At 68.6% G+C, this 57,452-nt stretch carries 53 protein-coding genes and 1 pseudogene (1 of these 54 running past the window's edge); 26 read left to right on the top strand and 28 right to left on the bottom strand.

Features of this window, described 5'->3' with window-relative positions; genetic code table 11:
• Positions 1-378 precede the first annotated feature (378 nt).
• The 9 genes from H590_RS0104005 (at position 379) to H590_RS0104050 (ending at position 11,297) form a co-directional block, all read left to right on the top strand.
• Positions 379-2,211, top strand: a complete 1,833-nt coding sequence (locus tag H590_RS0104005) for a lysozyme family protein (RefSeq protein WP_154655308.1) — start codon at positions 379-381, stop codon at positions 2,209-2,211.
• Positions 2,208-4,064: a DNRLRE domain-containing protein gene (locus H590_RS18260; protein WP_126412775.1), complete on the top strand. Its 1,857-nt coding sequence runs from the start codon at positions 2,208-2,210 to the stop codon at positions 4,062-4,064. Before H590_RS0104005 ends, H590_RS18260 begins: the two co-directional genes overlap by 4 nt.
• Positions 4,061-5,227 carry a hypothetical protein gene (locus H590_RS0104020; RefSeq protein ID WP_028702555.1) on the top strand — a complete coding sequence of 389 codons (1,167 nt, stop codon included), beginning with the start codon at positions 4,061-4,063 and terminating at the stop codon, positions 5,225-5,227. The genes H590_RS18260 and H590_RS0104020 overlap by 4 nt, the downstream gene beginning before the upstream one ends.
• On the top strand, positions 5,224-8,175 hold the full coding sequence (locus H590_RS0104025) for a hypothetical protein (RefSeq protein ID WP_028702556.1): 2,952 nt from the start codon (positions 5,224-5,226) through the stop codon (positions 8,173-8,175). The genes H590_RS0104020 and H590_RS0104025 overlap by 4 nt, the downstream gene beginning before the upstream one ends.
• 6 nt (positions 8,176-8,181) lie before the next feature.
• Positions 8,182-8,625, top strand: a complete 444-nt coding sequence (locus H590_RS0104030; RefSeq protein ID WP_028702557.1) for a hypothetical protein — start codon at positions 8,182-8,184, stop codon at positions 8,623-8,625.
• Positions 8,625-9,449 (top strand): peptidoglycan recognition protein family protein, encoded by an 825-nt coding sequence (locus H590_RS17170; RefSeq protein WP_051238159.1) that lies wholly within the window; start codon positions 8,625-8,627, stop codon positions 9,447-9,449. The genes H590_RS0104030 and H590_RS17170 overlap by 1 nt, the downstream gene beginning before the upstream one ends.
• A complete protein-coding gene (locus H590_RS14795) occupies positions 9,449-9,871 on the top strand; it encodes a holin (RefSeq protein WP_051238160.1) in 423 nt (140 codons plus the stop codon). Before H590_RS17170 ends, H590_RS14795 begins: the two co-directional genes overlap by 1 nt.
• A 164-nt stretch (positions 9,872-10,035) precedes the next feature.
• Positions 10,036-11,064: a hypothetical protein gene (locus H590_RS0104045; protein ID WP_126412771.1), complete on the top strand. Its 1,029-nt coding sequence runs from the start codon at positions 10,036-10,038 to the stop codon at positions 11,062-11,064.
• 11 nt (positions 11,065-11,075) lie between these two features.
• Positions 11,076-11,297: a hypothetical protein gene (locus H590_RS0104050; RefSeq protein ID WP_028702559.1), complete on the top strand. Its 222-nt coding sequence runs from the start codon at positions 11,076-11,078 to the stop codon at positions 11,295-11,297.
• A gap of 62 nt (positions 11,298-11,359) precedes the next feature.
• On the opposite strand, the gene H590_RS0104055 is transcribed toward H590_RS0104050, so the two are convergent.
• Complete coding sequence (locus H590_RS0104055) at positions 11,360-11,701, bottom strand: hypothetical protein (RefSeq protein ID WP_126412770.1); 342 nt, start codon at positions 11,699-11,701, stop codon at positions 11,360-11,362.
• 66 nt (positions 11,702-11,767) lie between these two features.
• The gene (locus H590_RS0104060) at positions 11,768-12,187 is read right to left on the bottom strand and encodes a hypothetical protein (protein WP_126412769.1); all 420 of its coding nucleotides are present in this window, start codon (positions 12,185-12,187) and stop codon (positions 11,768-11,770) included.
• A 252-nt stretch (positions 12,188-12,439) separates the two neighbouring features.
• Between H590_RS0104060 and amrS the strand changes: the two genes are divergently transcribed.
• The gene (amrS, locus tag H590_RS14800; RefSeq protein ID WP_084149260.1) at positions 12,440-13,240 is read left to right on the top strand and encodes an AmmeMemoRadiSam system radical SAM enzyme; all 801 of its coding nucleotides are present in this window, start codon (positions 12,440-12,442) and stop codon (positions 13,238-13,240) included.
• A gap of 521 nt (positions 13,241-13,761) precedes the next feature.
• On the opposite strand, the gene H590_RS0104070 is transcribed toward amrS, so the two are convergent.
• The 7 genes from H590_RS0104070 to H590_RS0104100 form a co-directional block, all read right to left on the bottom strand.
• Positions 13,762-15,093: a C1 family peptidase gene (locus H590_RS0104070; RefSeq protein ID WP_028702562.1), complete on the bottom strand. Its 1,332-nt coding sequence runs from the start codon at positions 15,091-15,093 to the stop codon at positions 13,762-13,764.
• 122 nt (positions 15,094-15,215) lie between these two features.
• On the bottom strand, positions 15,216-16,334 hold the full coding sequence (locus H590_RS18745) for a hypothetical protein (RefSeq protein ID WP_051238161.1): 1,119 nt from the start codon (positions 16,332-16,334) through the stop codon (positions 15,216-15,218).
• A 206-nt stretch (positions 16,335-16,540) separates the two neighbouring features.
• The gene (gene tsaD / locus H590_RS0104080) at positions 16,541-17,584 is read right to left on the bottom strand and encodes a tRNA (adenosine(37)-N6)-threonylcarbamoyltransferase complex transferase subunit TsaD (protein ID WP_028702563.1); all 1,044 of its coding nucleotides are present in this window, start codon (positions 17,582-17,584) and stop codon (positions 16,541-16,543) included.
• On the bottom strand, positions 17,577-18,218 hold the full coding sequence (locus H590_RS14810) for a GNAT family N-acetyltransferase (RefSeq protein WP_051238162.1): 642 nt from the start codon (positions 18,216-18,218) through the stop codon (positions 17,577-17,579). Before H590_RS14810 ends, tsaD begins: the two co-directional genes overlap by 8 nt.
• Positions 18,219-18,950: a tRNA (adenosine(37)-N6)-threonylcarbamoyltransferase complex dimerization subunit type 1 TsaB gene (gene tsaB, locus H590_RS0104090; RefSeq protein WP_051238163.1), complete on the bottom strand. Its 732-nt coding sequence runs from the start codon at positions 18,948-18,950 to the stop codon at positions 18,219-18,221.
• Positions 18,950-19,903, bottom strand: coding sequence for a tRNA (adenosine(37)-N6)-threonylcarbamoyltransferase complex ATPase subunit type 1 TsaE (gene tsaE, locus H590_RS14815; protein WP_071161695.1), 954 nt, complete (start codon positions 19,901-19,903; stop codon positions 18,950-18,952). The genes tsaB and tsaE overlap by 1 nt, the downstream gene beginning before the upstream one ends.
• 64 nt (positions 19,904-19,967) lie before the next feature.
• Positions 19,968-21,446, bottom strand: coding sequence for a DEAD/DEAH box helicase (locus H590_RS0104100; RefSeq protein ID WP_028702565.1), 1,479 nt, complete (start codon positions 21,444-21,446; stop codon positions 19,968-19,970).
• A gap of 1,333 nt (positions 21,447-22,779) precedes the next feature.
• Between H590_RS0104100 and H590_RS0104105 the strand changes: the two genes are divergently transcribed.
• Complete coding sequence (locus H590_RS0104105; protein ID WP_028702566.1) at positions 22,780-23,931, top strand: glycosyltransferase family 4 protein; 1,152 nt, start codon at positions 22,780-22,782, stop codon at positions 23,929-23,931.
• Between the two features lie 34 nt (positions 23,932-23,965).
• Here the strand turns inward: H590_RS0104105 and H590_RS14820 are convergent, their stop codons facing one another.
• A complete protein-coding gene (locus H590_RS14820; protein WP_051238164.1) occupies positions 23,966-25,423 on the bottom strand; it encodes a bifunctional ADP-dependent NAD(P)H-hydrate dehydratase/NAD(P)H-hydrate epimerase in 1,458 nt (485 codons plus the stop codon).
• A 302-nt stretch (positions 25,424-25,725) separates the two neighbouring features.
• Between H590_RS14820 and H590_RS0104115 the strand changes: the two genes are divergently transcribed.
• From H590_RS0104115 to H590_RS14825, 4 genes are read left to right on the top strand one after another with little or no spacing between them, the layout of a single operon-like run.
• A complete protein-coding gene (locus H590_RS0104115; RefSeq protein WP_028702567.1) occupies positions 25,726-27,891 on the top strand; it encodes an alpha-galactosidase in 2,166 nt (721 codons plus the stop codon).
• Positions 27,892-27,937: 46 nt separating this feature from the next.
• On the top strand, positions 27,938-28,855 hold the full coding sequence (locus tag H590_RS0104120) for a carbohydrate ABC transporter permease (RefSeq protein ID WP_028702568.1): 918 nt from the start codon (positions 27,938-27,940) through the stop codon (positions 28,853-28,855).
• A gap of 10 nt (positions 28,856-28,865) precedes the next feature.
• Positions 28,866-29,813 (top strand): carbohydrate ABC transporter permease, encoded by a 948-nt coding sequence (locus H590_RS0104125; RefSeq protein WP_036981037.1) that lies wholly within the window; start codon positions 28,866-28,868, stop codon positions 29,811-29,813.
• Positions 29,814-29,820: 7 nt separating this feature from the next.
• Positions 29,821-31,173 carry an ABC transporter substrate-binding protein gene (locus H590_RS14825; protein ID WP_036981040.1) on the top strand — a complete coding sequence of 451 codons (1,353 nt, stop codon included), beginning with the start codon at positions 29,821-29,823 and terminating at the stop codon, positions 31,171-31,173.
• A 156-nt stretch (positions 31,174-31,329) separates the two neighbouring features.
• Here the strand turns inward: H590_RS14825 and H590_RS0104135 are convergent, their stop codons facing one another.
• From H590_RS0104135 to glmS, 3 genes are all read right to left on the bottom strand, one after another.
• Entirely contained in the window at positions 31,330-32,478 is a 1,149-nt protein-coding gene (locus tag H590_RS0104135) for an ROK family transcriptional regulator (protein ID WP_028702570.1), read from the bottom strand.
• Positions 32,479-32,488: 10 nt separating this feature from the next.
• On the bottom strand, positions 32,489-32,842 hold the full coding sequence (locus tag H590_RS0104140) for a holo-ACP synthase (protein ID WP_028702571.1): 354 nt from the start codon (positions 32,840-32,842) through the stop codon (positions 32,489-32,491).
• A gap of 152 nt (positions 32,843-32,994) precedes the next feature.
• Positions 32,995-34,842: a glutamine--fructose-6-phosphate transaminase (isomerizing) gene (gene glmS / locus H590_RS0104145; RefSeq protein ID WP_028702572.1), complete on the bottom strand. Its 1,848-nt coding sequence runs from the start codon at positions 34,840-34,842 to the stop codon at positions 32,995-32,997.
• A gap of 129 nt (positions 34,843-34,971) precedes the next feature.
• On the opposite strand from glmS, the gene H590_RS0104150 reads away from it, so the two are divergent.
• Together H590_RS0104150 and coaA are read left to right on the top strand one after the other, a co-directional pair.
• Positions 34,972-35,796 (top strand): methyltransferase domain-containing protein, encoded by an 825-nt coding sequence (locus H590_RS0104150; protein WP_028702573.1) that lies wholly within the window; start codon positions 34,972-34,974, stop codon positions 35,794-35,796.
• A gap of 198 nt (positions 35,797-35,994) precedes the next feature.
• Positions 35,995-36,978 carry a type I pantothenate kinase gene (gene coaA, locus H590_RS0104155; RefSeq protein WP_028702574.1) on the top strand — a complete coding sequence of 328 codons (984 nt, stop codon included), beginning with the start codon at positions 35,995-35,997 and terminating at the stop codon, positions 36,976-36,978.
• 13 nt (positions 36,979-36,991) lie between these two features.
• On the opposite strand, the gene H590_RS18750 is transcribed toward coaA, so the two are convergent.
• The 4 genes from H590_RS18750 to rplM all read right to left on the bottom strand — a co-directional run bounded on the left by H590_RS18750 (position 36,992) and on the right by rplM (position 40,474).
• A complete protein-coding gene (locus tag H590_RS18750) occupies positions 36,992-37,816 on the bottom strand; it encodes a hypothetical protein (protein WP_051238165.1) in 825 nt (274 codons plus the stop codon).
• Between the two features lie 95 nt (positions 37,817-37,911).
• Positions 37,912-39,264, bottom strand: coding sequence for a phosphoglucosamine mutase (gene glmM / locus H590_RS0104165; RefSeq protein WP_028702575.1), 1,353 nt, complete (start codon positions 39,262-39,264; stop codon positions 37,912-37,914).
• A gap of 210 nt (positions 39,265-39,474) precedes the next feature.
• A complete protein-coding gene (gene rpsI / locus H590_RS0104170; protein WP_036981043.1) occupies positions 39,475-39,999 on the bottom strand; it encodes a 30S ribosomal protein S9 in 525 nt (174 codons plus the stop codon).
• A gap of 22 nt (positions 40,000-40,021) precedes the next feature.
• Complete coding sequence (gene rplM, locus H590_RS0104175; protein ID WP_028702577.1) at positions 40,022-40,474, bottom strand: 50S ribosomal protein L13; 453 nt, start codon at positions 40,472-40,474, stop codon at positions 40,022-40,024.
• 263 nt (positions 40,475-40,737) lie between these two features.
• On the opposite strand from rplM, the gene trmB reads away from it, so the two are divergent.
• From trmB to H590_RS0104220, 9 genes and pseudogenes are all read left to right on the top strand, one after another.
• The gene (gene trmB / locus H590_RS14835; RefSeq protein ID WP_084149262.1) at positions 40,738-41,634 is read left to right on the top strand and encodes a tRNA (guanosine(46)-N7)-methyltransferase TrmB; all 897 of its coding nucleotides are present in this window, start codon (positions 40,738-40,740) and stop codon (positions 41,632-41,634) included.
• Positions 41,631-42,554 carry a tRNA pseudouridine(38-40) synthase TruA gene (gene truA / locus H590_RS14840; protein ID WP_084149263.1) on the top strand — a complete coding sequence of 308 codons (924 nt, stop codon included), beginning with the start codon at positions 41,631-41,633 and terminating at the stop codon, positions 42,552-42,554. The genes trmB and truA overlap by 4 nt, the downstream gene beginning before the upstream one ends.
• Positions 42,554-43,144, top strand: coding sequence for a class I SAM-dependent methyltransferase (locus H590_RS0104190; RefSeq protein ID WP_028702578.1), 591 nt, complete (start codon positions 42,554-42,556; stop codon positions 43,142-43,144). The genes truA and H590_RS0104190 overlap by 1 nt, the downstream gene beginning before the upstream one ends.
• Positions 43,145-43,590: 446 nt before the next feature.
• Positions 43,591-44,304 carry a hypothetical protein gene (locus H590_RS19075; RefSeq protein ID WP_169338793.1) on the top strand — a complete coding sequence of 238 codons (714 nt, stop codon included), beginning with the start codon at positions 43,591-43,593 and terminating at the stop codon, positions 44,302-44,304.
• A gap of 4 nt (positions 44,305-44,308) precedes the next feature.
• Positions 44,309-45,487, top strand: coding sequence for a CbiQ family ECF transporter T component (locus tag H590_RS14845; RefSeq protein WP_071161696.1), 1,179 nt, complete (start codon positions 44,309-44,311; stop codon positions 45,485-45,487).
• Positions 45,484-47,127, top strand: a pseudogene (locus H590_RS14850) (ABC transporter ATP-binding protein); the annotation flags it as partial. The gene H590_RS14845 and the pseudogene H590_RS14850, both read left to right, overlap by 4 nt.
• Positions 47,128-47,282: 155 nt before the next feature.
• Positions 47,283-48,149, top strand: a complete 867-nt coding sequence (locus H590_RS0104210; RefSeq protein WP_028702580.1) for an ECF transporter S component — start codon at positions 47,283-47,285, stop codon at positions 48,147-48,149.
• Between the two features lie 147 nt (positions 48,150-48,296).
• Positions 48,297-48,914 (top strand): superoxide dismutase, encoded by a 618-nt coding sequence (locus H590_RS0104215; protein WP_028702581.1) that lies wholly within the window; start codon positions 48,297-48,299, stop codon positions 48,912-48,914.
• A gap of 285 nt (positions 48,915-49,199) precedes the next feature.
• The gene (locus H590_RS0104220) at positions 49,200-49,886 is read left to right on the top strand and encodes a glutamine amidotransferase (RefSeq protein ID WP_028702582.1); all 687 of its coding nucleotides are present in this window, start codon (positions 49,200-49,202) and stop codon (positions 49,884-49,886) included.
• 69 nt (positions 49,887-49,955) lie between these two features.
• On the opposite strand, the gene H590_RS0104225 is transcribed toward H590_RS0104220, so the two are convergent.
• From H590_RS0104225 to H590_RS0104275, 11 genes are all read right to left on the bottom strand, one after another.
• Complete coding sequence (locus H590_RS0104225) at positions 49,956-50,681, bottom strand: hypothetical protein (protein ID WP_028702583.1); 726 nt, start codon at positions 50,679-50,681, stop codon at positions 49,956-49,958.
• Complete coding sequence (locus H590_RS14855) at positions 50,678-51,862, bottom strand: glycosyltransferase (RefSeq protein ID WP_051238183.1); 1,185 nt, start codon at positions 51,860-51,862, stop codon at positions 50,678-50,680. Before H590_RS14855 ends, H590_RS0104225 begins: the two co-directional genes overlap by 4 nt.
• Positions 51,863-52,072: 210 nt before the next feature.
• On the bottom strand, positions 52,073-52,624 hold the full coding sequence (gene rplQ / locus H590_RS0104235) for a 50S ribosomal protein L17 (RefSeq protein WP_028702584.1): 552 nt from the start codon (positions 52,622-52,624) through the stop codon (positions 52,073-52,075).
• A gap of 279 nt (positions 52,625-52,903) precedes the next feature.
• Positions 52,904-53,926 carry a DNA-directed RNA polymerase subunit alpha gene (locus H590_RS0104240; RefSeq protein ID WP_028702585.1) on the bottom strand — a complete coding sequence of 341 codons (1,023 nt, stop codon included), beginning with the start codon at positions 53,924-53,926 and terminating at the stop codon, positions 52,904-52,906.
• Positions 53,927-54,107: 181 nt separating this feature from the next.
• Entirely contained in the window at positions 54,108-54,713 is a 606-nt protein-coding gene (gene rpsD / locus H590_RS0104245; protein ID WP_028702586.1) for a 30S ribosomal protein S4, read from the bottom strand.
• Positions 54,714-54,748: 35 nt separating this feature from the next.
• On the bottom strand, positions 54,749-55,156 hold the full coding sequence (gene rpsK, locus H590_RS0104250; protein ID WP_028702587.1) for a 30S ribosomal protein S11: 408 nt from the start codon (positions 55,154-55,156) through the stop codon (positions 54,749-54,751).
• Positions 55,157-55,228: 72 nt separating this feature from the next.
• Positions 55,229-55,603 (bottom strand): 30S ribosomal protein S13, encoded by a 375-nt coding sequence (gene rpsM, locus H590_RS0104255; RefSeq protein ID WP_028702588.1) that lies wholly within the window; start codon positions 55,601-55,603, stop codon positions 55,229-55,231.
• Positions 55,604-56,076: 473 nt separating this feature from the next.
• Positions 56,077-56,190, bottom strand: a complete 114-nt coding sequence (rpmJ, locus tag H590_RS0104260) for a 50S ribosomal protein L36 (protein ID WP_028702589.1) — start codon at positions 56,188-56,190, stop codon at positions 56,077-56,079.
• 91 nt (positions 56,191-56,281) lie between these two features.
• Positions 56,282-56,503: a translation initiation factor IF-1 gene (infA, locus tag H590_RS0104265; RefSeq protein WP_002514837.1), complete on the bottom strand. Its 222-nt coding sequence runs from the start codon at positions 56,501-56,503 to the stop codon at positions 56,282-56,284.
• Positions 56,504-56,635: 132 nt separating this feature from the next.
• A complete protein-coding gene (locus tag H590_RS17180) occupies positions 56,636-57,004 on the bottom strand; it encodes a DUF1707 SHOCT-like domain-containing protein (protein WP_051238169.1) in 369 nt (122 codons plus the stop codon).
• A gap of 10 nt (positions 57,005-57,014) precedes the next feature.
• Positions 57,015-57,452: the 3' portion of an endonuclease domain-containing protein gene (locus tag H590_RS0104275; RefSeq protein WP_051238170.1), read on the bottom strand. Its footprint extends 420 nt past the window's final position; only the last 438 of its 858 coding nucleotides appear in the window; its start codon lies beyond the right edge, outside the window; it ends in the stop codon at positions 57,015-57,017.

Consider the following 57,452-nt stretch of genomic DNA (forward strand, 5'->3'; position numbering starts at 1 on the left):
TCGCCATCCCCGCCACCCTCGCCCGGAGCGGCCGGCGCGTCATCCTGCACGTCTCGGATCGCCAACCATGGGTCGACACCGTGGTCGCCGCAGTCGGCGTGCTGCGGGGCCTGCCCGCCCCCGCGGGATAGCCCCCGGTATGCACCTTGACCGCCCACCATCTGAAAGAACCCCACGGCCCGGACAGCCCGACCCCCGCAGCGACATGCGGCGAACCGTCGCACCCGCCTGCCAGAATCAATGCTCAGTTCGACGACACAGCCGCCGAACCCCCACCCAGCAGCCACCCATGAAAAATCGAGGCTAGCGGGATTCGGCACGCGGATGTCCCGGTTCTGGGCGTCGGCCCGCACACGGGCGTCGTCACTGATGTCATCTATGTGGTCCAGGCTCGGCGGCATCTTCAACCGTGGCCGTGCGACGGTCGCTTCGATCGCGTCGAGGGTGTCGTCGTCGATCCGGTCCACATTCTCGACCATGTCATCCGGGGTGCAGCGCATCTGGCGTTCCATGGCGTCTGCGGTGGGCCGGATCTGGTCCGGGCTGAAGGAGATCGCCGCCAAGCCGATCCGGTTCGTGTTGAACACCGTGATCAACGGCGGGTTGATCGGCGGCTACAACAGCCTCGTCTCGAAGTTGAAGCTTCCGGGGTCGATGGCTGTGAAGGCCATCACGTGGCCGAGGTTCCAGTCCGGCGGGTTTGTCGATCTGCCGTGGTCGGCCCGGACCCGTGATCCGTATGTGGGGGTGTCGCCGCACGGGGCGTTCCGGTTCGAGGGTGAGGAGTTCATCACCAACCGGCGCGCCACGTCACAGTCGCGGGGTCTACTGGAGTCCATCAATTCCGGCCAGCTGACGGACCGGATGACCGGTTTCGCCTCTGGCGGGTTCGTGGGAGGCCGTGGCCGTCTGACTGCGCTTGCTGCGGCCCGTGTGGCTGCCGCTGCGGCATCGCTCAATCAGACGTTCCAGTTGGCTCAGCGAGGATGGAATGCCGCCAATGGGCTATCAGGCACCTCCCATACCGGCGACGCGGTGGATGTGTCTGGCCCGCGAGGCGGGGTCAACCTGTGGAAGATCCGTGACGCGCTGCGCCGCCAGAACTGGGCGGCGTGGGTGCGCGGCCCGAAACAGAACTTCGCGTGGCATGTGCATGCTGTGCCGGGGCCCGGCGCCGGTACTCCCAGGGGGTCGGCCGTCTATCAGTGGGGCGACTACCGGAGGGGCGGTGCCGGCCTGCGTGGTGTCGGCCAGCCCGACCCGTACGCGACTCCTGGGTTCGGCACGTGGCTGTCCCAGATTGGCTCCGGGGTGCTCGGGGCGGCAATGTCATTCGGCGACTGGTTCAAGTCGAAGATGGGCAAGGCTCTCGGTGCCGCGTCGTCGATCAAGGACTGGATGTCGAACCGTGTGTCGGGGGCCCTGAAGGGGGCCCGCGACAAGGTCGGCGGTGGGGTGTTCTTCGACGCCGCCGCGAGGGTCCCGGGGATGGCTGTTCAGGCTATTTCGGACAAGATCAAGTCGGCCGCCGAGAAGGTTTTCGGTGCCGATGGTGGCGGCGGTGCGAATCCGTCCGGATCTGGTGTTGAGCGGTGGCGTTCCACGGTCGCTCAGGCTTTGAAGCGGTCTGGTATCGGCGGCGGTAAGTCTGATGAGGATCTGTGGCTGAAGCAGATCATGACCGAGTCCGGCGGAAACCCGAATCTGGTGCAGTCGAGTTCGCTGCGTGACATCAATGTGTTGCGTGGGGATCCCGCCCGTGGTTTGGCGCAGGTTCCTGGTGTGACGTGGGCCGATTTCGGCCGGGATATGGGTCCGTTCCTGTCCAATTGGATGAACGGTTTCAAGAATCTGGTTGTCGGGATGCGGGCGGCGTTCGCTCAGCATGGCGGTGCCAGGTGGCGGAATGCGATCGGCAAGGGCCACGGGTACGCGTCTGGCACTTCATGGGCGTTGCCTGGTGCTGCATGGCTTGCAGAGGAGGGGCCGGAGTTGGTCGTGGGCCGTCAGATGGCGAATCTCACTGCAGGTTCCAAGGTCTATAACGCTTCCCAGACCGCGCAAATGCTTGGCGGTGGAAGTGGCCCCTCGGTCATGATTGTGAAGGACGTCAATAATGAGCTGATCGGCCGCGTTCGGATTGAGAGTTATGAGCAGGCTTTGAATGCCATCGATGACAATGCGGATCGGATTGCGAGGGTGGGCGGATGACGACAACGACTCTGAGGGCCGCATATACGACGTGGCTTCAGCAGGACCATCCGACCCGGAACTGGTTCGGAAAGACCGGATACATGTCCCTTTATGGGGTGTCCGGCCGGGCGAATATGGGTCTTGTTTGGTTCGGGAATCCTTTTCCGTCGGCTGGTGCGAATGTGGTCAAGGCGACTTTGACACTGCGCACCCGGGCGGTCGCCGGCCATGGTGCATCACAGATCACCGCGCAGCTGTGCGCTCCGTGGTCGAATCATTTCGGCACGGTGACCTGGAACACCAGGCCGGCAGGCAAGCTCGCCCAGGCATCACTTCATAAGCCAAACCCTCTGGCGACCAATCAGACGTGGGTCTTCGATGTAACCGCGCAGATGCAGGCGGTCGCTTCCGGGGAAGCATTCTCGGGCTTCGTGCTGACCACCAAGTCTGAGCACCAGATCCTGGTGCAGGGGAATATGTCTCACGCCCTTGATCCGTCGCTGTCGGTGGAGTGGCAGGAGAATCCGCTGCCGCCGACCGATCTGGCGCCGTCGACCGGTCAGGCTGTCGGCACCGGCTCTCCTGTCCTGCGATGGTCGTACCGCGACTATGTGGGCGGGGACGTGCTGGAATCTGCTCAGGTGCGGACGGGGACGTCGGAGACGACGGTGCACACCGCGCCGTCGTGGGATTCGGGTGAGGTGGCGACGACCGTCTCGCAGCTTGACCTGTCCGCCCAGTCGGGCTGGAAGCCGCCGGCCAAAGACACGGTGGTGTGGTGGCAGGTCCGCTGCCGGGACTCGTCGGGTGTCTGGTCGGGCTGGTCGGATGCGGTGAGCTGGAAGTGGCATCCCCGTCCGACGGTGACGCTCACGCAGCCTGATCCGGCGGGGTCGAGTTTCGCCGATCCGACACCGCCCATTGAATGGACCTACAGCGGCGACATGCCACAGTCCCGCTGGGCTGTGTCGGTGGACCGGCTGGTCGGGTCGAGGTGGGTACGTGTCGCCCGGTCCGGTGTGGTCGCCGGTGCTGATTCGAGATGGACGCCGACCGTCGGCCTGGCGAAGGCGGGCACGGTGCGGATCAATGTGGAGGTGTGGGACAGTCGAGCCCGAGAGGCGACGCCCGGGATGCCGATCTCCGCGTCCGTGTCGCAGGAATTCTCTTTCGCGCCGACGAAGACCGTCGTGGCCGTGTCGGGTCTGAAGGTCACACCGGATCCGGTGCTGCCGTCTGTCGCCCTGTCATGGCTGCGGTCCGAGGTGCCCGACCGCGTCGACGTGTACCGGGACGGCAAGTTTCTGTCCTCCCATCCCGGCCTGGACTGGTTCCGGTCGGGGTCATCATCATCCATGCGGGATGCTGCATGCCCAGGAGGACCGCACACCTGGACGGTCTACGCGATCGTCAATGGCAAGTCGTCAAAACCGGCGACAGTCACCGCAAAGATCAAGCACCGAGGAACATGGATCGTCGACGAAGACACCGGAGATCGTGTGTGCATCGTCAATGACACCGACCACGATATGACGATGCCGGAGACCGTGACTGAGTTCGCGCCGATCGGTGGACGGTCGAAGATCAGGGTCACCAGCGCCCAATACGGTTTTGAGGGGTCTCTTTCCGGCGTGCTGGCACCACAGATTGTCATGCCATCAACTGAGACGCCGAAGCTGTGGCATGACCGTCTTCTCGCCTGGAAGTCAGTTCCCGGCAAGGAACTTCGACTGCTGATCGAGGACCTGGGTTTCACGATCAATTTGACCGATGTCTCCGTCACATCTGTCCCCGGGCGTGCCGGTGAGCTCTTCAATGTGTCTTTGAAATTCCATCAGGTGGACGATTTCATTTTCGGGGAGAACTCGTGATCAGTCTCGGACTGTCTGCCGCCGACCAGATGGCCTTCGAGGCGGGGCTGTTGGGCGACCATCAGGTGTCCACGCGGGTGTCGATCCTGGACATGGATCAGCAGATGCTGGGCCAGGTGACCGGCGGGGTGCTGTCCGGTCAGGTGGATGTGGACTCTGCCCAGGACGTGGAGCGCAGCTGCACGCTGGAGGTCAGGGATCCGTCGAATGCTCTCGGGCTGGTGGCTGCAGGGCCGACATCCCCGCCTGTGGTGGCGACGATGATGGTCCGCGTCGAGCACGGGGTGCGGGTGTCAGCTCTCGGCCGGTGGGTGTGGGTGCCGCTTTTCACCGGACCGATCCAGAAAGCCGAGATGGGCGACGGGAAGGTCACCATCACCGGGCAGGGCAAGGAGTCACTGCTGAATGCGGCGACGTCGATGACGACGACCTACAAGAAAGGTTGGCCGAAAACCAATATCATCGCGAATCTGCTTGCCAAGAATGGCGAGCGCTTCCGGCAGATCACCCGCTGGTCTGACAAGACGACCGCCGATATTGTGGTGGCGTCGACGGCGGCACCGTGGCCGGTGCTCAAGCAGCTGGCCCGGGGGCTTTCAGGCTCGGACTCAAACTATCCTTGGCTCGGCTATGACGGGCGCGGCGTGTGTGTGCTGAAGTCGCATTCCCAGGCGGTGAAGTGGCGCTTTGACCAGGCGCAGCTGATGTCGAGGCCGGCGATCACAGTCGACGCGGATGCGATGCGGAATCTGGTGGTGGCGACTCCGAATGACACCGGGTCGAAAAAGAAGCTGAAGCAGGCGGTCGCCCGGGCCCCGAAATCTGATCCTTTCTCTCCGGAGTCTTTGGCGCGTGGCGGTGTGCCGCGCTTTGTCCGCGACGAGATCACCGGGGACTGGAAGTCTCAGGCGCAGATCAAGGCGGCAGCAGCAGCCCGGCTGAAAGCAGTCCTGATGGCCAGTGTGACGGTGTCGATGGACACCCTGGTCATCCCCCACCTGGAGCCCCGGGATGTGGTGCGGATCGTCACCGACACGTGGACGTGGGACATGCAGGTGACGAAATTCACGATCCCGCTTGGTGCGGTCCAGGCGATGAGTCATGGGCGGACCAGGGTAGTGCGTCCGAAGGCACGGATGAGAGGGAAGGTGGTGCACAGATGAGCGGGCAGATGAGTGGTGTGGTGGTGTCGGTGGAGTCGGCCCGTCAGGGTGTCATTGCGACCTCATGGTCTGGGAAGCTGCTGTCGGTGTGGAATGCGGCCGACGTGGACCGGGATGGCTGCGATCTGACCCCCGACGATGGGGTGACGCGGTATCACGCGACGGGTGAGGTGGCCGAAGGGCTCACCGATGACGACCCGGATGTCGTGACGATGGCCGACACGGCGCCGGCGGACTGGCCTGCTGGCGGCACTGACGATGACGGGCAGCCGATTCCGACCGACACACGGCTGGATCTGTGGCCGGAGGTGCTGGATGTTGTCGCCCAGGTGGACACGGGCGATGATGATCTGCTGCCGGTGGCGGTGCCTCATGCTCTGCGTCCTCTGCTGTCTGAGGGGCTGCGGGATGAGGGTGGAGGCGAGCAGGTGATCTGCGAGGCTCGTGGCACCGGCTGGGTGATTGTCGATGTGATCGGCCGCCGTGGCGAGATCGGCCTGGATGGTCTGGGCGACGATGTGACCGGTGCGATCGATGATGCGTCGCAGGTGGGCGCGGATGCCCGCACGGCTGCTGATGCTGCCCAGCAGGTGGCAGATCAGGCACAGTCTGCGGCGTCGACTGCTCAGAGCGCGGCATCGGCTGCTCAGTCCCGCGCGGATGCTGCGAAGCAGGCTGCGGATGCTGCTGCTGCTACGGCTGGCACGTCATCCCAGCAGGCCCAGGATGCGGCTGCTGCTGCATCGACCGCCCAGCAGATCGCGAATGCTGCGAAGGCGAATGCGGCTACGGCCCAGTCGGCTGCCGATGCCGCCCAGCAGTCGGCGGATGGTGCCGCATCTGCTGCGGCCAGCGCCCAGTCGTCGGCGAATGCGAATGCCTCGGATCTGGCGTCCTTCACCACCACGGTGAATGCGAAGTTCACAGACGTCCAGTCGCAGATCGACGGCAGCATCGCGACATGGTTTTACCCGGTGCCTCCGACCAACACCAACACTCCTGCGTCTTCCTGGACAACGACGGACATCCAGAACAATCACCTCGGTGACCTGTACTACGACACCAACAGCGGCTACTGCTACCGCTGGCAGATAGCCTCGCAGGCCTACAGCTGGCAGCGCATCACCGATGTGGATGTGACGAAGGCGCTGGCGGATGCGGCGAAAGCTCAGGACACCGCCGATGGGAAGCGGCGCGTCTTCACTGCCACACCGGTCCCGCCGTATGACGTGGGTGATCTGTGGGCGGGCGGACCGTCTGGCGAGCTGATGCGATGCAAGGTCGCCAAGACATCCGCGCAGTCCTATGCCGCTGGCGACTGGGAGAAGGCCAGCAAGTACACCGACGACACTGCCGCCGATCAGGCTAAGGCTGCCGCTGATGCCGCCCAGTCCGCTGCCGATGCTGCTGCTGCGAAGGCGGGCACTGCTCAGGCGTCCGCAGATGGGAAGAATGTCGTCAAGCACTCCACCGCCCCGGCCACCGGCAGCAGCGGAACGCCCGGCGACATGTGGTTTCAGCACCAGACGGACCCGAGCAATGCCGGCTCGCTGGCCATGCCCGTCCTTGCCTGGTGGATGTGGTCGGGGACCGCGTGGATCTCGCAGCAGCTCACCGGGGCCGTCCTCACCGCGCTGGATGCGGGCACCATCACTGTGGGCGCACTGTCTGGGATCAACATTTTCTCCCCGGGTGCTGGCCTGCTGCCTCGCACACAGATTGTCGGCTCGACTATCAGCGTGATCCGTGCCGGCGCTGAGGGCGAGGAAGTGACCACCGTCCAGCTGGGTGGTGCCGATGATGACCAGCTGATGATTTCCGACACGGACGGGTCACCGCTTGGTGGCATCGATCCCGAAGGGAACGTGCTCGCCCAGGATCTGTCGGTCAACGGCGATCTGACCGTCGGCGGCGTGGCACTACCCGACATGCTGTCACCGCTCCCCCAAGGCATCATCGCCCGGCAGAAGCTTGGCAGCACGTCAGCGCTGAATTCCATCTACGTCGGCGGGACTGAGCTGGGCCTGCTGGAATTGTCCGCCGATTTGCACGCTGGCAGGGAGTACGAGTTCTTCGTCGGCGGGAATGTGAAGACGTCGGCGGCCGGGATTGTGTCTCTGCGGGTGCGGGCCACCACTGCGGCGCTCGGTTCGACCCCGGCGGCTCCGGCGATCCCCTCGCCGGGGCTGCTGACGGCTGTGATCCCCTGCCAGTCCGGCAATCAGGAGATCACCTGGTCGAAGATCTTGCCCGTGCAGGCTTCTGACGTGTCGGCGCGCATTCTGTTGACTGCTCAGACGTCGTCGGCGTCCATGTCGCTGAGATTCAATACGTCGGACACTCTGACCAGCGACATCATGATCACCGACCGCGGGTCTTACGGGTCATGGGGTGATGGTGCCGTCTCCAATGGTGGCGGTACGCCTTTCTCGGGCACGTCGACCAATCCGTCGAGCACGAATCCGACGAGGACATACACCAAGTCGTGGAAGGTGGCGGCGACCAGGACGTGGCGGAATGGTTCGGTCGTCTCCGGCAAGTTGATGCAGGGCTACTACAGCCCTGGACAGCGCTACGGCCTGTGGTTGTGGGACGGGTCAATCGCGGCAACTGTCGGATCTAACGCCAATATCCAGTCGTGCATTCTGACGGTCAAGAATGTTGATTTTCCGACGACTCCGGGTAGGAATGGGATTCTGCGGATCGGCCATTACGATTCCACAGCGCTGCCGGGGTCCCCGCAGACGTCCGGCGGCAGCGCTGTGTCGGTATCCATGAAGGCCGGCCGAACGGCGAAGATCGGCCTACCGGGCGGATGGTGGGTCGGTATCGCGACCGGGGCCATCCGAGGGATCACGATCGGCGAGGTCGGCTCCGGCGCTGCGAACAAGCCGACCTACGGGCATTTCGAGCCGTCCGCGACCATCACCATGACCTACACCAAGTGAGGCACTATGCACATCACACCGGATCAGTTCGGGGCAGCAGTCGGGGGGCTGATCGTCATGCTGGGCGCACTCGGGATCATCGTCGCCAAAGGCTGGCAGGCCCTTGCTGACATTCGCGGCGAGGTTAAGCACGATCACGGCTCCTCGATGAAGGACGCCTCGACTCGCACCGAGGAGAAGGTCGACAGTCTCGGGGCTGCACTCCATGCGGTCGAGACAGGCCTGGGCGGCATCCGCGACGAGATCCGCAACAACCGCCGCCACGCCGACGAGGAGCACGAGTCCCTGCGCGACGAGCTCCATGAACTGCGCGGATCAGCAGACCGCACTCACCGGGATCTGTCGGGCGGCCAGAAGGACCTGGCCAGCCAGCTCGACGAACTCACCAACCCGTGTGCTGGCTGGGACTTCGGCGACCACGTCACATCACACACCAATCAGGAGGACTGATGGCCACACCACTGACAGCCGATCAGCAGCTAGCCGCCTACAAGGCGGCCGGCATCAAGAAGATCGTCCAGAACCGGGGTTGGCGCACCCGGGGAATGTGGAGGATATCTGCGAAGGGCTGGCAGCCGCGCGGGATCATCATCCACCAGACCGCCGGGAACCTCGGCAGCCGCACCGTCCAGCAGTACGCCGATGACATTCTCAATGGCGACCCGGCATGCCCTGACAAGTGCAATGTCTTCATTCCGCCGGACGGGTCGCTGTGGGTCAATGCGGCAGGTCGGGCGAATCACTGCCTGCAATACTCGGCGAAGGCACTCGCAGCTCTGACCAGAGAGACCTTCCCTCTGGCCGGCAAATACCACGATCTGCGCGGATCGCAGCAGAACATGAATCGCTACACCTACGGCGTCGAGATGATCGCCACCGCCCCGAATGCGGCCCAGATTGAGACCGCCGCCCGCTGGGCAGCCGCACTGTGTCGCGCCCACGGCTGGTCCGCCGGGGCCGTCGCAGGCCACGGGGAGGTCGCTGACGACCGCGACTATTCCGACCCCGGAATTGACATGGGCGCATTCCGCGCACGTGTCGCAGCCCTCATCAAGTCCAAGAATTCGCCAAAAGAATTGGAGCTCACCATGTCCCAGTACACCGCCATCATGTCCAAGCTTGCATGGCTGGAGAAGATCCTCATCGAAACTCAACGCCGCGTTACCGCCGACAAGGGCACCGACGAGTTCACTCAGAAGGTCGTCGTGGAGAATCAGAAGAGGATCAACCAGGTCAACGCCACGCTGTCCACCATCTCGAAGGAGTCCAAGTGATGACCAGTATCGCATTCTGGAAGGGTGCCGGTGAGCGCGCCGGGAAGACCTTCCTTCAGGTCGGGATCGCCACCCTCGGCATTTCTGCCGGATCCGTCTACAGCGGTGAGGCGGCGCTCCGTCTGCCGTGGGAGACGGCGCTGGTGACCGCACTGCTGGCGGCCTTGCTGTCGGTCGTCACCTCCCTCCTCAACCCGAGCTTCACCGCCGGGACGGCCCCGGCGTCCACCACGGATTCCGGGGCTCTCTCCGGGGTCGCCATTTCTGACGGGTCCGTCGTGCCCGACACCGACCCCGGCGCCGGCAGCGGCGATGTCACCACCGAGGACATCGACCAGACTGTCACCGCCCACACGCCGGAGCACGCCGAGGACGCCTCGGTGATCCCTGACGGCGAGGGTGTCGCCACCAGCCAGTCCTGACCGTCCACTGCCCCCGTGCCATCCCGGCACGGGGGCGCCCACACTTTCGAGGAGGACAGATGACCACACCACTGCCATCGGAGATGACACCGGCTGGCCATGTCGTCGGCCGGGTGGCCCGTGCCACAGGTGACACCACGGCGGACACAGACTCAGATCCGGAGATGACCCCGGTCGTCGGCGAAGGGCTGGTGGTCTTCGTCAATTCCCGGGTGTCGCAGGTGGTGACGTCGACCAGCCCGGACATGCTCGTGCTGCACGATCCGGTCCTGGCCAACCTTGACGCTGACGGTGTGCTGTCGGTGGCAGGAGTGCAGGGGGTCGAGCTGTGGCCGGGCGACTGGACTGTCTCCCCGGGCAATCGGACCATCTTCGACTTCCCGGACTTCACGGTCACCGTCACCACCGCCCACACCGCCGCCGCGCCCTTGCAGCTGTGGGGTGTCGCACCGCCCGACCCGGCACCCGGCGTCCCCGTCTACACCCTCGTCGTCCCCACCGGCCAGCAGCCGGGCCAGACTCTCGGCTGGGATGGCTCGCAGCTGGCATGGGTGACGCCGAAGATCACGCCGACGGTCACCACGCTGGCGGCAGGGTCCGATGCGACGGCCACCATGACGGGCTCGTGGCCCAATCTGACCTTGGGGCTCGGCATCCCAGGCAAACCGTCCACCTATCAGATTGTCGGCGCGGGCCGCCCGGACATCCCGGCATCCATGACCAAGACCGTGCAAGCCCAGGTCGCTGCCGCACCGATCGGGGCCACCTTCACCTCCACTGATGGTGCGTCGGTCGGCGCATGGCAGTGGCAGAATCTCCCCGCTGGCTGGCAGATCGTCGCCCTGGACACTGGGTGGCGGGCACTCACCCCCACCGGCTCCAATGTGAGCGCATTCACGACGCTGGCGATCCGGCGTGTCAATCAGCTGGTCCGGCTGCGAGTGGCTGGTCTCGTCCTCACCGGCACCGGCATCTTCGCGCCTGCCGTGACCGGATTCTCGCCGGGCGCGTACGTGCGCTTCCCGCTGCTGACCTCCGGGTCCACCACCTCGTGGACCGGCACCCTGGTCGTCACCCCGACCGGCGGCCTTCAGTCCACTGCCGCTTTTTCCACCACCGGAGACGCGCTGGAGATGAACTGGGCCACCACCGACGCGGCACCCACCACACTCCCCGGCACCGTCACCAGCTGACAGGACACCTCATGGCCATCGACACCGACAATCTCACCACCCTCTCTGACACGGACCTCGGCAGCCTGCTCACAGCAGCGTTGGCCGAGCAGTCCCGCAGGTCCACCCTCGCCACCGCCGTGCAATCGGTCACGCAGACGGCACAGCAGTTCGTGGACATCGGCGGGGACAAGACGAGTCTTGTCACCGCCATCCAGGACCTCACCCCACAAGCCGAGAAGACCGCCAGCTGACCCGGCACACACACGACACCGCCCCGCCCTCGCTGTGAGGGTGGGGCGGCTTTCGTGCGTCCTCAGCCCTTCCCCAGTGCCTTGCGGATCGTCTGCCGTGCCAGCCCGAAGGCCTCCGCCGTGCCCAGCTCCGTCGAATCCTGGTAGTAGGCGACGATGCCCCCAGTCATCCGGGCGTGAGCGTCATCGGCTGCCTGCTGGGCCCGGCGCCAGTCGGCCACCAGCGACTCGGGTGTCGCGTCGCCCAGGACCAGCTGCGCCGCCCCAGTGAAAGCCTCCCGGTCGGCATCCGGGTCATCATCCCAGCGGCCCTCCAGATCAGCAGCAGCCCGTCTCAGTGCCACCCGCTGCTCGTCGGTCGTCTCCGTGTCACCCAGCCATTCGGCCAGCTCGAAATCCTCCATGATCATGTCCTCTCAGATATCCATTGCGTCGTGATAGTCGTCGGGCTCGGCCGTCGTCCTTGCCGCTCAGGCCGTCCATCCAAGCGCCTCGTCGAGCAGCTGGTCGAAGGCGTCGTAGGTGGCGTCGCCCTCGTCGTAGACTCCGACGATGCGGGTCGGCCAGGTGAGGACCGCGCCAAGGTCGGCATCATGATCGTCATCGTCGGCCAGCTCGGCCTCGAACTCCACGATCACCGGATTGTCTCCGCCGACCCCGGTCTGGGCGACGTAGGCGGCGAGGTCTTCGATGGACTCGCAGGCTGACACACCGTAGCGGACGTCCTCGACCAGCTCGCCGGTCTCGGGATCTTCGACCCAGCGGCCTCCGCCGATCTCGCGGGAGTCCCACTGTGACTTGTCGCAGATGCCTGCGTGGTCCCGGTCGCCTGCGTGGATCCGGTAGTAGGTGCCGGTGCTCTTCTCGGTGGCCATCTCTGTCGTGCTCATGACCCATACTGTACACGGGGTGTACCGCGACGTCTACCCCATGCCCAGGGCATGGCACCCCTGACACCTTTCGTCACACCGCGCGTATGCGCGGGGACCCAAACCGCCCCGAGGCTCATCCCCGGGTAACCCCCGCCTACGTGGGGACAGCACAGCCCGCCGGATCGTGTCGCTCTCCTTAGACTCACACCTTGACTCACTCGGAGCGACACGGGATGCCACCTCACCGCGCCATGACAGGCTTAGGCGGCTATTGATTGTCAGAACTGGGAGATCTCAACGTCGCGCCAGTGGGACACCCTGGCTGCCGAGGCCTCTCCCCGAACCATCGCCGAGACCGCCCGGGACCTGGCGGCGACCAGCGTGGCCTTCACCTACAACGACCCGGTGATCTTCGCCGAGTACGCCATCGACACCGCCTGGGCGTGCCGCCAGGCAGGGGTTCAGCCGATCGCGGTGACGGCCGGCTACATCTCTGAAGAGGCCCGGCCGGCCTTCTTCGCACCGATGGCGGCGGCCAACATCGACCTCAAGGGATTCACCGAGCAGTTCTACCGCCGGGTGACCGGTGCACGACTGGAGACCGTTCTGGACACTCTGCGCTATGTGGTCCACGAGACCGATGTGTGGACCGAGATCACCACCCTGGTGATCCCGGGGTTCAACGACTCCGACGAGGAGCTGACCCGGCTCTCGCAGTGGGTGGCCGGGGAGCTGGGCCCCGATGTGCCTCTCCACTTCTCGGCCTTCCATCCCGACAACAGGATGCGCGATGTGGCCCGCACCCCGGTCTCGACCCTGCGCAGAGCACGAGAGCTGGCGCGGGCGGCCGGGCTGCACCACGTGTACGTCGGCAATGTCCACGACACCGATGGGGACACCACCTGGTGCCCGGGTTGCGGGACCGCCCTCATCGTGCGCGACTGGTACCAGATCCTGTCCTACCGGCTGGGCCCGGACGGCCGTTGCCCCGACTGCGGAACTCCGATCCCGGGGCGCTGGGAGGAGAGCCCCGGGGACTTCGGCAGGCAGCGGATCCCTGTCCGGATCTGAGCTCCCGCCCCCTCCTTCGAGGGGGTTCGGGGCCCTGTCCTCCAGAGGACCGACCCCCAGGAACCTCCCCAGAGGACCGACCGACATCCAGGAACCTCCCCAGAGGACCACACTCACCCAATCTGCTCCGGGTGGCCTCCTTCTCGTCCGTCGCCATGGCCTGGTTCTCACGCGTCGTCGACAGCTTCCTTCTCGGCTGTCATGTGTGCGTCAGACTTGGGAGTTGCCAACCTGTCCCCGCCATCCGTTGATCCAGGTGCTCGGAAGTCCCACTTCACTGGGGCCGAGTCTGCTGGGAGCGCCCGCCGCGATGAGATCTGCCACAGAGGAGCCACCACGCGGATAATCCACATGCCGACCCAATTTCTGGCAGAACTCGTTCAGGGGGCCGCCCGGGGCTGGTATGAGATCTGCCACCACGGAGCCAGCAGCTGGACTATCCAGTCGCCGACCCTGTGGTGGCAGATCTCATCAGTACCCGGCGCGCCAGGCATCCGTACCCGGACCCGGGGCCGGCGGGATCAGGCCAGGGCATCCCACTCGGGCAGCACGATCGGCTCGGTCTGCCACTGCTGCCGGATCTCCTCGCTGACCCGCTCCGGGGCGACCACGACCTGGAAGACGTACTCGTCGAACCAGGAGTCGTTCATCGTGAAGAACCCCTTCTTGCCGACCTCATCTCCCCAGGAGTTCTCGACCCGCCAGCGCCGAGGCTCCCCATCGACCAGATCCACCCCGACCAGGGTCATCGCGTGGGTCGGCCCGGTCTCACGGCCGCGCATCCGATCGGCCTTGGTCATCGACATGTCGATCCCGTAGAGGCCGTTGTAGTCGTGGAGGTTGGCATCCCAGATGCCACCGGTCCGGTCGAACTGCTGCTTCACGTCACAGGTGAACCAGACCGGCTCACCGTCGCGGATGGCGGCGATGGCTGCCTCTTTGAGGTCCTTGATGTCCGCGGTGACGTGGGCGTAGGGGGTTCCCCCCTCCATCAGCGGGGTGTGGTCGATGACGTACTTGCGACCGACCGGGTTCTCCGTGCGGGGGTCGTGTCCGACCGTGAGGTACCCGTCCAGCGACTCGGGTGCGTACCTGGCCGCGAACTCCAACGGCGTCAGTCGACCCTCGGAGTGGAACTTCTTGTCCTTGTCCCGGTACTGCCAGGTGAAACTGGTGGGCGGGGTACCGAGGTGGATCGCCAGCACCCGGTAGACATCGGCGAGCGCCTGGCGGTGCTCCTGCTGAATGCGCTCGGCGCGCTCCCGGCCGTCGGAGTCGGTGATCTCGACCCGGATCCGCAGCACGGCGCGGCGCAGCACCTGAGCCAGCGCCCGGTTGAGCTGGTCGGTGTTGCCGGCCGACTCGGTGTCGGGCATCGCCCAGACCGGCACCAGACCGTACTTGCGCACCAGGTCCAGGAACTGCGGCCAGTACCCGCCGTCGCCGGAGACATCCTCCAGGATGTCCCGAACCTCCTCCTCGGCAGGGTCGTGATCAGCGGTGGCGATCGCCCGCACCAGGGTGTGGTTGGCCTTCTCCAGCTTGTCGTGGAAGGCGATGAAGTTCTGCGAGAACTCGAAGTTCTCGAGGTTGAGGTCCTTGATCATCCTGGCCCGCAGCACGTTGAGACCGGCGAACTCCCAGCACCGTCCCGAGTGCTTCTGATTGGTGACCGTCCAGGCGTCCAGTCGCTCGCACACCGAGTCATCGGTCTGGTTGACGATCCGCCGGTCGAGGCTGACGGTGTCGGCACCGGTACCGGTCACGGCATTCTGGACAATCCGGGCAGTCGGGTCGTCGTCGAAACTCTGCCCGCACTCGGCGGCGAAGGACGGTTCGAGGATTGAGGTCATCGATGCATCTCCAGGCGGTTGCTCGCCCGTGACCCACTCACAGGCGCTTCCTCACTGTGCCACGCCCGCGCACGGATCGACAGCGGGACCCCCGCGACATCTGCGACCCGCAGCCGGACGGATCAGATGAACTGGTCGGCGAAGGCGGTCGCATAGCTGTAGTTGAGCCCCACGACATCGCGGTCGTCGGTCATCGTCACTCTCACCGCGGCCGCGTTGCGGAAGAACAGGCACTCCAGGGAGGTCTGGGACTGGATGTAGCAGACCGCGTCCCGGTAGTAGTACATCGACCGGTTGGACGGGAACAACGGGCTGGCGTCCCGGACCCCCTCGCGCGCCGCGACCGTCACGGTGCGGCTGGCCTGGGTGCCGACGCCGCGGTACGTGAGACTCACCGAGGCGTCGTCGCCGCGCCGGGTGACCTGAGTGGCTCTGGAGTCCAGGATCAGCAGGTTCACCACCGGGCTGAACGACGAGGTCCGCTTGATCCGGCCGGATCCGGAGGTGATGCCGGAGGGCCGCTGGCCGATGGTGGGGCCCGGCTCGGGGGTCACACCGGTCCGGCCGGAGGGGCCGGTGCGCGGACCGCGGCCGTCGGTGGGGTCGTTGGCCACCGTGTCATCGCCGCCCGGATCGGACTCCCCGGGGTCGCTCTGGGTGGGGTCCGCCCCGGTCGGGAAGACGTCGGAGGGGTCGGTTCCCGGAGTCTGCGAACGGGATGAGGCCGAGGTGCTCGGGGAGGCGGCGGGACCGGCGGCGGGCCGGTCACGGTAGGCATTGAAGAGCAGGGCTCCGCCCACCACGACCAGGACCAGCACCGCGGCGATGATCCCGAAGACCAGTGGAAGCCGGGATCTCCTCGACCCGCCCGAGGATGGCGGCTGGTGGGGCGGCCCGTACCCTCCTGGAGGTCCGTACTGGCCGGGTTGGCCAGGCTGGACGTACTGGCCAGACTGAGCGGGCTGGCCGTACTGGCCCGGTTGTCCGTAGGGGGCGTAGTCGCCAGGCTGACCCGACTGAGCGGAGGTGCCGGACGGGTACTGGCCGGGATACCCGGACGACCCCTGTCCGTACTGGCCCGGCTGTCCGGAGGTGCCGTGTCCGTACTGGGACGGCGTCGGGTGGGAACCGGGCTGCTGGAAGGAGGGACGGTCGGGCGGTGGCCCCGACTGATCCCGCGGACCGTTGGCCGGCCACCAGTTCCGGCCCGACCCGTCGGGACGACCCGGATTCTCGGTCATGGTGGCTCCATCGTCTCGCAGCGCAAGGACTCGTTCGGCGATTCTTTCAGGGTAGGGGTCAGCGCCGAAAGCCCAGTAAAGGATCAGCGGGTCGCGCCGGCCTCCTCAACTGCATTCATCCCGGACTTCAAATCCCTCGGACTGCAAACCCCTCGGACAGCATCCCTCCGGACGGCATCCTCCCCGGCGCCGGCCCCCGCCGGGCCTCAGACCAGAACCCTGGTGACCGGCAGTCCGGAGTCGGCGCTGATGTCCATCGCCGAGGGCCTCAGCCCGGCCTTGACGACCTGGACGCCGAGAGCGGCGATCATCGCCCCGTTGTCGGTGCACAGCCCGGGTCGGGGACGCCGCAGCTCCACCCCGGCGTCGGCCATCCGTTCGGCGAGGAGTGTGCGCAGCCGACTGTTGGCCGCCACTCCACCGCCGATGAGGAAGTGCTTCAACCCGTAGTGGCCGCACAGATCGACGGCCTTGGCGGTGAGCACATCGGCGACCGCCTCCTGGAAACTGGCGGCGACGTCGTTGATCGGCACCTCTCGGCCGGCCTGCTGCTCGGTCTCGACCCACCGCGACACCGAGGTCTTGAGCCCGGAGAAGGAGTAGTCGAAGCGGTGCTTGGCCATGTCGTGGCGGGCGGTGAGGCCGCGCGGGAAGTGGATGGCGGTGGGGTCGCCCTCGGCGGCGGCCCGATCGATCACCGGGCCACCGGGGTAGGGCAGGCCGAGCAGCCGTGCCACCTTGTCGTAGGCCTCGCCCGCGGCGTCGTCGATGGTGGACCCGACCTCGGTGATGCCGTCGGCGATCGAGGTGACCGACAGCAGGGAGGTGTGGCCCCCTGAGACCAGCAGCGCCCCGCAGGGCATCGGCAGGTCGCCGTGCTCGAGCAGGTCGACGGCGACATGGCCGGCCAGGTGGTTGACGCCGTAGAGGGGCTTGTTGAGCCAGCCGGCCAGGGCCTTGGCCGCCGACAGGCCGACCACCAGGGCTCCCATCAGTCCGGGGCCGGCGGTCACCGCGATGCCGTCGACCTGGCTCAGGTCGATGTCGGCCTTGGCGACCGCCGCCTCCAGCACCGGGACGACGGCCTCCAGGTGGGCTCTGGAGGCCACCTCGGGAACCACGCCTCCGAAGCGGATGTGCTGCTCCATCGAGGAGGCGACCTCGTTGGCGAGCAGGTCGTTGCCGCGCACGATGCCGATGCCGGTCTCGTCGCAGGACGACTCGATGCCCAGGATGAGCGGTTCAGACATGTCTCTCCTCGTTGCTGCCAGCGGTGCTGGTGGTGTCTTCGGCGCAGGACTCCAGTGATGCCGACATCACCAGGGCGTCCTCGCCGGTTCCGTAGTAGTGGTTGCGACGCGCGATCTGGTCGAATCCGTGGGACCGGTAGAGAGCCAGGGCCGCGAGATTGTCGGGGCGGACCTCCAGCAGGATCTGGCGTGCGCCGCGGCGGGCGGCCCAGCCCATGCCGTGCCTCAGCAGCCGGCCGGCCATCCCGGCTCCCCGGGCGGCGGGGACCACCATGATGCGGTCCAGGTCGCAGGAGTCGATGACGTGGCTGAAGTCGGCGACCGCACGGGGACCCGTGCGATCCTCCTCGATGAGCACCAGACGCCCGGTCGTGGGGGTAGCCGCCTCCTGCCGGGCCGAATCGGTGCCGACTGCCCCCGAATCGGTGCCGGACGGCCCCGAGACGGTGCCGGAAGCCTCCGGATCGGTGTCAACTGCCACCCGGTGATGGACCCGGTCATTGCTCTGGAGCTCGGAGCGCCAGGCGGCGCGGCTCCAGGCCTGCCGGTCCCCGGCCTCCCTGGTCCCGAAGCAGGCGCGCTCGACGACCATCACCTGGTCCAGGTCCTCGGGACCAGCCTGTCGCAGGGTCATTCAGCGTGCCTGACGGTTCTTCATCGCGGCGGGCAGCCTCAGCCGGGTGGGGGTGAGGGTGGCCTTGCGGGTGGTGGGGACGACGGCGTCGGGGTCGCGCAGGTAGAGGGGCTCGATGCCGACATCGGGCAGCTTGGTCCAGTGGGCGGCAAGCACACCGGCGTCCAGGACCTCGGGAGCCCCGGCAGCGGCCTCGAGTCCGCGGGCGGCGCATCCCGGTCCGCCCACCGGGACGCCGGCAGGCAGAGTGTCGGGGGCGCCGACCTCGGGACCCTCCAGACGGGCGCCCTGTCCGTCGTAGCGGGCCCAGTAGAGCTCGTGGCGTCGGGCGTCGGTGGCGACCACGAAGCCGTCGGCCGGGGCCGAACCGAACTCGACCCACTGGAGGGCCAGGACGTCGAGGGAGCAGACCGGGTGGGGCTGGGTACCGCCCAGGTGGGCCAGTACATGGCCGGTGACGATACCGACCCGCAGGCCGGTGTAGGGGCCGGGGCCCACCCCGACCGCGATCTGGTCGATCTGGCCGACGGCGATTCCGGCCTGCCCGCAGGCCTGCTCGACCAGCGGCATGAGCTGCTCGGCGTGGGCGCGCGGGTTGTCGTCGCGCAGGCTGATCACCTGGTCGCCGCGGGCCAGGCCGACGCACACCGCCGTGGAGGTGTCCACCGCCAGGGTCCAGCCGGATCCGGCCCGGTCGGTGCCGAGATCTGATTCGGCCTGAGATGCAGTCATCACTGTGCTTCCTCGCTGCGGGCCGGCGTGTCGGGGCCCTGGTGGTCCGGGGCGTCCGCGGGCCGGGCGGCCTGGCGCAGGACGCCGAGGTCGACCCCCTGCCAGCGCGGGCCCACAGGTTGGATGTAGAGGATCCGGGTGTCATCGGCGGGGTCCCCGGAACGCTCGATGTCGATCTCCAGGTAGGAACCCTCGAGCTCCTCGGCGATCCCAGCCCCCCACTCGACGACGGTGACCGACTCGTCCATCGTCTCGTCGAGATCCAGATCGACCAGCTCGGCCAGGGATCCCAGCCGGTAGGCGTCGACGTGGACCAGGCCCGGCCGTCCCTCGGTTCCGGCGTGGCGTCGGACCAGGACGAAGGTCGGTGAGATCACCGGCCCCTGGACGCCGAGTCCGGCGCCGATTCCCTGGGTGAGGGTGGTCTTGCCGGCGCCCAGATCACCGGAGGTGAGAATCAGGTCGCCGGCGTGAAGAATCTGCGCCAGCGCGACGCCGAGGGAACGCATCTCCTCGGTGGTGGCGGCCTCCAGCCGGATCGGCAGGGTGCGCACCAGGTCGGCCCCGTCGGCGCGGTAGCCGTGCTCCAGCAGGTCGGCGCGCAGTGCGGCGCGGTCCATCGGGTGGTCGCTCCAGCTCTTGACCCGCAGATCGTGCGAGCCGAGATCGGTGGCCAGCTGGGCGGCCCCCTCGAGGAGGTCGCGCTCGACGTCGAGGCGCTGCGCACCGGGTGCCACCAGGATGGCGTGCACCGCGGCGCGACCGCCCTCATCGACCAGGCGCAGCAGCCCGACGGGCCGGCCGCCGGCCTCGGCAAGGACACAGAGGTCCTCGTCGAGCCAGCGGGCCACCTGGTCGGTGAGCTGCTGCTCGCCCAGTGCCTGCGCCAGCGCGGGGGCGTCGGAGGGGTCCCCGACCCGCAACTGTCGTGACTCGGTCTCAGTGGTCTCCACGATCTGCCAGCCTAACCCTTCAGGTCACGGCCCTGCAGGCCGTTGACTCCTCGAGGTAGCGGTCTCACCAGGTCTCGGAGCCGGAGCGCCCGTAGCGACGCTCGCGGTCGTCGCGCGACGCGTTGCGGTCGCGACGCGGTCCACGACGGTCGTCGTAAGAGCCGCGTCCACCGCGGTCCCCACGGCCACCGCGGTCACGGCCACCACGACCGCCACCGAAACCGCGGCCACCACGGCCACCGCCGTAGGAGTCCTTGCGACGTCCCTTGCGGGAGTGCTGCTGGCGAGGAGCCACCACCGCGTCGAAGGCCTCCTGGGCGATCGGCTCGCCGCTGACCGGCTGGCAGTCGGCGATCTCGGCGAGATTCTCCCCACCGAGCCTCACCTCGGCCTCCACCGGCTTGACGCCGGCGCCGCGGAACAGCCGCGACATCGCCCTGCGCTGGTGCGGCAGCACCATCGAGAGGACGACGCCCTTGTGGCCGGCCCGGGCGGTCCGCCCGGAGCGGTGCAGGTAGTCCTTGGAGTTCATCGGCGGGTCGACCTGGAGGACCAGGGTGACGTCGTCGACGTCGATCCCGCGGGCCGCCACGTCGGTGGCCACCAGGACCGGCAGGGAGCCGTCCTTGAAGGCCTTGAGCACCCGGGCCCGGGCGCCCTGGGTGAGTCCGCCGTGCAGCGCACCGGCCATCACGCCGGCGTCGCGCATCTGCTCGGCCATCCGGGATGCGCCGCGCTGGGTGCGGGCGAAGACGATGGTGTGGCCGGGCCGGTTGGCGATCTCGCACATCACCGAGACCTTCTCATGGGGCTTGACCTGGAGGCTGTAGTGGACGGCCGTCGAGACCGCCCCCTTCTCCGGGTCGATCTCGTGGGTCACGGGGTCGTGCAGGTAGCGCTTGACGAGCTTGCCGACCGCCTCATCGAGGGTGGCCGAGAACAGCAGGTGCTGGGCCTCGCCGGGAACCGCGTCCAGGATGGCCGAGACGGCCGGCATGAAGCCGAGATCGGCCATGTGGTCGGCCTCGTCCAGGACGACGACCTCGACACCGGACAGATCGGCGTCACCGGTCTCCAGCAGGTCGACCAGCCGGCCGGGGGTGGCGACGACGAGGTCGACCCCCTTGCGGAAGGCGCGGGTCTGCGGGCCGTAGCCCATGCCACCGGCGATCAGGATGGTCGACATGTTCATCGCGGAGGCCAGCGGGGACAGCACGTCGGCGATCTGCATGGCCAGCTCGCGGGTGGGCGAGAGGATGAGGGCGCGCGGCCGCTTGTCGGGACGCTCGGCGGCGGCCAGGCGGGTCAGCACCGGCACCCCGAAGGCCAGGGTCTTGCCCGAGCCGGTGGAGGCCCGGCCCAGCAGGTCGCGCCCGGCGATGGCGTCGGGGATGGCGGCGATCTGGATCCGGAACGGGGCGTCGATGCCGGTGGCCTTGAGGGCGGCGACGATCCGGTCCGGGACGCCGAGGGCGGAGAAGCCGCCCTCGTGGTCGATGGTGGAGGTGTCCAGATCGGTCAGCTCGGCGGCCGACCACTCCATCTGGTCCTCATTGCCGGCAGCGGACTGGTCGGCGCCGTCGTGGTCGCGGAACCCGCCGCGGTCCTTGCTGAAGCCGCGGTCCTTGTTGTAGCCGTGCTCCTTGAAACCGTGGTCGCGCGATCCGTGGTCATCGAAGCTCCGCTTGAAGCCGTGCTCCTGGGAGCCGTGGTCCCCGCGGTAGCCGCCGCGACGCTCGTCACGGTCGCCGTACCGGTCGTGGCCGCGGTCGCCGTAGTCGCGACGTCCTCCGTCGCGGAAGTCGCGTCCGCCGGACCGGCGGTCATCGCCGTCCCGGTTCCACGAGTCACGGCCCGAGGACCTGGAGCCACGACGGTCGTAGGAGCGGTCGCCGCCACGGTCGTCGTCGTTCCAACCGCCACGACGGTCCTTGTTGAATCCGCCCTTGCGGTAACCGCCCTTGGAGAACCCGTCCCGGCCGTAACGGTCAGTGTGGAAGCCGCCCTTGCGATATCCCTCGGAACCGCGACGATCCCTGTCGTAGGGACGACCACCGCGGCGATCCTCGGAGCCGCGACCGTTGTCGTCACGGTCCCAGGAGTCCTCGCGTCGGGAGTCGTAGCGCCGCGACCCGCCGCGACGGTCGAAGGAACGGCCGCCGGACCGGCCGTCGCGGTCATAGCGGCCACCGCTGCGACCCTGACGGTCATCGCGGTCTGCGAACCGGGACTCGCGGTGATCGGGCTGGTCATCGGAGCGCGGGGACCAGGACTGGAAGGTGCGACCCTCACGGTCGGTGTGGCCGCCCTCGTGGGACTTCCCGTAGGACTTGCCCGAGTTGTACGACTTCCCGCCGCGGGTGTGCGGCTTGTGCCCCTTGGCGGCGCGCTCGGCCGATGTCCAGCGCTTCTTGGGGGTGCCGTCGGCCTTGTAGGACTTCGGCTTGCGATTCTGTGAACTCACGTGTGTCACCTCATGACGCGGCACAGCGCAGGGCGACGAGCCCGGCAGCAGTGCGATTCGATAACGTCGACCCGAGATCCCGCGATGGCACGGACTCATATGGAGATCCCTGTGGATCTCCATCGCGAAGAGCTGCCAGTAATTGGGAGAGTCGCGGACGATCTGTGTCGTCCGCCCAGGCCCCGGGTTCGGGACGCATCGAGCAACTGAACGCATCATGGGCTCGTCGTGCGCAGCGCCCGCATCGGTGTGCGGACGACACGGCGAGCCGTGGTCAACTCGCCCAAATATACGGCACCGGGCACTTTGGACCAAATCCCGCGCACCCCGACCCGCACTGTTCACCGATGTCGCCCCGGGCGGCCACCGCCAGTACTCGATTCGCCACCGAGGGCCCATTACCATCCAGGGTGTGCGGGTAGCGATCATCAGTGAGTCGTTCCTCCCCCAGGTCAATGGGGTGACGAACTCCATTCTGCGTGTCCTGGAGTACCTGCGCGCCCACGGCCACCAGGCGGTGGTGCTGGCACCGGGCGACCCCGCGGTGGCCCCCAAGGAGTACGCCGGGTTCCCCGTCCTCACCCTGTCATCGGTGACCTGGCCGGGGTACCAGGACGTCCGGGTCTCGACCACCCCGCAGTGGACCCTGGAGCGCTACCTCAACGAGTTCTCCCCCGACGTCGTCCACCTGGCCAGCCCCTTCATGATCGGCTACAAGGGGGCGCTGGCCGCGGCCACCCTGGGCATCCCGGCGATCGCGATCTACCAGACCGACATCCCCAGCTACGCGGCCCGGTACGGGATCGGGCACCTCGAGTTCTACGGCTGGTACCGGGTCCGCCAGATCCACTCCCTGATGGTCGCCACCTACGCCCCCTCGACCTACTCCCGTGACCAGCTCGTCGCCCACGGCGTGCCGCGGGTCGGCATCTGGGGGCGAGGGGTGGACAAGGTGAGGTTCAACCCGGCGAAACGGTCCCAGGCGCTGCACGACCAGTGGGCCCCCCGGGGGGAGACCGTGATCGGCTACATGGGCCGGCTCGCCTCCGAGAAGCGGGTCGAGGACATGATCCATCTGGTCGGCATCCCGGGCACCAGGATCGTCATCGTCGGGCACGGCCCGCAGCGCGAGTCCCTGGAGAAGGAGATGCCCGACGCCGTCTTCTGCGGCGGGCTCTACGGCGAGGACCTGCCCCGTGCGCTGGCCTCGATGGACGTCTTCTGCTCCACCGGCGAGCTGGAGACCTTCTGCCAGGCGGTCCAGGAGGCCAAGGCCAGCGGTCTGCCGGTGGTGAGCCCGCGCCGCGGCGGCCCGATCGATCTCATCGACCCCTCGCGGACCGGCTGGCTGTACGAGCCGGGGAACATGACCGAGTTCCGGGAGCGGGTGACCGATCTGGTCGGCGACCCCTTCAAGCGGGAGGCGATGGGGCGCGCCGCCCGGGCCTCGATCGAGGACCGCACCTGGGACCACCTGTGCGCCGAGCTGATGGACCACTACCGCGAGGCGATCCGGCTGGGCAGCCTCGCCGCCGCACGCAGCGACGACCGCAGCAACGCCTGATCCTGCCCGCAACGGCTGATCCGCCCTCGCCGGGTCAGGCCGAGAACTCCCGCTCCACCGCCCCGACGGGTCCGGGTGCGACCAGCCGGCCGATCACCTCGGGGAACCGGTCGGCGAGCTGATCGGGGGACCACGGCCCCGGACTGAGGATCGCGGCCAGGGCCTGCAGCCCGGCACCGGCCAGACCGGCATCCCTGGCCGACAGCCCGGCGGCCAGCAGGGTGCCGCAGACCCCGGCCAGGGTGTCCCCCGAACCGGCCTGGGCGGTCCATGCCGGTCCGGGCAGGGCAGCGCTGATCTGTTGATCGGGGGTCGCCACCCACTGGATCGAGCCCTTGAGCAGGACGGTCGCCCCGAACATCCGGGCCCCCGCCAGACAGGAGCCGCGCCGGTCGGCCTCCACCTCGGCCCTGTCGATCCCGAGCATCCTCGCCAACTCGCCGGCGTGCGGGGTGAGCAGACAGCCCTCCGGGATCCGGCGCGGCAGCACGGCCAGGGCGTCGGCGTCCACCACGACCGGGACGCCGTCCGCCAGCCGCCGGTCCAGCCGCGCGGCGTTGCCGGCGTCGTCCCCCCATCCCGACCCGACCACCCAGGCCTGGACCCGCCCGGCCGCGCACACCACGCTGGGGGTCCGGTCCATCACGTGCTGCCGGACGGCGTCGGGGCCGACGCAGCGCACCATTCCGGCTCCGGAGCGCAGAGCGCCCAGCACGCCGAGGACCCCGGCACCCGGGTACTGCGACGACCCGGTGTCGCACCCGACGACCCCTCGCGAGTACTTGTCGCTGGCCGGACCGGGAACCGGCCACAGGTCGGCCAGGTCGGTCACCGAGGCGACCTGGTCGGCGTCGGGGACGGCGACCCCGATGTCGGCGAGGATCACCCGTCCGCAGCAGGCGGCCGCCGGTCGGGCCAGATGGCACCACTTGCGGGAGGCGAAGGTGACGGTGGTGCGGGCGTGCACGCAGCGCACCACCTCTCCCGAGTCGGCGGACAGGCCCGAGGGCAGATCGACCGCCAGCACCGGGGTGTCTGCGCCGGCCAGGGCCTCGTCCAGCCGGGCCAGGGAGTCCGGTATCGAGGGCCGCCCCCCGATCCCCAGCACCGCGTCGATGGCCAGGTCGTAGTGCCGGTCCAGGGCATCGACGGGGCTCACCTCCCCGCATCCGGCCTCCTGGGCGGCGCCGGCCCCCGCCTCGTGGAGGGATCCGAGGACCGGGCAGACGTCGACCACCCAGCCGTCGCGGCACAGCTCGGCGGCCGCGAAGAGCCCGTCGGCGCCGTTGTTGCCTCTCCCCGCCATCACCAGCACCCGCTGCTGGGCGATCCACTCGGCGGACTCCTCGAGGGGCTCATCCCCCAGCAGCATCGTGACCGCGGTGGTCGCCACGGCGTGGGCGGCCACCGCCATCAGGTCGGCTCCCGGATGGGCGTCGAAAAAGGCGCGTTCGGCGGTTCGCATCTGTTCGGCGGTGCACACGGTGGTCATCGGGCTTCCTCTCCGGGACGGGCTCCCCCACCTTATTTCCCGGCGCTGCCCCTCCGTCCCTCCGTCCCCCCCCCAGCCCGCTTCGGCGTGCCGGAGGCCCGTGCGTTCCCGCGTCGGGGGACCGCGGGTGGCAATCGGAGCCAAAGGGTTCCCAGGACCACGGATCTGGGTTACGCTCGATCCGTAATTTTCTTCCAAGGAAGAGAATTACGGATCCGGGGCAACGCGGTCCCGGTTCCTCACCTTCTGACCCGCATGTCGCCAGCCGACCCGGGCCACCGGAACGCCCCCAAGGATCAGCAATGACCGATGCACTCATCCACCTCCGCGCGGCGGGGGTATCCCTTCTCCTGAGCACCCCGGCCGACCAGGCCGTGGGCATCGTCCACTGGGGCACCGATCTGGGCCCGCTCACCGCGGATGGCGCGGCGGCAGTGGCCACCAGCGTCGTCGAGCCGCTCGGCGGCAATGCCGTGGACGTGCCGATCCACCGTGCCCTGCTCCCCCAGCTGGCCGACGGCTGGCTGGGACGTCCGGGCATCGAGGGATCCCGCCCCGACGGATCGGACTTCACCCCCCGCTTCCGCACCACCGGGATGAGCCTCGACGACTCCGCGGTGAGCGGCTTCCACGAGGCCGGGGCGGCCACCGTCGTGGCCCTCGCCGAGGACACCGAGGCCGGGCTGCGCACCGAGACGACCATCGAGATGACCGCCCAGGGGCTGGTGCGGATCGCCACCACCCTCACCAACACCGGCTCCGAGGCATTTGTCCTGGAAGGCCTTCAGCACTGCCTGCCGATCCCCGTCGACGCCGACGAGATCCTGGACTTCGCGGGTCACTGGGGCCTGGAGAGATTCCCCCAACGCACCCCGATCGGCACCGGCACCCACCTGCGGGAGAACCGCCGTGGCCGCACCGGATCCGACTCCGCCTATGTCATGCAGGCCGGCACCCCCGGATTCTCCTTCCAGCAGGGAGAGGTCTGGGCCGCCCACCTGGCCTGGTCCGGCAACCACCGCCACTACGTGGAACGGCAGGCCAACGGGTTCGGCGTGATCGGCGCCGGGGAACTGCTGCTGCCCGGTGAGGCCCGCATCGCCCCCGGCGAGTCCTACACCAGCCCCGACCTCTACGCGAACCACGCGCACGGCCTGGACGGCATCGCCCACCGGTTCCACCACTTCGTCCGCGAGGACCTGCATCCGCTGTCGACCGACCGACCGGTCACCATCAACGTCTGGGAGGCCGTCGAGTTCGACCACCGGATCGGCAAGCTCCTGGAGCTGGCCGAGATCGCCGCCTCGATCGGCGTCGAGCGGTACGTCCTGGACGACGGCTGGTTCGGCTCCCGGCGCGACGACACCTCGGGACTCGGGGACTGGACGGTCTCCCCCGACGCCTGGCCCCAGGGCCTCGACCCGCTGGTCGACCGGGTGCGCTCCCTGGGGATGCAGTTCGGTCTGTGGTTCGAGCCCGAGATGATCAACGAGGACTCCGACCTGGCCCGCGCCCATCCCGACTGGATCATGGCCCCCGGCAAGCGGATGCCGCTCACCTGGCGCAACCAGCAGGTGCTCAACCTGTCGATCCCCGAGGCCTGGGAGCACACCCTCGAGGCCATCTCCAAGGTCATCGCGGAGTACCACCTCGACTACATCAAGTGGGACCACAACCGCGACCTCATCGAGTCCGCCACCCGGGCCAACGGCGCCGCCGCCACCCATGCCCAGACCCTCGCCGTCTACCGGATGTTCGACGTCCTCAATGAGCGGTTCCCCGATGTGGAGATCGAGTCCTGCTCCTCGGGCGGCGGCCGGGTGGACCTGGGGGTCATCAAGCGCTGCTCGCGGATCTGGGTCTCGGACTGCATCGACTCCCTGGAGCGCCAGACGATGATGCGCTGGACGGCCCAGCTGCTCCCCCTGGAGTTCCTCGGCAGCCACATCGCCTCCAGCCCCTCCCAGACCACCGGACGTCGTCACAGCCTCGGCTTCCGCGCGGCCACCGCCGTGTTCGGCCACCTGGGCATCGAGTGGGACATCACCGAGACCACCGAGGAGGAGCGCCGCGAGCTGGCCGGCTGGATCGACTTCTACAAGAAGCACCGGGACCTGCTGTTCAGCGGAGACCTGACCCGCGTCGACCGCGCCGAGGACAGCCTGCAGATCTGCGGTGTGGTCGCCAAAGACCGCTCCGAGGCGCTGTTCAGCATCGTCTCGATGCGCCGCTCCCCACTCTCCCCGCGGGGCATGGTGCGACTGTCCGGACTGGACGCCGACCGGACCTACCGGGTCGTCCCGGTGATCATCGGGGAGGAGCCCGGCGGACTGATCCGGCCCCCGTGGTTCGGCGACCAGGACCGCGGGATCGAGCTGCCCGGTTCGGCCCTGATGGCGTCGGGTCTGCACAGCCCCTGCCTGTACCCCGAGCAGGCCGTCGTACTCCAGCTCACCGCGATCGACTGATCGTCACCTGCTGGCATCCCATCCATCCACGACAGAAAGAGCAATGATGTCGACAACGGCTTCAAAGGTGCGGCCGGGTCACAGACCGCACCTCACATCCACGTCCGACCTGCCGCTGGCGCTGGTGTTCATCGCGCCCGCCGCGGTCGGACTGATCGTCTTCCTCATCCGTCCGCTCATCATGGGCATCTACTACAGCTTCACCAACTTCAACGTCCTCACCCCGCCACACTGGGCCGGCCTGAAGAACTACGCGGAGCTGTTCGCCGATGACCGGTTCTGGAACTCCCTGAGCGTCACCGTCGAGTACGTCATCATCAACATCGGGGCCCAGACCATCCTGGCCGTGCTCATCGCGGCCCTGATGCACCGGCTCACGAAGTCCACCTGGGTGCGCTCCTTCGTGCTGACCCCCTACCTGGTCTCCAATGTCGTCACCGCCCTGGTGTTCCTGTGGATGCTCGACACCCAGCTCGGCATCGTCAACCACGTCATCACCTCACTGGGTGGAAGTGCGGTCGGATTCTGGACCACCGAGTCCACCGTGATCCCCACCGTCGCCCTGGTCAACGTGTGGCGGAACATGGGATACACCGCCCTGCTGATCTTCGCCGGTCTCCAGGGCATCCCGGAGAACCTCTACGAGGCGGGCCGCACCGATGGGGCCACCGAGTCTCAGATGTTTTTCCGGATCACCCTGCCGCTGCTGCGGCCGATCCTGGCTCTGGTGCTCATCATGACGATCATCGGCTCCTTCCAGGTCTTCGACACGGTGGCGGTGGCCACCTCCGGAGGTCCCGCGGACGCCTCGAACGTGCTGCAGATGTACATCTACCAGAAGGCCTTCGGGGAGTTCGACTTCGGCTACGCCTCCGCGCTGTCGGTGGCCCTCATGATCATTCTCGTCATCATCACCGCCATCCAGTACAAGGTCACTCGCGCCGGCGAGACCGACCTGGACTGAGGAGATCACCATGGCTACCGTCTCTCTGACCGGCGCTGCGAGCGCCACCACCGCCCCCATCACCCAGAAGGTCCATCACAAGCGGACCGTGACCCCCGGCAAGGTGGTCGGCTGGGTGTTCATGGTGATCATCCTGTTCATCACCCTGTTCCCCTTCTACTGGATCCTGCGCACCGCCCTGTCCAGCAATGCCCTGCTGGCCACCCGCCCCGGCTTCTTCGGGCCGGTGGGCACCAATATGGGCGGCTTCGCCCGCGTCTTCGGCGCCCAGGACGTCGCCACCGCCGTCTCCCAGGGAGGGTCGGGTGCCAGCATCAACTTCTGGCGCTACCTGATCAACTCCCTGATCGTGGCGACGGTCATCACCCTGGTCCAGACGCTGAGCTGCGCGATGGCCTCCTACGCCTTCGCACGGCTGCGCTGGAAGGGTCGCAACCTCGTCTTCAGCATCTTCCTGGCGGCGATGATGATCCCGAGCATCTTCACCTTCCTGCCGAACTTCATCCTGATGAAGCAGCTCCACCTCATCGACACCCTGCTGGGCATCATGCTCCCCACCATGCTGATCTCCCCCTTCGCGGTGTTCTTCCTGCGGCAGTTCTTCATGAACATCTCCCGCGAGGTGGAGGAGGCCGCCCTCATCGACGGCGCCTCCAAGACCGTGGTGTTCTGGAAGCTCATCCTGCCGATGGCCAGCGCACCGATGTTCACCCTGGGGCTGCTGACCTACATCACCGCCTGGAACGACTACTTCTGGCCGTTGATGGTCTCCTACACGGACTCCTCGAGGGTGCTCAACGTCGCCCTGGGCGTGTTCCGTGCCCAGTCCCCCCAGTCGGGCGTCGACTGGTCGGGTCTGATGGCGGCGACCCTGGTGTCGGCCCTGCCGATGCTCATCCTGTTCGCCTGCTTCGCCAAGCGAATCGTCAACTCCATCGGTTTCACCGGGATCAAGTGAGGTTGCCATGTCTCTGAGAAGACCATCGATCCGACGCGCTCTCACCGCGACCCTGGCCGCCTGCATGATCGGAGTCACCGGCTGCTCCTCCCAGGCGGGCGGCAAGACCTCCATCGACTACTGGCTGTGGGACGCCAACCAGCTGCCGAGCTACGCCAAGTGCATCGCCAAGTTCGAGGACAAGAACCCCGACATCAATGTCCGGATCAACCAGCTCGGATGGAGCGACTACTGGACCAAGCTCACCGCCAGCTTCGTCGCCGACTCCGCCCCCGACGTCTTCACCAACCACCTCGGGCGCTACCCCGAGCTGGTGAAGCTCGGCGTCCTGCAGCCCCTCGACGAGCTGCCGGAGCTCAAGTCGATCAAGGACACCGACTACGAGCCGGGGCTGGCGAAGCTGTGGACGGGTTCGGACGGACACCGCTACGGCGTCCCGAAGGACTACGACACCGTCTCGATCATGTACGACAAGACCAAGCTGCAGGCGGCCGGGATCACCGACGCCGAGCTCGCCAGTGCCACCTGGAACCCCACTGACGGTGGCTCCTTCGAGAAGATCCTCGCCAAGCTCACCGTCGACAAGAACGGCAAGCGCGGCGACCAGAAGGGGTTTGACAAGACCAACGTCAAACAGTACGGGCTGGGTGTCGACAAGAACTTCGACTACACCGGCCAGACGAACTGGTCCCCCTTCGCTCTGTCGACCGGCTGGTACTACACCAACAAGCCGACCTGGGGAACGGAGTTCAACTACGACAACCAGCAGTTCCAGAACTCCCTGGGCTGGTACGTGGGACTGTCCAAGAAGGGCTACATGCCCAGGTACGGACAGTTCGGCCAGAGCGTGACGACAGACCAGCAGTTGGCCTCCGGGCAGGTGGCGCTGTCACTCAACGGCTCCTGGATGCTGCGCACCTACGCCAACCTCAAGACCGTCAAGCTCGGCATCTCGCCGCTGCCCAGCGGCCCCGTTGGGCACCCGGTCTCGCTGTACAACGGCCTGGGCGACTCGATCTCGAAGTTCTCCAAGCACAAGACGGAGGCCGCGAAACTGGTCGCCTTCCTGGGCTCGGACGACTGCCAGAACATCGTCGGGACCGACGCGGTGGTGTTCCCGGCCCGACCCGCCGGCACCGCAAAGGCCATCGAGACCTACCGGCAGAAGGGCCTGGACGTCACCCCCTTCACCGACCGGGTGAAGAAGGGTCAGACGGCCCTGTACCCACTCGTGTACCACGGTTCGGAGATCTCCTCGCTGATGCAGCCGACCCTGGACTCGGTGTGGATCGGCAGCACGCCGGTCTCGGCCCTCACCGGGGTCAACACGAAGGTCAACGCGATCCTCGCGGAGAAGTAGCGTCTCTGCGCGACAGCACGACCCCAGCAGGACAACCCCACCAGCACGGCCCCGGAGAGCATCCTCCGGGGCCGTGCTGGTGTCGCGGCCGGGGTGAATCCGCAGCACACCGGGTGGGGGTGCGATCACCGTGGCCGTGCAGCCCGGCGCCTGCCCTCAGACCCGCAGCAGTTCCTCCACCGCGATGACCGCCGCCCCGCGGGCCCAGTCGCCCAGCTCCCAGTCGGCGATGTGGATCGGGATGGTGCGCTGCAGGGGGCTGACCAGGCCCGCCAGCCGCGCCGCCAGGCCATCGGCCACCGGGGTGAGCAGGGGGCTGAGCTCCCCTCCCAGCAGAATCAGCTGCGGGTCGGTGAAACTCACCAGGGAGGCCAGCAGCGGTACCAGCCGGTCGACCACCCAGTCGGCGACCTGCAGGGCCCGGGGGTCTCCCGACTCTGCCGCCCGGATCAACGGGTCCAGCTCGGCGGGCAGATCCCGGGCCGCGCACTGGTCGAGGATCGCCGGGGTGTTGAGGAGCCTGCCGCCCGGCTGAGGACGTCCCTCCTCGTCCAGGGTCGTCATCCACTGGCTCAGCCCGGCCTCGCCGGTGGCCCCGGTCACCGCATGACCGTGGTCGACGATGCAGGCCCCGAGCCCCTCCCCCAAGGTCACCATGATGAAGGATCCGACGTGACGGCCGATCCCGATCCGTCGTTCCATCTCGACCAGGCTGCGCAGATCGTTCTCGACGTGCACCGGGATGCCGAGCTCCCGCTCGATGTCGGCAACCAGATCCTGGCCCGGGGTCGCCTCCAGGACCGGTGCGCGGACCAGGGTCCGGCGGTCACGGGCGATCGTCCCGCCGACGCCCAGCCCCAGACCGACCACCGGTCGGTCGGCGTCCAGACGCCGGGCCATCTCCAGGCACCCGGTGGTGATCCACTGGGCGGTGGTCGCCGGGATCGGGGTCTCGGCGCGGGCGAGCACATCGCCCATCAGATTCGCCCGACAGCCCAGCACCCGGCCCGGAACCACCTTGCAGCCGATGACATTGAGCTCGTCGGCCCGCGCGGAGACCGGCTGGAGGGGTCTTCCCACCGTCCCCGAGACGGCGGCCGGTCCGATCTCGGCCAGCCCCTCGGTGGTCAGTGTGCGCACCGCCTTGGTGACCGAACCGGTGGTGACCCCCAGTCGGTCTGCCAGCCTGGTGCGCGGGGTCGGACCGTCGGTGAGCAGGACGTCGAGCACCCGACGGGCGACGTCTCCCTGGGTCCCGAGAACTCGGTGCCAGGGAGAGTCCGGGGAGCGTGGATCGATGAACATGGGTCTGCGGTCAGCGCCCCTCGCACACCACGAGGGCGACGGCCAGACCGGCGTCGTGGCTCAGCGACAGGTGCACCGCCGCGATCCCCTGCTCACGGGCCACCTCGGCGACCCGGCCGCGCAGCGCGAAGGAGGGTGCACCGGTCTGGTCGACCGTCACCTCGGCATCGGCCCAGCTGAGTCCTCGCGGCCCGCCGAGGGCCTTGTGGAGGGCCTCCTTGGCGGCGAACCGGGCGGCCTGGGACTGCGCCGGACGGCCGGCCTCCTGGGCGCTCAGGACGCGTCGGGCCAGCCCGGGATGGCGAGCCAGGGCGGCCTGCCACCTGGACACCTCGCAGACGTCCACCCCGATGCCGAGAATCACGGCTCCAAATCTACGCGGTGACGGGAGGAACCCCGCCACCCGGGCGGGGCAGGGCTGTATCGGGGCGGGGCTGAACTGCTGAGGAGAACACACCAGAAACAGGAGAGCACCGGGGGCAGGGCAGGATGCTCCGTCCTGCCCCCGGCCCGGGGTCACTCCACGGTGACGGACTTCGCCAGGTTGCGGGGCTGGTCGACATCGTGGCCCTTGGCGGTGGCCAGCTCGCAGGCGAAGGCTTGGAGCGGCACGGCGGCCACCAACGGCTGGAGCAGGGTCGAGCACCTCGGCAGGGTGAAGAGGGTGTCGGCGAAGGCCTCGACGGCGGTGTCCCCCTCCTCGGCCAGCACGATGGTGCGGGCACCGCGCGCCCTGATCTCCTCGATGTTGGAGACCACCTTGTCGTGCAGCTGGTCGCGGCCCTGCGGGGGCACCACGACGAAGACCGGGGTGCCCTCCTCGATGACGGCGATCGCCCCGTGCTTGAGCTCGCCGGCGGCGAATCCCTCGGCATGCAGGTAGGCGATCTCCTTGAGCTTCAGCGCCCCCTCGAGGGCCACCGGGTAGCCGACGTGGCGGCCGAGGAAGAACACCGCGTCCTCGTCCTTGGCCATCTCGCGAGCCAGCTCGTAGACCGGCTCGATTCCGTCCAGCACCTTCTGGATCTTGTCGGGCATGGTTTCCAACTCGTCGAGCAGGGACCGGATCTCGTCGCCGTACTTCATCCCCCGCACCTGGGCCAGGTAGAGGCCCAGCAGGTAGCAGGCGACCACCTGGGTGAGGAATCCCTTGGTGGAGGCCACCCCGATCTCCGGGCCGGCGTGGGTGTAGATGGCCGCGTCGGACTCGCGGGGAATGGTGGCGCCGTTGGTGTTGCAGATCGCGATGACCCGGGCGCCCTGCTCGCGGGCGTGCCGGATGGCCATCAGGGTGTCGGCGGTCTCACCGGACTGGGAGATGGTGATGACCAGGGTCATCGGGTCGATGATAGGGTCGCGGTAGCGGAACTCGCTGGCCAGCTCCACCTCGCAGGCCACCCTGGTCCAGTGCTCGATGGCGTACTTGGCGACCATCCCGGCGTAGAAGGCCGAACCGCAGGCCACGATGACGATCTTGTTGATCCTGCGCAGCTCCTCCGGGGAGATCCGCACCTCGTCCAGCACGAGGTCGCCGCGGTCGGTCCACCGGCCCAGCAGGGTGTCGGCGACGGCCTTGGGCTGCTCGAAGATCTCCTTGCGCATGAACCAGTCGTAGCCCTGCTTCTCGGCTGCCGAGAGGTCCCAGTCGACGTGGTAGGGGCGCCCCTCGGAGGGGTTGCCGTCGAAATCGGTGATGGTGACCGAGTCGGAGGTGATGGTGACGACCTGGTCCTGACCGAGCTCGAGGGCGTCGCGGGTGTGCTCGATGAAGGCCGCGACGTCGGAGGCGAGGAAGTTCTCCCCCTTGCCCAGGCCGACCACCAGCGGAGAGTTGCGGCGGGCGGCGACGACCACGTCGGGCTCCCCGGCGTTGACCGCGACCAGGGTGAACGCACCGGTCAGCCGGGAGGCGACGTGCTGCATCGCCACGGCGAGGCTGGCACCCGCGGCGACCTCCTGGCCCAGCAGGTGGGCCGCAACCTCGGTGTCGGTGTCGGAGGTGAAGGTCACACCCTCGGCGATCAGTTCGGCGCGCAGGCTGGCGAAGTTCTCGATGATGCCGTTGTGGACGACGGCGACCCTGCCGTCGGAGGAGACGTGGGGGTGAGCATTGGCGTCGGTGGGTGCACCGTGGGTGGCCCACCGGGTGTGCCCGATGCCCTGGGTGGAGGGGGGCAGGGGATGGGCCTCGAGGTCAGCGCAGAGATTGGCCAACTTGCCCGACTTCTTGTCCCAGTAGAGTGTGTTGTCGGCGACCACCGCAAGGCCCGCGGAGTCGTAGCCGCGGTACTCAAGCCGTGTGAGCCCCTCAATGATGATGTCGCGAGCCTGTCTGGGGCCGCAATAACCTACAATTCCGCACATGGCAAGAAACGTACAGCAGAGCTGAGCGTTCTGGCCAGCCGGGACACACCGAACGGTCACATCGACACCGACCGCACTCGACGCTACCCGGATCGGGGCGGCCGGTTCCATCAACTATCGTCCTGTGATGTGAGAACTGCGTCTCAGACCCCGAGTCACGAGCACTCGGACAGGTACACCCACGGCTACGAGCGGCCGGTGCTGGCCGCCCATGCCACCCGCACCGCACAGACCTCGGCCGGGTACCTGTTGCCGCACCTGCGCCCCGGAATGAGTCTGCTCGACGTCGGCTGCGGCCCGGCATCCATCACCCTGGATCTGGCGCAGAGACTGCGCCCGGGCAGAGTCCTCGGGGTGGACACCTCCGCTCAGGCCCTGGCCGCCGCCCGGGCCGAGGCGGCGCGCCGCGGGGACTCGACCACCTCCTTCGAGCAGGCCGACGCCTACTCGCTGCCCTGCGCCGACGGGTCCTTCGACGTCGTGCACGCCCACCAGGTGCTCCAGCACCTGGCCGACCCGGTGGCGGCCCTGCGCGAGATGGCGCGAGTGGCCGGCTCACTGGTGGCGGTACGCGACGTGGAGTACCGGACCATGAGCTTCTTCCCGGATCTGCCGGGGCTCCAGATGTGGCTGGACACCTACCGCCAGATCGCCCGGGCCAATGATGCCGAGCCCGACGCCGGGCGGTACCTCAAGGCCTGGGCGCACGCCGCCGGGCTGGCCGATACGACCGTCACGGTCTCCGCGTGGTGCTACGCCGATCCGGACTCGGTGCACTGGTGGTCGCACTCCCAGGCCGAGCGGGTGCACGGCCAGGCCTTCACCAGCGAGGCCATCGAGGCCGGCCGGAGCGCCGCCGAGGTCGAGGAGATGGTCCAGGCCTGGATCGACTGGGGAGACAGCCCGGACGCCTACTTCACCATGACGCACACCGAGCTGCTCGCCAGGGTCTGATCCCGCGCCGCCTCGCCGGACCGGCCGTCGTCACTGCGACTGCGCGGCCGCCCCGGTGCACAGCCGGGGCCGGATTGGGTATCGTCTCGGTGTCACTGCACGAGTCGCACCGGCGGGGACGATCGGGACGACGCAGCGCATTCGGCCGCGCCCTCTCCTCCTCACCGCGGCCGGATCGACGACACACCCGAGGTACCCATGGATCTCACCCCGACACCGCCCGTCGACGACGACAACACCGAGGTCGGCCCCTTCATCGAACTCAGCCGCCGGGCCTTCGCCGACCTGGCGCAGCGGACCGACATCCACATCGATGACGAGACACTGGTCGACATCCGCGGCCTCGGGGACCCCACCAGCCAGCGCGACGTGGTGGAGGTCTACCGGCCCCTCACCCAGTTGATCCACCTGTACTGCATGCACACCGGTGCCCTCTTCGAGGCCTCCAACGCCTTCCTGAGACTGGACCACCACGAGATGACGCGCACCCCCTTCGTCATCGGGATCGCCGGCAGCCCGGCGGTCGGCAAGTCCACCGTCGCCAGACTGCTCAAGGAGCTGCTGGCCCGCTCCCCGCGCCGGCCCAAGGTCGATCTCATCACCACCGACGGATTCCTGTACCCCAACGAGAAGCTCACCGAGCTGGGACTGTTCGACCGCAAGGGGTTCCCGGAGTCCTACGACCGCAAGGCGCTGCTCAAGTTCGTGGTGGACGTGAAGTCGGGGATGCCCGAGGTGCGCGCCCCGATGTACTCCCACATCAACTACGACATCCTCCCCCACGAGCAGATCGTCGTCCGTCACCCCGACATCCTCATCGTCGAGGGTCTCAACGTGCTCCAGCCGCCGCGGTCGCGCACCAACGGCACGATGGGCCTGGCGCTCAGCGACTTCTTCGACTTCTCGATCTATGTCGACGCCGACGAGTCCGACATCATCGACTGGTACACCAGCCGCTTCCTGGCGCTGCGCGAGACGGCCTTCACCGATCCCCAGTCCTACTTCACGGCATTCGCCGATCTCAGCGACCAGCAGGCCGTCCAGGTGGCCCTGGAGATCTGGAAGAAGGTCAACAGCCCGAACCTGCGACACAATGTGCTGCCGACCCGCGGCAGGGCCACCGTGATCCTGCGCAAGGGCCGCGACCACGAGGTGCGCAGCGTCTGGATCCGCAAGGTCTGAGGCCCCGGGAGCCTCAGAACGGGAGGACGGTCGGCGCCAGCACCGGGACCTCGGGCAGTCTGCGCGAGATCGTCGCACTCGCCCGGTCGTCGACCGGCCCGACCAGCAGATGACGGTGGTCGGGAGCGGCCACCAGAATCTGCCCGGTCGTCCCCGGTGCGAACCGGGTGGCGAGCTCGGCGGGCAGCAGCGCCCAGGAGGCGGTCAGCCAGGAGGGGGAGGACACCTCCACGACGCCATCGGCGATCTGCGCGACCTCGGCGGGAGTCGCCGCCAGATCGGCGGTCAGGTTCGCCCGTCCGGCCGCGAAGGCGGCATCCAGGTCGACGACCTGAGAGAGGGCCGCGTCATTGAGCAGGTCCAGTGACTCCTCGCCGTCCCAGGCCAGGGCCACCACGACGTCGGTTTTCCCGGCCCCTCCCTCATCGGCCATGCCGGACCCTGTGCGGCCGCCGTCGGGGACCACCGAGGACAGTGCCCGGGCGCGGCGGAAGGAGCGGCCCATCCGTTCCCGGTCGGGCAGCAGCCGCCACACGACGTGCCGGCCGATCGTGGCGTCCGACAGCTGGCGTGCGCCGTCGGCCAGCGCGCGAACCATCCGCTTGACGACCTCGTCGACCAGGAAGGGCCAGCTCCGCGGGTCCTGATCGGCGCACTCGCGAGCCACCGGCTCCAGGGTGAACTCCCCCAGCGTGGACTCGACCCGCGCGCCGTCCACGGTCGCGCTGATCCCGAGAGCCTGAAGGGACTGCCGGGCCAGGGCGCGGATCCGGTCGGCGGAGGCGGCGTCCAGCTCGGGAAGGTCGGGGTCGGGACGCCGGCGTCTGAACAGGGCCATCAGACGACCCTGTCAGACCGCGTGAGCCTGAAGACGGCCCCCCGAACGGGAGGCCGCACGCGGAGTCACCGCCCGCAGAGTCACCGCCCGCAGAGTCACTTGGCGAGCCGCTGCTTCACGGTCGCCGCCAGAGACTTGCAGATCTTGTCGGCCTGCTCCTGGGTGGCGGCCTCGACCATCACGCGGACCAGCGGCTCGGTGCCCGAGGGGCGCAGCACCACGCGACCGGTCTCACCGAGCTCGTGGTTGGCGTCGGAGACGGCGCGGCTCACCTCGGGATCCATCCCGGCGCGCAGCTTGTCGACCCCGCTGACGTTGATGAGGGCCTGCGGCAGCCGGGTCATCGCGCTGGCCAGTTCCTTGAGGGACTTGCCGGTGCGGGCCACCCTGGCGGCCAGGTGCAGGCCGGTGAGGACGCCGTCACCGGTGGTGGCGAACTCGCTCATGATGACGTGACCGGACTGCTCCCCGCCCAGCGAGAACCCGTTGGCGTTCATCGACTCCAGCACGTACCGGTCCCCGACCTTGGTGCGGTCGACGTGGATGTCGTGCTCCTTCATCGCCAGGGTGAGGCCCAGGTTGCTCATGATCGTGGCGACCACGGTGTTGGAGGCCAGCCGGTGGTCCTCCTGGAGCCCCAGGGCCAGGATCGCCAGGATGTGGTCCCCGTCGATCAGGTTGCCCTCGTTGTCGACCGCCAGGCAGCGGTCGGCGTCACCGTCGAAGGCCAGACCCAGATCGGCGCCGACCTCGACCACCTTGGCCTGCAGCTTCTCCGGGTGGGTCGAGCCGCAGCCGTCATTGATGTTGATGCCGTCGGGAGAGGCATGGATCGCGGTGACCTCGGCGCCCTGGGCGGCGAAGGCGGTCGGGCCGGTCTTGTAGGAGGCGCCGTTGGCGCAGTCCAGCACGATCTTCAGCCCTGCCAGGGTGTTGTCCTGACGGAGGCTGGACACCAGGTGGTTGATGTAGGTGTTCACCGCATCGCCCGAGTAGCGGATCCGCCCCACCTGCTCGCCGATCGGACGGCTCCAGGGCTCCTTCATCCGGGCCTCGATGGCGTCCTCCAGCTCATCGGCGAGCTTGACGCCGCCGCGCTGGAAGAACTTGATGCCGTTGTCGGGCATCGGGTTGTGGGAGGCCGACAGCATCACGCCGAGATCGGTGCGGAACTCGCCGACCAGATAGGCCGCGGCCGGGGTGGGGATGACGCCCACCCGCATCACGTCGACGCCCGCGCTGGCCAGACCGGCGCACACCGCGGCCTCGAGAAACTCTCCCGAGGCACGGGGGTCGCGGGCCACCAGCGCAGTGGGCTGGCGGTGCCCGAAGGCGCCCGCCTCCCCCAGCACATGGGCCGCCGCCACAGACAGGTCGAGGGCCAACTCGGCGGTGAGGTCCTTGTTCGCCACACCGCGCACACCATCAGTTCCGAAAAGTCTTGCCACGGGAGAACACTCTATGTCATGAGCACCGGAAATGAGCGTTCCGGTGACATCCGACACCCCGCGGGATCCGCCCGGACCGCTGCCGGGCGGGTCCGACAACGGGCGATGACGCCACTGGGGCGGCCTCCCGAGGGAGACCGCCCCAGTGATCTGGAGCAGCAGGGCCGCCGACCCCGGCCGAGCCGGGTCGACGTCTGCTGTCCTGCCGGATCAGCGCTTGCTGTACTGAGGAGCCTTGCGGGCCTTCTTGAGGCCGGCCTTCTTACGCTCCTTGATTCGGGCGTCGCGGGTCAGCATGCCGGCCTTCTTGAGGGCGGCACGGGAGGCCTCGGCGTCCACGGCGTTGAGCGCGCGGGCGATCCCCAGGCGCAGCGCGCCGGCCTGGCCGGTCACCCCGCCACCGGTGATCCGCACGACGACGTCGTAGGAGCCCTCGACACCGGCGGTGGTGAAGGGGTCGGTGACGATCTGCTGGTGCACCTTGTTGGGGAAGTACTCCTCAAGGGTGCGGCCGTTGATCTTCCACTGGCCCGACCCCGGGAAGATCCGGACGCGGGCGATGGCCTCCTTGCGGCGGCCGGTGGCCTGTCCGGGGGCGACGACGGCGGGGCGGACGGCCTCGCCGGCGGCGACGGCCGGATTGGAGTCGGTACGGAAGGCGATCTCGCGGTCGCCCTCGGTGAACGGAGTGACCTCGGACTCGAGGTTCTCTTCGTGATGTGCGGTTTCAGTCACTGTCAGAATCCTTGGCTAACGATCACTGGGCGATCTGGGCGATCTTGGTGATCTTGTACGGCTGCGGCTTCTGCGCAGCATGAGGGTGCTCCGGTCCTGCGTAGACCTTGAGCTTGTTCATCTGCTGACGCGAGAGCTTGTTCTTCGGCATCATTCCCCACACGGCGCGCTCGACGGCGCGACGCGGGTTGGTGGCAAGCAGCTCGCCGATGGTGGTGGTGCGCAGGCCACCCGGGCGACCGGAGTGGTCGTGACGCAGCTCGGTGGTCGCCTTCTTGCCGGTGATGGCGATCTTGGACGCGTTGACCACGACGACGAAGTCGCCGGTGTCGATGTGGGGGGCGTACTGCGGCTTGTGCTTTCCGCGCAGCAGGGTCGCGGTGGTGGTCGCCAGACGACCCAGGACGATGTCCTCGGCGTCAATGACGTACCAGTTCCGCGTGACCTCGCCGGCCTTGGGGCTGTAGGTGGTCACAGGTACCTTCTCGACTCAGTCCCCCGAACAGCTCGGGGGATCTCAAACTCGCTACCCACGCCCGGATGGCGCAGGCATCTTGTGCAAAAGTGACTCCCGGGCCTGGCCTCCTCGACGGCGTCGGACGTGGACGCCGGAGATCCGGCCACCGCATCGCGACATCGACGTGTCGGACAGCGAAGGAGCCGCGGCGGCTCACTTCCGTTTGCTCGAGGGCAACAGAGGCACCATACACCGGCCCATCGCCCGATGACCAACCGGACATGGAGGGTCCGGGGCCCGACGGGTTACCATCGGCGACCGTGACCGATCAGCCCACACCCTCCCACCGACCGGGACCCGCCGATGCGACGCCCGGACCTGCGGCCGACCGTTCGGCCGGCGCCCACCGCAGCGGCGACCGGTTCCGTCGCGGGGTGGTCTCCTTCGTGCGCCGCTCCCCCCGGATGAACACCTCCCAGGAGCACGCGATGGCCCGGCTCTCCGACCGCTACCTGGTCGAGGTGCCCCACGACACCACGACCACCTCGGTGGCACCCGGATCCCATCTCGACCTGACGGCGATCTTCGGACGCCGGGCACCGTTGACGGTGGAGATCGGCTCGGGATCGGGGGATGTACTGGCGTCGGTGGCCCCCGCCCATCCCGACCGCGATTTCATCGGCTTCGAGGTCTACCTGCCGTCGGTGGCCTCCTCCCTCACCAACCTCGAGAGGGCCGGGGCCGACAACGTCCGGATCATCGTCGCCGATGCCGCCGCCGGCCTCGAGCACCTCATCGGTCCTTCTGAACTGGACGAGTTGTGGACCTTCTTCGCCGATCCCTGGCACAAGAAGCGCCACCACAAGCGCCGGATCGTCAATCCCGACATGGCCCGGCTCGCCGCCTCCCGGCTGCGCCCGGGAGCGGTCTGGAGACTGGCCACCGACTGGGACGACTACGCCTGGTGGATGCTCGACGTGCTGGCCGCCGAGCCGGGGCTGGAACCGGTCGACGCCGGCCTCGACGGATTCTCCCCCCGGTGGTCCGAGCGTCCGATCACCCGCTACGAGCGCAAGGGCAGGACCGCCGGCCGGGCGGTTCGCGATCTCACCTGGCGCAGCCTCGGCGCCTCGGCGCAGGACTCCCGGCAGACTCCCGGGGAAGCCGTGCACCGATGACCGGTCCCCACACCCGCGGCCGGACCCGCCGGTGGCGCCTGGACCTCGGCTATGACGGGACCGACTTCTCCGGGTGGGCCCGCCAGCCCGACCGGCGCACCGTCCAGGGAGAGCTGGAGAGCTGGCTCCCCCGGGTGCTGAGGAGCCCCGACCCGATCCCGCTCACCGTGGCGGGACGCACCGACGCCGGGGTCCATGCCCGCGGGCAGGTCGCCCACATCGACCTGCCGGCCGACCTCGATCCGAGGCCCGACCTGGTGCGCCGACTCTCCCGGGTGCTGGATCCCGACATTGTGGTGCACCGGGTCACCCCGGTGCCCGACTCCTTCGACGCCCGCTTCTCGGCCCTGTGGCGCCGCTACGTCTACCGGCTGTGGGACGCCGACTCCGATCCCGACCCGCTGGCCCGCCGGCAGGTGGTCGCGGTCCGTGAGCACCTGGACCTCGACCGTCTCAACACCGCCGGCAGCTCCCTGCTGGGGCTGCGCGACTTCGCCCCCTTCTGCAAGCGCCGCGAGGGCGCCACCACGATCCGCACCCTCACCGACTGCCGGGCCCGACGTCTCGACGACGACTGCGCGACGATCTGCCTGACGGTCCGCGCCGACGCCTTCTGCCACTCGATGGTCCGCTCCCTGGTCGGGGCGCTCACCGCGGTGGCCTCCGGGCGCAGGGATCAGGACTGGCTCGACGAGGTCGCCGCTGCCACCGGCCGGGCCTCCAGCGTCCTCGTGATGCCCGCCGCCGGCCTCACCCTCGAGGAGGTCGGCTACCCGCCGGCCGATCAGCTCGCGGCACGCGCCCGCCAGGCCAGGGCGGTGCGGGTCGCCCCTCCCGAGGGCTCTGGCAGCATGGATCCCGCCGGACCCCACCCCGACCCCCGGGGCGCCGGCGACTGCGGTTGTGACCAGGAGGGCTGATGAGCCACTACTTCGAGACGCCGACCGGCCCGGTCTCCACCCGCCGCATCACCGTGCGGATCTGGGGCCGCGAGCACACCTTCACCACCGCCGGCGGGGTGTTCTCCGGGTCGCGGCTGGACCTGGGCACCTCGGTGCTGTTCCGCTCGGTCCCTGCGCCCTCCGGCCCCGGCACCTTCCTGGACCTGGGCTGCGGCTACGGCCCGATCAGCTGCGCCCTGGCCCTGGCCTGCCCCGACTCGCGGGTCGTCGGGGTCGACGTCAACGATCTGGCCGTCGACCTCACCGCCCGCAACGCCCTGGATCTGGGGGTGGCCGATCGGGTCCGGGCCTGTCGTCCCGAGCAGGTTCCCGCCGACCTCAGGTTCGACGAGATCTGGTCGAACCCGCCGATCCGGGTCGGCAAGGAGATCCTCCACGAGATGCTCCTGCACTGGCTGGACCGGCTCGGCCCGGACGGCGTCGCCCATCTGGTGGTGGGCAGGAACCTGGGGGCGGACTCACTGGCCCGATGGCTGGAGGCCAACCACTGGCAGGTCGCCAGGGTCGCCTCGGCCAAGGGCTACCGGGTCCTCGACGTCACCCGCTGAGCCGAACCTCCCACCCGAGCTGGATCCGGGGCGCAGCGACGAGCCCGTCGACAGATTCCCCTCGGGCGCACCGCGGCGGGCCCGGAAGCCTTGAGAGGACCCGGGGCCGACATCGACACTTCCGCCGGGGCCGGTCACAGGCCTAGGATGCTGCTCGTTCCCGAGGGAGGAATCCGGTGCGAATCCGGAGCTGACCCGCAACCGTGACGCCCAGTCGGGCGGAGCCGGAGTGTCCCCCGTCGGCCACCGCGTGACAGGCGTCGACAGACGTCATCATCGCCGCGGCCGTGGAACAAGACCCGTCGGGGCCCCGCCGCAGATCGGACATCCGGTCGACGGTCCGGTCACCGAGTTCCGTCGAGGTCGCGGATGGGTCCGTGAGGTGCCCGGACCCTGCGTCCACGACACGAGACGGACCGTTCACGGCCCATCACGAAAGGCATCTCGTGACATATTCCCGTACCGTCCGGACCCCTCAGGGACACCGGACCGGTCATCGTCTGCTCGCCGCCCTGGTGGCGCTGCTCGCCGGTCTGGGGATCCTGGGGATCGCCCCGGCCGCCCTCGCCGCCCCCGTTCCGCAGGGTTCGCCGGCCCGGGCGCTGCCCGCCGCCACCCCCCAGGACTGCCAGTCCGCCGGGAAGGTGTGGGTCTACGTCACCTACTCCGACGGCTCGGTGCTGGCCAACCGGTGCGTCTCCGAGCACGCCACCGGTGAGGCCGCGCTCAAGGCCGCCGGGGTGGCGGTCAACAAGGACTCCAAGGGGCTCATCTGCGCGCTGAACGAGCACCCCAGCCCCTGCCCCACCAGCTTCAACGGTCAGTACTGGAACTACTACTCCTCCACCGACGGCAAGAAGTTCAGCTACTACCAGACCGCCGCGAACGCCTCCAAGCCGAAGCCGGGGTCCATCGAGGCCTGGTGCTACAACAAGAAGACCGAGAAGTCCTGCACCCCGCCCACCCTGTCGCTGACCGCTGATGTGCCCGAGGCCTCCGCCGCCGGCACCCCGGCCGCCGGGAACAGCGCCGCCGCCAGCCCCGCACCGGCCTCCTCGTCGAGCGCCAGGACCGGAACCGTGTGGGGGATCGTGGCCGTCGTCGCGATCATCGTCATCGGTGCGGTCGCCTTCGTCGTGGTCCGTCGCCGCAGGCACTGACCCGGTGGCACGTCTGCTGGAACGCCCGGTCGATGCCGTCGTGGGACCCGACGACGGCGTCGCCGACGCGTCCCCGGGCGTCCCGACACATCCGTGGGCGTGGTGGGCCTGGGCGCTGGGCACCGGGGCGGCGGTCAGCATCACCACCAACCCGCTGCTGGTCACCCTGCTGGTGGCCGCCCTGGTTCTGGTGGTGGCCGCCCGACGCACCGACGACCCGTGGGCCCGTTCCGCCCGGGTGTACATCACCCTGGGCCTCGGCGTCATCGCCATCCGGATGGTCTTCCAGATCCTGCTGGGATCCGACTCCACCGGGACGGTGCTGTTCACCCTGCCCCGCCTCCCGCTGCCGACCTGGGCCGCCGGGGTGTCGGTGGGCGGGCCGGTGACCGCCGAGGGGCTGGTCGGCACCGGCTACGACGCCCTGCGGCTGGCCGTGATGCTGGGCTGCTTCGGCGCCGCGAACACCCTGGCCAATCCCCGTCGGACCCTCAAGTCGGTGCCCGCCGCCCTGCACGACATGTCGGTGGCGGTGGTCATTGCACTGTCGGTGTTCCCCCAGCTCATCGCATCGGTGGCCCGGATCCGGCGCGCCCGGCGGCTGCGCGGAGACACCACCGGACGTCGCCACGCGCTGCGCACCATCGCGGTGCCGGTACTGGAGGACGCCGTCGAGGGATCGATGAGCCTGGCCCGGGCGATGGAGTCGCGCGGCTTCGGCCGCACCCGCGACAACCGCCGGGTGCCCCCCGGCACCACAGCGCTGCTCATCGTCTCGATGGGACTGCTCACCGTCGGCTGTTTCCTGGTGCTGTCCAACCCGCAGTGGACCGTCCTGCCCCGGCTGGACGGCCAGGGGGTCGGCGCCCTCCTGGTGCTGGCCGGGATCGCCGGTGGAGTCGCCGGACTGCGGTCGGCCGGACGCCGGCTGCGCGTCACCCGGTACCGACCCGACCGGTGGACCCGACGATCGGTGGCCGTCGCCGCCTGCGGACCGCTGGCGGCCGGGATGGTGGCCCTGCTGGGACGCCTCTCCCCGCTGGCGCTCAACCCGCCGACCAGCCCGCTGGCCTGGCCGCAACTTGATCCGCTGATGCTGCTGGCGGCCGTGATCGTCGCCTCGCCGATCCTGCTCAGTCAGGCTCCGGCACCCACCCACACTCCCCCGGAGGATCTGCCGTGACCTGCGCCATCCGTCTCGACGACGTCTCGGTGACCCTGCCGGACGCCGCCGGCCCCGTTCTGGACCACCTCGACCTCACCGTCGAGGAGGGTGATCTGGCGCTGGTGGTGGGTCGGACCGGCACGGGCAAGTCGACCCTGCTGGGGACCCTCAACGGTCTGGTGCCCCACTTCACCGGCGGCCGGCTGACCGGCACCGTCACGGTGGCCGGCCGAGACACCCGTGACAACCGGCCCCGCGACCTGGCCGACGTCATCGGGGTGGTCGGCCAGAACCCGCTGGCCGGATTCGTCACCGATACCGTGGAGGACGAGATCGCCTACGGGATGGAGCAGTTCGGGATCTCGCCGTCGATCATGCGCAAGAGGGTCGAGGAGACCCTCGACCTGCTCGACATCGCCGACCTGCGCTCGCGCGCCCTGCTGGACCTGTCCGGGGGCCAGCAGCAGCGGGTCGCGATCGCCTCGGTGCTGGCCGCCCAGCCGCGCATCCTGGTCCTCGACGAACCGACCAGTGCGCTGGATCCCAATGCCGCCCAGGACGTCCTCGCCTCGATCACCACCCTGGTTCAGGACGTCGGGCTGACGGTGGTGCTCGCCGAGCACCGGCTGGAACGGGTGATGCATGCCGCCGACACCGTCATCTGGCTGCCCGGGGACGGCTCGGCGGTCCAGGGAGAACCCTCCCAGGTGCTCAGAGTCTCCGACGTCACTCCCCCGCTGGCCGACCTGGCCCGGGTGATGGGCTGGCCCGACGTGCCCACCTCGGTGCGCCAGGCCCGACGCCGCGTCCAGGACGCCGGGATCCGGCTGTCGACCCGCACCGCCGCCGAGCCGACCGAGGCGATCAGCTGGCCCGACGACCCGGACGCCGATGTGCTGCGGCTCACCGACCTCACGGTGAGCTACGGCGGCCTGCGAGCGGTGGACTCGGTGACCCTCGGACTGCAGCCTGGCACCGTCACCGCCCTGATGGGGCGCAACGGGGCCGGCAAGTCCTCGCTGATGTGGGCCGTCCAGGGAGCCACCCGCAGTTCCGGTGAGGTCCGGGTGCGCGAGTCGGGCCCCGGCGACGAGTCCTGGGCCGACCCGCGCACCGTGAGCGCCTCCCGGGCCCGCGAACTGGTCTGTCTGGTGCCCCAGTCGGCGGCCGATCTGCTCTACCTGCCCAGCGTCGGCGCCGAGTGCGGCCAGGCCGACCGCGAGTCCAGGGTGCCGGACGGAACCACCGTCGCCATCCTGTCGCGGCTCGGCGTCGAGCTGCCGGCCGACCGGGATCCCCACGACCTGTCGGAGGGCCAGCGACTCGCCCTGGTGCTGGCCATCCAGCTCGCCGCCAGCCCCCGGGTCATCCTCCTGGACGAACCCACCCGGGGGCTCGACTACGCCATGAAGGCCAAGCTGTCGGGGATCGTCGCGGCGCTGGCCGACCCGGACGGGGCGGGCAGCGGCGCGGCGGTGCTCATCAGCACCCACGACGTCGAGTTCGCCGCCGCCTGCACCCAGCGGACCATCGTGATGGCGGCCGGCCAGGTCGTCGCCGACGGCACCACCCGCACCGTCTGCACCTCCTCCCCGGCCTTCTCCCCGCAGATGGCGAAGGTCTTCCACCCCGCCGACCTGCTCACCCCCGCCGAGGTCGCCGAGGCGCTGGCCGACAGCAGGCAGCGGCCCGGGGTCCCGACAGCTCCGGCGGCCCTGACGGCCCCGACGGCCCCGACGGCCCCGGCCACGGTTCCGGCGGTACCCGATGAGGGGATCGGCGGATGGTCAGCCGCGCCGAGGGGCTCACGGCGATGAGGCAGAGCGCGGTGTCCACCCCGCGGACGGCCCGGATCACCCTGGCGCTGACGGCGGTCCTCGGGCTGGTGGCGTTCGGTTGGCCGCTGCTGCTCAGTCCCGGCTCCCAGGCCGACTACGAGACCCGCGCCCCCTTCCTGCTGGCGGGGATCCTGGTGCTGGCCGTCGCCATCGTCGTCAGTCAGCTCGGGGCCAACGGGATCGACGCCAAGGCGCTGGCCATGCTCGGCGTCCTCACCGCCTGCGGGGCGGCACTGCGCCCGTTGGGGACCGGAACCGCGGGAATCGAGTTCGTCTTCCTGCTCATCATCCTGGGTGGGCGGGTGTTCGGGGCCGGGTTCGGCTTCCTGCTGGGAGCCACCACCTTCCTCACCTCGGCCCTGCTCACCGCCGGATTCGGCGCCTGGCTGCCCTACCAGATGGTGGCGGCCGGATTCGTGGGGCTGGGAGCGGGCCTGCTGCCTTCGCTGTCGCGACTGGGCGAACGCCGTCGCGCCCTCGCCGAGACCGCCATGCTGGCGGGCTACGGGTTTCTCACCGCGTTCGGCTACGGATGGCTGATGGACTTCGCCTTCTGGCCCTTCACCCTGGGTCTGTCGACCTCCATCAGCTACTCGGCGAGCGCCTCGATCGGCACGAACCTGTGGCACTTCGTGCTGTACAACCTCGCCACCTCGATGGCCTGGAACCTCGGACGGGCGCTCACCAATGTGGTCCTCATCGTGCTGGTCGGCCAGCCGGTGATGAGGGTGCTGCGCAGGGCCGCCCGCAGAGCCTCCTGGTCGACGCCGGGGTCAGTCCCCGAGCCGGTTCCGGGGACCTCCGCGGACCACGACCGCAGGGTCGCCCACCGCATCCCGTAAGCCGACGGGCCCCGGGCATCCCTGCGAGAAGTCCTGCCGAATCGGGAATGAACCCGGTGGCCGATGTGCTGTAATGCGAGCAAGCCCCGCAATGGGAACCGCCGGGAGAGCACCCGGCGGAACGCAACAACGCGACCTGGAGGAAGCATGGCTGTCTACACCCTTCCCGACCTCGACTACGACTACGGCGCTCTTGAGCCGTACATCTCGGGCGAGATCATGCAGCTCCACCACGACAAGCACCACCAGACCTACGTCACCGGAGCCAACACCGCTCTGGAGAAGCTGGCCGAGGCCCGTGAGAAGAACGACCTCGGAGCCGTCAACAAGCTCGAGAAGGATCTGGCCTTCAACCTGGGCGGCCACATCAACCACTCGGTGTTCTGGAAGAACATGTCCCCCGATGGCGGCGGACGTCCCGAGGGCAACGACCTGGCGGCGGCGATCGACGAGTACTTCGGCTCCTTCGAGGCCCTCCAGAACCACTTCAACGACACCGCCAAGGGTCTTCAGGGATCCGGCTGGGCGATCCTGGCCTGGGACGTCCTGGGTCAGCGCCTCAACGTCCTGCAGCTGTTCGACCAGCAGGGCAATGTGCCGACCGGACAGATCCCGGTGCTGCAGCTGGACATGTGGGAGCACGCCTACTACCTGCAGTACAAGAACGTGAAGGCCGACTACGTCACCGCGTGGTGGAATGTCGTCAACTGGCCCGATGTCGAGGCCCGGCTGGCCCGTGCCAAGGGCACCGCTGGCCTCATCTGATCCCCGTGCTCAGGTTCGCCTGAACCGCCGATCGACCAGGACGCTCCGCGGCCCCCGTCACCCGACGGGGGCCGCGCCGTCTGTCCAGCCCGTTCAGCGGTCCGTTGTCACCTGCCGCGCGACACCCCGGGGCGCTCGGCGGGCCCGCTAAGCTGTGGCGCGTCGAGGGGATGCCGCGGCACACCGTGTCAGATCTGTGCCATGTCGTGGTCTCCCGCGGGGGCCGATCGGCCCCGTGTCCCGATCAGGAGACTTCCATGCACACCACCAGCAGGGACCACTGAGATGCCCACCGCCATTGCGCTGCGTCACGTCCACTTCGAAGATCTGGGGATCATCGAGCCGGTGCTGGGCACCGCGGGCTACGGCGTCGAGTACCTCGACGTGGCCGACGGTCCCGGCCGGATCGCCGACCTCGACCCCGACCTGCTCATCGTGCTGGGAGCCCCGGTCGGCGCCCTGGACGACGACATCCATCCCTGGCTCGCCGAGGAGCGCGAGCTGCTGCGTCACCGGCTGGCGGTCGACGCGCCGACCCTGGGAATCTGCCTGGGAGCGCAGCTGATGGCGGTCGCCGCGGGAGGCGCTCTGACCAGCGGGGAGGCCTCCGAGATCGGCTACGCGCCGATCGAGCTCACCGACCAGGGCCGCTCATCGGTGCTGCGACATCTCGACGGCGTGCCGGTCCTGCACTGGCACGGGGACCGGTTCACCACGCCCTCTCGGGCGGTCCGACTGGCCCGCACCGAGGCGGCTGACCAGGCCTTCTCGATCGGCCCGCGGATCCTGGGACTCCAGTTCCACGTCGAGGCCGAGCCCTCCCACATCGAACGCTGGCTGATCGGCCATGCCCACGAGCTCGCGGCCCACGACGTCTCGCCGGTCCAGATCCGTCAGGACGCCGAGCGGTACTCGACCCGGCTGGGATCGGCGGCCCGGCAGATGATCCAGGAGTGGGTCTCCGGGCTGTGAGCCCCCGGGCGCCCCGGCCGCATGGCCGTCAGGCGCTCCGACCCCACGACCCCCACCTCCGAAGGGCCGTCAGGCGCTCTGCCCGAAGGGCCGGTACATCCACCGCGGCACCGGACGGCGCTGCAGCCGGCTGCGCCACCACCCGGCGACCACGATCGGCGCCAGGGCCAGGGTGGTGTCGAGGTGGGTGAGCCGGCGGAAGGGCCGCACCTCGGTGATCGGGACGAAGGCCACCTCGCCGGCGCGGTTGCCGGGCCGGGAGGCGCAGACGTCCAGTCGGCGTCCCTCGCAGACCACCTGCAGCCAGGTGTGACCGGTGTGGAACCAGGGATGGTGCTCCATCCTCACCCGGGAGGCGTGCACCACGTGCACCGACAGTCCGAGGCGACGCAGGATCTGGGCCAGAGCCAGGTTGTACTGGGTGGAGCAGCCCTGCCCCGCCGCCAGGGACCGGGCCGGGCTGAGCCACAGGTGCCAGCAGGAGTAGCGGGTGTACATCCGGTGGACCAGTGAGGTGGCCAGGTCGACCAGCGGCCAGCCCTGCAGACCCGAGGCACGGCAGGCGTCCACGACGTCGTCGACGGTGCGCAGCGGGGTCGATCCCCCGTCGGTCATCTGGCTATCGAGGATCTGGCCGCCCGACACCTGGTCGTCTGTCATCTCGTTGTCTGCCATCAGATGGTCGGGCATCCGGGAGTCCGGCAGCGCCGGCTCGGGTCGCGGTGCACTCGCCACCACCGGCAGCACGAGGGCCGCGGCGATCCCCGCGACCGCCAGCAGTGCGGACTTCTTCATGATCGACGCTCCTTGCGGTGGAGGTGTTCGGGACCCAGGTTCTCGGGGGTCGGCAGGTCGGCCAGACCGCTGTGGGCGTCCATCCGGGCATGCAGGTCGGCACGCCAGTAGGGCTTGCGGGTGACGGTCTCGGCGAGCATCGTGTGCAGTTCCAGCATCCGGTCGACCGATGACTGCCAGGTGTACTTCTCGGCCCGGGCCCGGGCGGCGGCGCGAAGGTCGGGGCCGAGCCGGGCGGCGAGCCGCTGGACGGCGTCGGCCAGCCCCTCCGGGTCGGGTGCGGCCGACTCCCCGGAGGTCTCGTCGACCAGTTCGTGGGCCCCGCCGCGGTTGGAGGTCACGACCGGGGTGCCGCAGGCCAGCGCCTCCAGCACGGCCAGGCCGAAGGTCTCGGCCGGGCACACCGACATCGAGATGTCGGCCGCCGCGAAGGCCCGGGCGACGTCGTCGCGGGAGTCCACGAACCCGTGGAAGACCACCGGGGCGTCGCCGGCCTGCTCGCGCATCGCCTCCATGTCGGGCCCCACCCCGTACATGTCCAGCCGCATCGGAACTCCTCGGCGGTGCAGCTCCACGGCCGCCGCTACCGCCAGCTGGGGGCTCTTCTCGTGGGACATCCGTCCCACGTAGCACAGCCTCAGGACGCCGTCCGGATCCGGGCTGAGGGCCCCGGGATCGCGCTTGTCGGGGTTGAAGGTCACCAGGTCCACGCCCAACGGGACCTTGAACAGCCGGGCATCGGTGTCGGCGAACTCCCCGGCGGAGTAGTCGGAGGTGACCACCACGACGTCGAAGGCCTTCGACAGGTGCCGGTTCAGGGCTCCCACCGCGGCCTCCACGCCGAACTGGCGCCGGACGAGCAGGGAGAGCATGTCGTCGAGCCGTTCGTGGCTGAACAGGGCCGACCCGATCCCCCGGCGTCGCGCCCAGCCCGCCGCCGGACTGAGGGTCCACTTGTCGGAGGACTCGATGGAGGTGGGGTGGAAGCGGTCCAGGATCCGCAGCGCCCGCCACGGGGTGGCGATCATCCGGTACTCCCGGGAGACCCTGGGGGCGGCCACCTGGACGACGATGCCGCCCTCCCCCTCCTCGACACGGTCCTGTGGCCCGGGGATCACCAGGATCCGGTCATGACCGGCACGGACATAGCCCTGTCCGAGCTGATCGATGGCGACCTTCATCCCCCCGGAGACCGGGCCCACGAAGTTGGCGAGTTGGGCGATGCGCAGTCGGGTCGTCACCGGCCCAGCCTATGCCGCGGCCACCGGGGCCGGAACCCCGACGGGTTGCGCACTGAGCCTTGGACGACGCCTCCCGACGGATCGCAGACGCCCCTGGACGCAGCGCGGCCGCCCCGGTGGGTACCGGGGCGGCCGCGTCGCAGCTGGGTGTCAGGCCGTGGGCTTGTCCTCGGCCTCGGGGGCCTCGGCCTCAGCGGCGGGAGCCTCGGCGTCGACCGGGTGACCCTCGGCGGCCTTCTCCTCCTCGACCTCGTCGGCGGCGACCTTCGCGGCCTCCACGGCAGCGGCGGCGGCGTTGATCTCGGCCTTGGTCTGGTCGACCGTGGCCGGGGTGGCCGGGGCGAGCTTCTCGGTGACGATCTCGAGGACGGCCAGCGGGGCGTTGTCGCCCTTGCGGTTGCCGATCCGGGTGATCCGGGTGTAGCCGCCGTCGCGTCCCTCCATCGAGGGGGCGATCTCGGCGAACAGGGTGTAGACGATGCCCTTGTCGAGGATCGTCTTGTTCACCTCGCGGCGGTTGGCCACCGTGTCGGTCTTGGCCCGGGTGATGAGCTTCTCGGCGAGCGGACGGACGCGCTTGGCCTTGGTGACCGTGGTCACGATGCGGCCGTGCTCGAAGAGCTGGCTCGCCAGGTTGCGCAGGATGATCCGCTCGTGGGCCGGCGTTCCGCCGAGCCTGGGACCCTTCGTGGGCTTGGGCATTCTTTTCTCCTTGTGTGTCGGTGCTCCGGGCAGGTGGACCCGGTGCGTTCCGGCTGGAGGGAGGACTCTCGTCCTCCCCTCCCTGCACCCGGACGGGCCAGGGGTTCGGCCAGGGTCCACCCCCCTGGCCACCGTCTCGCAGAACGGCAGGTTATTCGGTTGTGACGTCCCTCAGGTGCGAGGGGCGGTGATCGGGGACCGGTTCCCCGGCCTCCCCGGTCCGGGCGTCATCGACGTCCGGACCCGAGGGGAGAGCGCGGGATCCCGGCTCCGACAGACTCAGTACTGCTCGGTCTCGGCGAGGTCGTCCTCGGGGGACTCCCCCTCCTCGTAGTTGTCGGCGGCGGCGATGGGATCGAAGCCGGGGGCGGAGTCCTTGAGGGACAGCCCCATCTCGGCGAGCTTCTCCTTGACCTCGTCGATCGACTTGGAACCGAAGTTCCGGATGTCGAGGAGATCCTGCTCGGAGCGGGAGACCAGCTCACCCACGGTGTGGATGCCCTCGCGCTTGAGGCAGTTGTAGGAGCGGACGGTGAGGTTGAGGTTCTCGACCGGCACCGCGAGGTTCTCGGCGTACTGCTCGTCGACCGGCGACGGGCCGACCTCGATGCCCTCGGCGTCCATGTTGAGCTCCCGGGTTAGCCCGAACAGCTCGACGAGGGTGCGCCCGGCCGAGGCGACGGCGTCGCGCGGCAGCATCGACAGCTTGGTCTCGACGTCCAGGATGAGGCGGTCGAAGTCGGTACGGGTGGCGACACGGGTGGCCTCCACCTTGTAGGTGACCTTGAGCACCGGGGAGTAGATCGAGTCGACGGCGATCCGGTCCAGCTCGGCCTCCGGATCATCGTTGAGGACGCTGGAGACGTAGCCGCGGCCGCGCTCGACGACCAGCTCCATCTCGATCTTGCCGTCCTCGTTGAGGGTGGCGATGTGCAGATCGGGGTTGTAGATGACCACCCCGGCCGGCGGGTTGATGTCGGCCGCGGTGACCTCACCGGCACCCGACTTGCGCAGGTACATGGCCACCGGCTCGTCCTCCTCGGAGGACAGCACCAGCTCCTTGAGGTTGAGGATGATCTCGGTGACGTCCTCGACGACGCCCTCCAGGGTGGCGAACTCGTGGCGGACACCCTCGATCTTGATGCTGGTGACCGAGGCGCCGGGGATCGACGACAGCAGCGTGCGACGCAGCGAGTTACCCAGGGTGTAGCCGAAGCCGGGCTCCAGGGGCTCGATGACGAACCGGGACCGGAAGTCGGAGACGGGCTCCTCGGTGAGGGTGGGGCGCTGAGCGATGAGCATGTGACATTCCTTCCGCGCCAACCGCTATATGAAGGCGCAAATGGGGATGGTGGGGAACTCCCCCACCGGGAGTGGAACAGTGCGGCCCTCCGCGGTGCCGCGACCATGCCGGAGCATGATCGGCGGCACACCGGTGGGGTGCGTGCGGGGGCCGGTCAGGACCGGCCCCCGCACCGCAGGATCACTTCGAGTAGAGCTCGACGATGGCCTGCTCGTTGACGTCGAGGACGATCTGCTCGCGGGTCGGCAGCTGGTGCACGAGGATGCGTCCGCGGTTGGGGCGCACGTCGAGCCATGCCGGCACGTCGCGGGTCTCGAAGGTCTCGCGGGCCACCACGATCGGGTGGAGGTCCTTGGACTTCGGGCGGACATCGATGATGTCGTGGGCGGTGACGCGGAACGACGGGATGTTCACCTTCTTGCCGTTGACCAGGAAGTGACCGTGGGTCACGAGCTGGCGGGCCTGGCGCCGGGTGGCGGCCAGTCCGGAGCGGTACACCACGTTGTCCAGGCGGGACTCGAGGATCTGCAGCAGCAGGTCACCGGTCTTGCCGGTGCCGCGGGCCGCCTCCTCGTAGTAACGGCTGAACTGCTTCTCGAGAACGCCGTAGGCGTAACGCGCCTTCTGCTTCTCGCGCAGCTGCAGGGAGTACTCAGAGTCCTTGGTACGGCCGCGGCCGTGGACGCCCGGCGGGTAGGGGCGACGCTCGAATGACTTGTCGTTTCCGACAAGGTCAGTCCCGAGGCGACGGGACTTCTTGGTCAGGGGGCCGGTGTAACGGGCCATTGTGTATCAGTCCTTAAATGTGCTCTCGGAGGGGATCAGACGCGGCGGCGCTTCGGCGGCCGGCATCCGTTGTGCGGAACGGGGGTGACGTCGGAGATCGGTCCGATCTCCAGGCCGACGGCCCCCAGCGAACGAATGGCGGTCTCGCGGCCCGATCCGGGCCCCTTGACGAAGACGTCGACCCGCTTCATTCCGTGCTCCATGGCACGACGTCCGGCGGCCTCGGCGGCCATCTGGGCGGCGAACGGGGTGGACTTGCGCGAGCCCTTGAAGCCGACGGTGCCGGCAGAGGCCCATGCGATGACCTGACCGGCGGGGTCGGTGATCGCGATGATCGTGTTGTTGAACGTGCTCTTGATGTGCGCCTGGCCGGCGACGACGTTCTTCTTCTCCTTGCGGCGCACCTTTGCCTTGGGCGCGGTCTTACGGCCTGCAGTAGCCATGTGTTGTCTCTCCTGGAGTCAGTGTGATCTCAGCGTGGGAGAAGGGGGTGTCCAGACGCGGGGCGTCTTGGATCACTTGACCTTCTTCTTTCCGGCGACGGCCTTCTTCCGACCCTTGCGGGTGCGGGCGTTGGTCCGGGTGCGCTGACCACGAACCGGCAGGCCACTGCGGTGACGACGGCCCTGGTAGCTGCCGATCTCGATCTTGCGACGGATGTCGGCGGCCACCTCACGACGAAGGTCACCCTCGACGTGGTAGTTGCTCTCGATGTAGTCGCGCAGTGTCACCAGCTGATCGTCGCTCAGCTTGTTCACGCGGAGGTCACCACTGAGTCCGGTGGCCTTGAGGGTCTCGGCGGCACGGGTGCGCCCGATGCCGTAGATGTAGGTCAGTGCGACCTCGAGGCGCTTGTCGCGCGGCAGGTCCACTCCGATGAGGCGTGCCATGTGGCATCCCTTTCGTCTCCGGCCCCGAGGGGCCGCGAAGGTGTCTGGCGTGGAGCGTCCCCGTCACTGGTCAGCCCGGAGGAGATCCTCCAAGCCTCTCGGCGACGGACGAGATCTGCTCGTCCGACGGGGCCCCGGCCTTCGCCCGGGGGTGGTGGCCCGGATCCGTGTTCGATGGTTTCGAACGGGGTTCCGGGACGTGCTTCCACGGTGTTCCCGGACCTCGCGGTCCGGGTGAGCTGAGTGGGAAGAGGATGGCTCGATGATGGTCGACCCATCCTCCGACTCAGCCGTGTTCAGTTGTCATTCTGTTCAGTTGTTCACTGTTCAGTTTTCTTGTCGGCATCACCGCGTCCACCTGGATGGTGGACCCGACGGTGGACCTCAGGGGTCGAACCCCTGCATTCCTGCTGGTCACAGCACCGGGATGAGCTCCCGGCGATGACGACCTGCGATCCCGTCGCGGCGAGGGCTCAGCCCTGGCGCTGCTTGTGACGCGGGTTCTCGCAGATGATCATCACGCGACCATGGCGACGAATGACCTTGCACTTGTCGCACATCTTCTTGATGCTCGGACGAACCTTCATCGAGCTTCTCTTTCGCGTAACGGTCCCCCGGGGGGAACCTGGATGGAGATCGTCCCCGACGGGGACGACCATGGTCAGTGGTTGACGGCGGTCACTTGTGCCGGTAGACGATGCGTCCGCGGGTCAGGTCATAAGGAGACAGCTCCACCACGACCCGGTCCGACGGAAGGATCCTGATGTAGTGCTGACGCATCTTGCCGCTGATCGTGGCAAGGACACGGTGTCCGTTCTTGAGCTCGACACGGAACATGGCGTTGGGAAGAGCCTCCACCACTGTGCCTTCGAGCTCGAGCGCTCCCTCTTTCTTGGCCATTGCGTCCAATCTGTCAATCGGTGTGCCCATCTGGGCGTGACTGTCTCCGCCTACACGGGGACCGACGAGTAAGCCTACCCGAGGGCCACGACCGATCAAAATCTGATTCCTGGGCCCGGTGACGCCCGGGTGTCACAGCAGGATGGCCAGAATGATGATCAGCAGCACCACGACCAGGCCGCCACCGCCGACCAGGGTGGCCATGGTCCTCCCCGACATCGGCCGGGACGGGGTCAGCTCCCCGGGCGCCGCGGTGCTCTGTTCGATGTTCTGCGGGACATTGTGGGTGGCCCTGGCGGGCAGATCGGCGACCACCGGGGCGAGATCTCCCAGGGTGGTGGCGGCGTAGAGGGCATCCAGGTGGTGCTGGAAGGTCTGCTCGTCGAGTGTCCCGGCGCTGAAGGCGTCATTGAGCCAGGTGTTGATCTCGGTCCGGTCGGCATCGGTCACCGGTTCGGAGGCGCGGGCGACATATCGGGAGGATGGCGGCAGCTCTTTCACGGTCCCAAGGCTACCGACCCCGGTGGGCACGCCTCCTGGGCCAGTGGTGGTCACCGCGCCGGACCACTGTGAGGATCTGCTCCTGGGCCTGTGGCCAGCCGAACATGACATCCTCCCAGGTGAGCCTCATCACCCGGTACCCCAGCGCAAGCAGCCGCCGGTCCCGGACCCGGTCGGCTTGGTAGCTCTGTTCGCTGGTGTGGTGAGCTCGCGAGTCGACCTCGATGACGAGCCTCTCCCCCACCAGCAGATCAACCCGGCCCACCCCGGGGATCGTCACCTGTGAGGCGACCTGGACGTTGTGGCCACGCAGTCTGATCCTCACCAGGGTCTCGGTCCCGGACTCGGCGCGGTCGCACTGGGACAGCAGGGCGCGTGCCCTGGGCGAGTCCGCGAGCTCCAGTGCCAGATCGGCCATGGTCGCCACCCGCAGATTCACCATCGAGTC

The sequence above is a fragment of the Acidipropionibacterium jensenii DSM 20535 genome (assembly GCF_000425285.1).
GTDB lineage: Bacteria > Actinomycetota > Actinomycetes > Propionibacteriales > Propionibacteriaceae > Acidipropionibacterium > Acidipropionibacterium jensenii.

Bases quoted from the DNA above. Each gene is read 5' to 3' on its own strand.
- H590_RS0104005 (WP_154655308.1), top strand. From the start codon at position 379: ATGTGGTCCAGGCTCGGCGGCATCTTCAACCGTGGCCGTGCGACGGTC.
- H590_RS18260 (WP_126412775.1), top strand. From the start codon at position 2,208: ATGACGACAACGACTCTGAGGGCCGCATATACGACGTGGCTTCAGCAG.
- H590_RS0104025 (WP_028702556.1), top strand. From the start codon at position 5,224: ATGAGCGGGCAGATGAGTGGTGTGGTGGTGTCGGTGGAGTCGGCCCGT.
- H590_RS0104030 (WP_028702557.1), top strand. From the start codon at position 8,182: ATGCACATCACACCGGATCAGTTCGGGGCAGCAGTCGGGGGGCTGATC.
- H590_RS17170 (WP_051238159.1), top strand. From the start codon at position 8,625: ATGGCCACACCACTGACAGCCGATCAGCAGCTAGCCGCCTACAAGGCG.
- H590_RS14795 (WP_051238160.1), top strand. From the start codon at position 9,449: ATGACCAGTATCGCATTCTGGAAGGGTGCCGGTGAGCGCGCCGGGAAG.
- H590_RS0104045 (WP_126412771.1), top strand. From the start codon at position 10,036: ATGACCCCGGTCGTCGGCGAAGGGCTGGTGGTCTTCGTCAATTCCCGG.
- H590_RS0104050 (WP_028702559.1), top strand. From the start codon at position 11,076: ATGGCCATCGACACCGACAATCTCACCACCCTCTCTGACACGGACCTC.
- H590_RS0104055 (WP_126412770.1), bottom strand. From the start codon at position 11,701: ATGGAGGATTTCGAGCTGGCCGAATGGCTGGGTGACACGGAGACGACC.
- H590_RS0104060 (WP_126412769.1), bottom strand. From the start codon at position 12,187: ATGAGCACGACAGAGATGGCCACCGAGAAGAGCACCGGCACCTACTAC.
- H590_RS0104070 (WP_028702562.1), bottom strand. From the start codon at position 15,093: ATGACCTCAATCCTCGAACCGTCCTTCGCCGCCGAGTGCGGGCAGAGT.
- H590_RS18745 (WP_051238161.1), bottom strand. From the start codon at position 16,334: ATGACCGAGAATCCGGGTCGTCCCGACGGGTCGGGCCGGAACTGGTGG.
- tsaD (WP_028702563.1), bottom strand. From the start codon at position 17,584: ATGTCTGAACCGCTCATCCTGGGCATCGAGTCGTCCTGCGACGAGACC.
- H590_RS14810 (WP_051238162.1), bottom strand. From the start codon at position 18,218: ATGACCCTGCGACAGGCTGGTCCCGAGGACCTGGACCAGGTGATGGTC.
- tsaB (WP_051238163.1), bottom strand. From the start codon at position 18,950: ATGACTGCATCTCAGGCCGAATCAGATCTCGGCACCGACCGGGCCGGA.
- H590_RS0104100 (WP_028702565.1), bottom strand. From the start codon at position 21,446: ATGGAGTGGTCGGCCGCCGAGCTGACCGATCTGGACACCTCCACCATC.
- H590_RS14820 (WP_051238164.1), bottom strand. From the start codon at position 25,423: ATGACCACCGTGTGCACCGCCGAACAGATGCGAACCGCCGAACGCGCC.
- H590_RS0104115 (WP_028702567.1), top strand. From the start codon at position 25,726: ATGACCGATGCACTCATCCACCTCCGCGCGGCGGGGGTATCCCTTCTC.
- H590_RS0104120 (WP_028702568.1), top strand. From the start codon at position 27,938: ATGTCGACAACGGCTTCAAAGGTGCGGCCGGGTCACAGACCGCACCTC.
- H590_RS0104125 (WP_036981037.1), top strand. From the start codon at position 28,866: ATGGCTACCGTCTCTCTGACCGGCGCTGCGAGCGCCACCACCGCCCCC.
- H590_RS14825 (WP_036981040.1), top strand. From the start codon at position 29,821: ATGTCTCTGAGAAGACCATCGATCCGACGCGCTCTCACCGCGACCCTG.
- H590_RS0104135 (WP_028702570.1), bottom strand. From the start codon at position 32,478: ATGTTCATCGATCCACGCTCCCCGGACTCTCCCTGGCACCGAGTTCTC.
- glmS (WP_028702572.1), bottom strand. From the start codon at position 34,842: ATGTGCGGAATTGTAGGTTATTGCGGCCCCAGACAGGCTCGCGACATC.
- coaA (WP_028702574.1), top strand. From the start codon at position 35,995: ATGGATCTCACCCCGACACCGCCCGTCGACGACGACAACACCGAGGTC.
- H590_RS18750 (WP_051238165.1), bottom strand. From the start codon at position 37,816: ATGGCCCTGTTCAGACGCCGGCGTCCCGACCCCGACCTTCCCGAGCTG.
- trmB (WP_084149262.1), top strand. From the start codon at position 40,738: ATGGAGGGTCCGGGGCCCGACGGGTTACCATCGGCGACCGTGACCGAT.
- truA (WP_084149263.1), top strand. From the start codon at position 41,631: ATGACCGGTCCCCACACCCGCGGCCGGACCCGCCGGTGGCGCCTGGAC.
- H590_RS0104190 (WP_028702578.1), top strand. From the start codon at position 42,554: ATGAGCCACTACTTCGAGACGCCGACCGGCCCGGTCTCCACCCGCCGC.
- H590_RS0104210 (WP_028702580.1), top strand. From the start codon at position 47,283: ATGAGGCAGAGCGCGGTGTCCACCCCGCGGACGGCCCGGATCACCCTG.
- H590_RS0104215 (WP_028702581.1), top strand. From the start codon at position 48,297: ATGGCTGTCTACACCCTTCCCGACCTCGACTACGACTACGGCGCTCTT.
- H590_RS0104220 (WP_028702582.1), top strand. From the start codon at position 49,200: ATGCCCACCGCCATTGCGCTGCGTCACGTCCACTTCGAAGATCTGGGG.
- H590_RS0104225 (WP_028702583.1), bottom strand. From the start codon at position 50,681: ATGAAGAAGTCCGCACTGCTGGCGGTCGCGGGGATCGCCGCGGCCCTC.
- H590_RS14855 (WP_051238183.1), bottom strand. From the start codon at position 51,862: ATGAAGGTCGCCATCGATCAGCTCGGACAGGGCTATGTCCGTGCCGGT.
- rplQ (WP_028702584.1), bottom strand. From the start codon at position 52,624: ATGCCCAAGCCCACGAAGGGTCCCAGGCTCGGCGGAACGCCGGCCCAC.
- H590_RS0104240 (WP_028702585.1), bottom strand. From the start codon at position 53,926: ATGCTCATCGCTCAGCGCCCCACCCTCACCGAGGAGCCCGTCTCCGAC.
- rpsD (WP_028702586.1), bottom strand. From the start codon at position 54,713: ATGGCCCGTTACACCGGCCCCCTGACCAAGAAGTCCCGTCGCCTCGGG.
- rpsK (WP_028702587.1), bottom strand. From the start codon at position 55,156: ATGGCTACTGCAGGCCGTAAGACCGCGCCCAAGGCAAAGGTGCGCCGC.
- rpsM (WP_028702588.1), bottom strand. From the start codon at position 55,603: ATGGCACGCCTCATCGGAGTGGACCTGCCGCGCGACAAGCGCCTCGAG.
- rpmJ (WP_028702589.1), bottom strand. From the start codon at position 56,190: ATGAAGGTTCGTCCGAGCATCAAGAAGATGTGCGACAAGTGCAAGGTC.
- infA (WP_002514837.1), bottom strand. From the start codon at position 56,503: ATGGCCAAGAAAGAGGGAGCGCTCGAGCTCGAAGGCACAGTGGTGGAG.